A 41,508-nucleotide genomic window follows, 5' to 3' on the forward strand; every position below is an offset into this window, starting at 1 on the left:
GGCAGCACGGAGCCAGCGGGGCAGGGCCAGGCGCGCCGGGACCGACCAACGGAAAACGTTTGCCCAATCACTTGATATCACTCGCCAGGTTCCACTACGGTGTGGGAATACGCTTTCCACGGCAACGAAGCACAGGAGACACGATGAGCAACGACCGCACCATCGGGATCGTCATGAACGGCATCACCGGACGCATGGGCTACCGCCAGCACCTCGTCCGCTCGATCCTCGCCATCCGCGACCAGGGCGGCGTGCCGCTCCCCGACGGCACGAAGGTGCAGGTCGAGCCCATCCTCGTCGGCCGCAACGCCGAGAAGGTCGCCGAGATCGCGGAGCGCCACGGCGTGCAGCGCTGGACGACGGACCTCGACGAGGCCCTCACCCAGTTCGGCGCGCAGGTCTACTTCGACGCCCAGCTCACGACCGTCCGCGAGCCGGCGATCCTCAAGGCCATCGACGCCGGCCTCGACGTCTACACCGAGAAGCCGATCGCCGAAGACCTCGCCGGCGCCCTGCGCCTGGCCCGCGCCGCGGAGGCCGCCGGCGTCAAGCACGGCGTCGTCCACGACAAGCTCTACCTGCCCGGCCTGCTCAAGCTGCGCCGCCTCGTCGACAGCGGCTTCTTCGGCCGCATCCTCTCGGTGCGCGGCGAGTTCGGCTACTGGGTCTTCGAGGGCGACTGGCAGCCGGCGCAGCGCCCGAGCTGGAACTACCGCGTCGAAGACGGCGGCGGCATGACGACCGACATGTTCTGCCACTGGGACTACGTGCTGGAGAACCTCTTCGGCCCGGTCGAGGCCGTCACGGCCCGCACCGCCACCCACATCCCCCAGCGCTGGGACGAGCGCGGCCAGGCCTACGCCGCGACCGCCGACGACGCCGCCTACGGCATCTTCGAGCTGGCCGGGGGCATCATCGCCCAGATCAACTCCTCGTGGGCCACCCGCGTGCACCGCGACGAGCTCGTCGAGTTCCACGTCGACGGCACCGAGGGCAGCGCCGTCGCCGGTCTGCAGAAGTGCGTCGTGCAGCACCGCAGCGCCACCCCCAAGCCGGTCTGGAACCCCGACCTCGCCGAGACCAACCCCTACCGTCAGCAGTGGGTCGAGGTGCCCGACAACGCCGAGGTCGACAACGGCTTCAAGGCCCAGTGGGAGCAGTACCTGCGCTACGTCATCGGCGAGGGCGAGCACCGCTACGACTTCTTCGCCGGCGCCCGCGGCGTGCGGCTGGCCGAGGCCGGCCTGGAGTCCTCCGCGCAGGGTCGCCGCCTCGAGCTCGAGGCGCTGTCGGCATGAGCACCGCTGTCGCTTCAACGGCCACATCGGCCACGTCGGCCGAGGTGACGGGCCCGGGTGGCGCGCACCTTCTCCTCCCGACGGCCGACGGCCGCCTCGAGCCGTACACCGTCCGCTCGACCGGTCACCTGCCCGCCCCCAGGGTCCGGCCACCAGCCGCTTCGCGTTCGCGGCGGCGCACGTCGTCACCGATCCCTTCGCCGACAACACCCCCGGCACGACCCCCGCGGTCGACTGGGAGTCGACGATGGCCTTCCGCCGCCACCTCTTCTCCTACGGGCTCGGCCTGGCCGAGGCAATGGACACCGCCCAGCGCGGGATGGGCCTGGACTGGGCCACGGCCCAGGAGCTCATCTCCCGCTCAGCACTCGAGGCGAAGGCCGCCGGGGCGCGGATCTCCGCGGGCGCGGGCACCGACCAGCTGCCCGCCGGCCCGGCGACGCTGGCGCAGGTCCGCGGCGCGTACGAGGAGCAGCTCAGCTTCGTCGAGGGCGCGGGCGCGCAGCCGATCGTCATGGCCTCGCGCCACCTGGCCGCCGCCGCGCGCACGGTCGAGGACTACCGGTCGGTCTACGACCCGCTGCTGGCGCAAGCCGGGCGACCGGTCATCCTGCACTGGCTCGGCACCGCCTTCGACCCGGCCCTGGAGGGCTACTGGGGATCGGCCGACGTCGACGCCGCGACCGACTCCTTCGTCGAGCTCATCGCCGACCACGCCGACAAGGTGGACGGGGTCAAGGTGTCGCTGCTCGACGCGGCCCACGAGACGGCGCTGCGGCGCCGGCTGCCCGAAGGCGTGCGGCTCTACACCGGTGACGACTTCAACTACCCCGAGCTCATCGCGGGCGACGGGAGTCACCACAGCGACGCGCTGCTCGGCATCTTCGCCGCCATCGCGCCGTCCGCGAGCGAGGCGCTGCACGCCCTCGACCGCGGCGACACGGGCGCCTACGAGGCGGCGTTCGCGCCGACCCTGCCCCTGGCCCGGCACATCTTCGCCGCGCCGACCTACTACTACAAGACCGGCATCGCGTTCATCTCCTGGCTCTCGGGCTTCCAGCCCGGCTTCGGGATGGTCGGCGGCCTGCAGAGTGCGCGCAGCATCGTGCACCTGTCGGAGGCGTTCCGCCTCGTCGACGCGGCGGGCCTGCTGCCGGACCCCGACCTGGCCGTCCAGCGGATGCGCCTCCTCCTCCAGACCTCAGGAGTCTCGGCATGACCACGCGCAACCAGCTCGATCGGCTCTCGCTCAACCAGAAGACCACCAACAGCTGGACCCTGCCGGAGTCGGTCGACGGCTGCCTGCGCGCGGGCCTGCAGTCGATCGGGGTGTGGCGCGAGCCGCTCGCCGAGTTCGGCGTCGAGGCCGGGGCGCGCCTGCTCGCGGACTCCGGCCTGCGCGTCAGCTCGCTCTGCCGGGGTGGCTTCATCACCGGCGAGGGGGAGGCCGCGAGTCAGGCCGCCATCGCGGAGAACACCGCGGCGATCAAGGAGGCGGCGGCCGTCGGCGCGGACTGCCTCGTGCTCGTCGTCGGCGGGCTCCCGGCCGGCTCTCGTGATCTGCCGGCCGCCCGGGGTCGGGTCGCCAAGCGGCTGGCCCAGCTCGTGCCGATCGCCCGCGACCACGGCGTGCAGCTCGCGCTGGAGCCGATGCACCCGATCTACACCGCCGACCGCGGCGTGCTCGCCACCCTCGGCGAGGCCCTGGATCTGGCCGAGCCCTTCGCTCCGGAGGAGGTCGGCGTCGTCGTCGACACCTTCCACGTCTGGTGGGACCCGCAGCTCGAGGCCCAGATCGCGCGTGCGGCCGGGCGGATCGCCAGCTTCCAGGTGTGCGACTGGATCACCCCGCTGCCCGCCGACACGCTGCTGGCCCGCGGCATGATGGGCGACGGCCACATCGACTTCGCCCGCGCGCTCGCGCTGGTCGACGCGGCCGGCTACACCGGCGACATCGAGGTCGAGATCTTCAACGCCGACCTGTGGGCCGCCGACCCCGACGAGGTCGTCGCGTTGATGAAGCAGCGCTATCTCGACTGTGTCATCGGCGCAGCGAACGACGGCGCAGTTGCGGCCTCGGACGTATCGGGTGCCTTGGTGGGCGCCACGTCGTAGGACGATTGCGGGCGCGTCGCGGCTGCGGCGCACCTGCGGTCGACGACCAATAAGGACAGGTTGATGGAGAAGGTGTTGCTCGGCGTCGACGCCGGGGGAACCTCGACCCGAGCCAGGGTCTGCACGCCCAGCGGCGCGACCCTGGGCCATGGGCGAGCTGGCGGGGCGAACCTCCGCTCCGCGGTCGGCGATCCCGCCGCCAACATCACGGTCGCCGTGTGCGCCGCTCTCGCCGCAGCCGATCGGCGACCCGACGCCGTCTGCGTCGGGATCGCCGGCACCGAAGGCCGCCAAGCGGAGGTCGAGGCGATCGTCGCCCGAGCCCTGGCCGACTCGGGGGTGGACCTCGCGGTCCCCCGGGTCGTCCTCTCTGATCTCGACATCGCCTTTCGCGCGGTGTCGCCGGAACCGACGGGCAGCCTGCTGCTCGCCGGGACCGGAGCGGTCGCCGCCGGTTTCGTGGACTGGACGCTGCGAAACCGGCGCGACGGCCTTGGCTGGCTGCTCGGAGATTCCGGCTCGGGGGTGTGGATCGGTCGCCGGGTACTGCGTGCGGTCGCCGCCCACCTCGACGGCGGCCCGGCGACCTCCATGACCGCGCCGGTGCTGACGCTCCTCGACGTGCAGCCGGTGACCTCGGCCGCTGCTCGCGACGGCGACTCGCCCGCTGCGGAGCCCGTGGTAGACGCGCACGACCTGCTGCGGATGACCGACGGACTGCCACCGGCCGCCTGGGGTCGGTGCGCCCCCATCGCGCTCACCCATGCCGCCGACGACGAGCAGGCCGCCCGCATCGTCGACGAGGCTGCCGCGGCGCTACTCACCTCCCTGGCGGGCCTCGCCGATGAGGGCGCCGCGGGCCCGGTCGTGCTGGCCGGTGGACTGCTCGCGTCCGGCGCGTTGCGCGATCGGATCGAGCTGGCGGTCGACGTCGCCGGCCACGCCGCCGAGCCAGTCGTCGGCGCCTGCCGCATCGCTGCCGCCTCCCTCGGCCTCCCCCTCCCGCTCGACGTTCACTGACCCGGCTACGTTCACTGACCGCTACCCGACCGCTCGCCTGTCGGGGTCAGGGGGTGTCGGCCGCCCAGACGGGTAGGAAGTCGACCTGCACGTCGTACTCGATGTCGGGGGCGAAGTCGCTGCCGACGCGTTGGGCGCGCAGGTCGAACAGCTCATCGGTGAGGGCCTGCAGGCGGTCGCGAAAAGCTTGGGCCTCGGCGTGGGTCAGGGGGACGGGGACGATCGCGGAGAGTTGGGGGAGCTTGCGGTCGGCGTTGACCTGCGCGGCCGCGGCCCGCGCGTTGCGCACCTGCGCGAGGACCCGGTCGAGGTCGTCGGCCACCCGGTCGACTGCTGGGTCGCGACGGTCCCAACTGATGCCTTGGGGGGAGGTCATGCGCCACCACGTCTCCCGGCCGTCGGTGGAGCCGGCCGGGGGGTCGGTGCGGGTGATGATGCCGTGCTCCTCGAGCAGGCTGAGGTGGTACGACGCCTTGTTGGGTGCGATGTCGAGCGCCGCGGCCAGATCGGAGGTGCGGGCGGTCTCGACCCGGGCGAAGTGCCAAACCACTCGGGCTCGCAGCGGGTGCGAGAGCGCCTTGATGGCACTGGCTCCGAGGGCGACGGGGTCGGTCTGCTCGCTCACAACGGCGCGTCCTTCCACTCGGGGGGCCTGGGGATCGACCGTAGCGGCTCGGCGGCCACTCCCAGCATGGCTGCCAGCACCAGCAAGCCTGCGAAGAGCCCGATCGCCGGCGCGTGGCCCCACTGGTGCAGGAGCCATCCCACGAGGGCGGGCGCCAGGGAGGCCAGCCCACTCGTGGCGAACTGCAGGATCGCCTGGACTCGACCCTGCAGCTCGACGGGGGTGAGCGCAAAGGTGTAGCCCAACATCGAGGAGTTGAGCGCTGGGATGAGGAAGAACCCCACCCCCAGGCTGGCCAGGATGACGGGGTAGGAGTTGATCAACGCGGCTGGGATCAAGGCCAGCGAGACGACCACGAGCGCGGTGACGGCCAGCAGGCCGGTGGGTACGCGCGCGATGATCGGGTTGGCTGCCACGGCTCCCAGCAGCGTCGCGCCGGCGAGGACGGCGGTCAGCCACCCGATCGCTCGGGCGTCGTAGCCCTGCTCCAGGAGCGAGAATTGCAGCCCCATGAGGATGCCGTTCACCGCGAAGTTGACGAGGGCGAACAGGGGGAAGAGCCACCGAATCCGCCGCCGGTCGGCCGCCCAACGGAGCGCGTCACCGAGCTCGCGGTGGGCGCGTCGACGTTCGCGGCGGGGAGGGCGCAGGTCGGTGCGAATCGCGAAGGTCGACAGCCAGGTCAGGGCGTGGCTGAGGGCGACTCCGACAAAGGGGACCCAGGCCGCGACGGCGTACAAGAAGCCGCCCACTGGGCCGGTGGTGAGGCTGATCGCCGCGTCACGACCTTCGTTGGTGGCCATCGCCCGCGGGTAGTCGGTGGTCGAGACGATCGACCTCAGCGCGGCGTCGGTCGCCCCTGAGAAGAGCCCGGTAAGCAAGGCACCACAGGCGAGCAGTCCGACGAAGACGGGCACGGGGAGGTGGCCGGTCACCTGCAGAAGGCCGACCCCGCCCCACGTGGTAAGCCCACCGATGGCGTGCACTCGGATGGTCGTGCGTCGATCGTGCCGGTCGACCAGCACGCCGCCAGGTAAGAGTGCGGCGGCGATGACGACCGCCTGCACGGTGACCAGCACTCCGGCCAGCGCGGTCGAGCCGGTCAGCCCGAACGCCAGCAGCGGGACGGCGAACTGCCGCAGGGAGACCGCTGCCACCGCGGTGGTGTCGCCTACGAACCACGCGCGGTAGTTCGCGTTGCGAAACAGGCTCATGCTGCGAACGTAGAGGGCCCACGGATAGATGCGCAAGAGTTTTTGAACTACTTTCCTGCTCCGAGAACGCCCGCGGAGGCCGCGAGAAGTATGCGCGAACTGCGGGCCCGGTGTGATGGTCCTGTGACGGTGGCCCGTGACAGTACGCCCATGAGAACCTCAGCAGCCGCCCCCGTCGCACTCGCTGTCGCCCTCGGACTCGGACTCGGCACCGTGTCGGCGCAGGCCGTGACACCCCAGGCCACCACGCCCCCGGACTCCCCCGCGCGCGCCGTCGCGACCGGACCCGCACTCGACGCCGGCGCCGGGGTTTTTCTGCCCAACCTGGACGACGACGCCAAGCGTTGCGGCAAGACCGTCGACGTCTGCAACGACGCGACCGACGAGATCGTCAACGGCCCCGACGACGCCAAGGACCTCGCGCGGATCCGTCTCGCTGCGATGCCCGGTCTTTCGGCGTCGGCGACCGGCACCGTTGGCGTCACGACGGGGGCCGCGCAGACGCGGCTGTTCGTGCAAACCGGGGGCGGTTGGCAGGTAGTCAAGCCCACGACCAGGCTCACCGCCGCGCAACTCAAGCAGGGCGTCACCTTCGGCCTCGAGGGCAAAGACATCGTGCGCGACCCCGCGGTGTGGGACGGCACGGCCACGGTCGCCTTGACCGTCACGGACGCGGGCACGTCAACCTCTGCGCGGGCCACGTTGCAGTCGGCGCCGCTGCTCACGACCAACCACACGATGCCCACCCGCCAGGTCGTGGTCGACGCAAGCGACTCCTCCCCGGCCAACACGACGTTTCTCACGGAGCTGCTCGCGCAGGCCAAGCCCACCGGCATCCCGGTGTTTCAGGGCGGCGCACCCTTCCGTTGGTTCATGCAAGACGCGTTCGAGCAGATGTACGCCACCATGCCGACCGAGCACGGCGCCCAGTCGATGAGCGTGCTCATGCTCAGCGAAACGCCCGAGGCCACGACGGCGAAGGGCCTCCTGGGCCTGCGCGGCCCCGACCTCGGATTCGTCTGGGCGGGGAAGGGCGTCGGCGCCTCCTACGGCAACGTCGAGACCTTGCCGCCCACGAAAGGCGCGCCCAACGGCACGCTCATGATCGGCACTCGGCCCCCGCAGACCAAGGGAAGCAAGGAGCTGCGCGGCTTCATCAACCTCATGAAGGCTCAGGGCCACACGCCCCTCGAACTCGACGTCGACTTCTTGGTCGTGGGTCACGTCGACGAGATCTTCCAGGTGCTGCCGGCCAACACCGCCCGTGGGTGGCGGCTGGCGGTGGCCGACCCGGAGGCCGGGCTCAGCGTCGACCGCAAGGCCGTGCAGGCGGGGGCGGGCTCCCGCGACGTGGTGCGTCACCCCGCCGGCAAGATCCTGACGCCGACGGCCGCGGCCGCCGTCAAAGCCGGCGGTAAGGGTTCGCTGCTCCCAGAGAACCGCGAGGCCGCCCGCGTGATCGCCAAGAACCTGCGCACGATCCAGCAGGCCACCGGCCTGAAGGACTCTGAGATCGTGCGCATCCCCGTGCTCTATCGGGCTCTGGACAAGGAGGACGGCGGCAAGAGCGGGTCGCTTGTCCCGTCCGCGATCAACAGCCTCCTGATCACGCCCGACACGGTCATCGCGCCGAAACAGTTCAGCCTGCGGGTCAAGGGCAACGACGTCTTCGAGCAGGCGGTCACCAACGCCTATCGGTCGGCCGGCATCACGGTGCGCTGGGTCGATGACTTCGAGTCCCACCATGTCGGTAGCGGTGAGGTGCACTGCGCAACCAACACACTCCGGGCGCTGCCTGTCTGAGCCGGGCGCATCCGCTCCTCGGGTGCGGTATCGCAACGCTGTCGGTGGGGTCCGCTACCGTTCCTGACACCGCGGCAATGGCGCCGTCGGTGGTGGTGAACGACCCGGCGACATCCGAGGAGCAGCATGAGCGGCACACAGCGGTACGACTACGTCATCGTGGGAGGCGGATCGGCGGGGTGCGCCCTGGCCAATCGGTTGTCGGCGGATCCGGGCACGAGTGTGCTTCTGCTGGAGGCGGGCCGCTCGGACTTCCGGTTCGACGCGTTCATCCACATGCCCGCGGCGCTGCCGTTCCCCATCGGCAGCCGCTTCTACGACTGGAAGTACGAGTCGGAGCCGGAGCCGCACATGGGCGGGCGGCGCGTCTACCACGCCCGCGGCAAGGTGCTCGGCGGATCCAGCTCCATCAACGGCATGATCTTCCAGCGCGGCAACGCCCTCGACTACGAGCGGTGGGCCGCCGAGCCCGGCATGGAGAAGTGGGACTACGCCCACTGCCTCCCGTACTTCAAGCGGATGGAGACGTGCCTGGCCGGGGCGGACGCGTGGCGCGGCGGCTCCGGGCCGCTCAAGCTCGAGCGCGGCCCCGCCACCAGCCCCCTGTTCGGCGCCTTCTTCGAGGCGGTGCAGCAGGCGGGGTACCCGCTGACCGACGACGTCAACGGCTACCGGCAGGAGGGCTTCGCCGCCTTCGACCGCAACGTCTACCGCGGCCGGCGCCTGTCGGCCGCGCGCGCCTACCTGCACCCCGTGATGAGCCGCCCCAACCTCAAGGTCGAGACGCTCGCGCAGGCCACCGGGCTGCGCACCAACGGCACCCGCGTCGTCGGCGTCGACTACCTGCGCGGCGGGCGCGCGCACCGCAGCGTCGAGGCGGGCGAGGTCATCCTCTGCGGCGGCGCGTTCAACTCCCCGCAGCTACTGCAGCTCTCCGGCATCGGCAAGGCCGACGACCTGCGGTCCTTGGGCATCGACGTCGTCGCCGACCTGCCCGGCGTCGGCTCCAACATGCAGGACCACCTCGAGGTCTACATCCAGCACGCCGCCACGCAGCCGGTGTCCATCGCGCCCTACCTGGCGCACAAGTACAAGCCGATGATCGGCGCCCAATGGCTGTTCGGGCGCACCGGGGTCGGGTCGAGCAACCACTTCGAGGCCGGCGGCTTCATCCGCTCCAACGACGACGTCGCCTACCCCAACCTCATGTTCCACTTCCTGCCGATCGCCATCCGTTATGACGGCTCCAAGCCGGCCAGCGAGCACGGCTACCAGGTGCACATCGGCCCGATGTACTCCGACGTGCGCGGCGAGCTGAAGCTGCGCTCGACCAACCCGCTGGAGCACCCGGCCATCCAGTTCAACTACCTGTCCACCGAGAACGACCGGCGCGAGTGGATCGAGATGGTCCGCGCCGCCCGCACGATCCTGGAGCAGCCGGCGTTCGCGGCCTTCTCCGGCGGTGAGATCTCCCCCGGGGCCAGCGTGCAGACCGACCAGGAGATTCTCGACTGGGTCGCCAAGGACGCCGAGACCGCGCTGCACCCCTCGTGCTCGGCGAAGATGGGCACCGACGACATGGCCGTCGTCAACCCCGACACCATGCGCGTGCACGGCGTTGACGGGCTGCGGGTGGTCGACGCGTCGGTCTTCCCGTTCGTCACCAACGGCAACATCTACGCGCCCGTGATGATGGTCGCCGAGAAGGCCGCCGACCTCATCGCCGGCAACACCCCGCTGCCGCCGCTGACGCAGGTGCCCTACTACCGGCACGGCCAGGGCATGCCGCTCTACCCGCCGGGCGACCCGCGCAACGAGGCGTGGGACCTGCCGTCCGAGGTGCCCAGCGCCGCGAACGCCAACGCGTGGCAGCGTGACCGCGACGAACAGGCACGGCCGTGAGCAGCCGCTCGCCGATCACCGGGTCCTTCCAGGTCGTCGCGCCGCGCACCAACTACATCGTCTTCCTCAGCTCGCTCATCGGCATTCTCGTCGTCGCGATCTGGGCGATGGTCGCGCCGGAGCGCGCGGCCGAGGTGCTCGGGGTCGCCGTCGAGTGGACCGCCGGCTGGTTCGGCTGGTTCTACATCGCGCTGGCCACGCTCGTGTTCATCTTCGTCGTCGGCATCGGGCTCTCCCGGTACGGCGACGTGCGCCTCGGCCCGCAGCATTCGCGGCCGGAGTACAGCACGTTCAGTTGGGCCGCGATGCTGTTCGCCGCCGGTATCGGCACCGACCTCATGTTCTTCTCGGTCGCCGAGCCCGTCATCCAGTACCTCACGCCGCCGCGCATCGAGGGCGGCACCCTGGAGGCCGCCAAGGAGGCCACGACGTGGACGCTGTTCCACTACGGCCTCTCCGGCTGGGGCATGTACGCCCTCATGGGCATGGCCATGGCCTACTTCGCCTACCGGCTCGACCGGCCGCTGGCCGTGCGCTCGGCCCTCTACCCGATCCTCGGTAAGCGGCTCGACGGCCCGATCGGGCACATCGTCGACACGGCCGCGATCCTCGGCACGATCTTCGGGGTCGCCACCTCGCTGGGCATCGGCGTCGTGCAGCTCAACGTCGGCCTCCAGATGCTCTTCGGCATCGACAAGGGGCTTCCGGCGCAGACCGTGCTCGTCGTGTTGGCCGTCGTCATGGCGGCGGTCTCCGCGACCACCGGTGTCGACAAGGGCATCCGGCTGCTGTCGCAGATCAACGTGATCCTCGCGATCGGGCTGGCGCTGTGGGTGCTGGTCACCGGCAAGACGCAGTTCCTGCTCAACGCGCTCGTCATGAACGTCGGCGACCTCGTCAGCAGCTTCCCGTCGATGACGGCCGAGACTTTCGCCTACGAGCAGCCGACCGAGTGGATGTCGGCATGGACGCTGTTCTTCTGGGCCTGGTGGATCGCGTGGGCCAGCTTCGTCGGCCTCTTCCTGGCCCGCATCAGCAAGGGCCGCACGATCCGCCAGTTCGTCGCCGGAACGCTGATCATCCCGTTCAGCTACATCGTCATGTGGGTCTCGATCTTCGGTAACTCGGCGATCGACCGCATCCGCAGCGGCGACACGGCGTTCGGCGCCCTGACCGAGGCGGTGCCCGAAGACGGCTTCTACACGCTGCTCACGTACTACCCGGGCGCGACCTTCCTCATCGGGCTCGCCACGTTCGTCGGCCTGCTCTTCTACGTCACCTCAGCCGACTCCGGCGCGCTGGTCATGGCCAACCTGTGCTCCTACCTGCCGCACGCCGAGCAGGACGGCAAGGCGTGGCTGCGGATCGTGTGGGCCGCCACCACGGGCCTGCTGACCGTCGCGATGCTCGCCGTCGGCGGCATCCCGGCGTTGCAAGCGGCCACCGTCATCATGGGGTTGCCCTTCGGCATCGTCATGTTCTTCGTCATGTTCGGGCTGTTCAAGGCGCTGCGGGTCGAGTCCCATCGGGCGGAGTCGGGTCGGCACCGGCTGCCCAACATGTTCGCGGGCCGCGCCGGCGGTCAGCGCGAGACCGAGTTGGCCACCACCTGGAAGGGGCGCCTGGAGCGGGCCCTGCAGCGCGTTGACGACCGGGAGGCCCACAGCTATCTCGAGCAGATCGTCGGGCCCGCCATCGCCGAGGTCACCGAAGAGCTGCGCGGACGCGGAGTGGCGGCCGAGCACGAGACCGGCGAGGACGGCTCGCAGGCCCTGTGGATCCCCGCCGCTGACGGCGACACCCCGTTCGTCTACCACGTGCAACCCGAAAGTCAGCCGGTGTGGCACGTGGGGCAGCGGGCCGTCGCCGCCTCGACCGAACACACCATCCGCCTCGAGGTGCACCTGGAGGACGGCGGCGCCAGCTACGACGTCATGGGCTACAGCCACAACCAGCTCATCCACGACGTGCTCGACCAGTACGAGCGGCATCTCGACTTCGTGCGGCTCGCGCACATCGAGGCGGCCGGTCGACCGTCGGATGGAGGCGGCGACGGTAGCTGATCCGGTGGTGGGGCGCTCTCGGGGGCGCGCCGGGCTTATCGTGCATCCGTGACCCGTGCATCGAGCGCCCCCGAGAGCGCCACTGCCGGTGCCGGGCACGGTCTGCTGCGCGGCTACGCGCGGCTGACCTACCGGCTGCGCTGGCCGATCATCGTGGTCTGGGCGCTCGTGGCCATCGCGCTGTTCACCAACCCGCCCGACTTCGGCGGGGGCGATGAGACCGAGAGCCTCATGCCCCTCTCCGGGGCCGCGGCCCAGGCCGAGCTGCGCGACGTGCAGCATTTCGGTTTCCCGCTGTCCAGCCGCACCGCGGTCGTGCAACACGACCCGAACGGCCTCTCGCTCGCCGTGCAGGCGGAGTCGGTGCTCGACGCCCTGTCGATCAACCAGCATCCGGTCGGCTGGCCGATCCTCGGGGCGATGCCGCTGGCCAACACGGTGCGCTGGTTCGACGACCAGTCCGAACTCGGCACCACCGTCATCACGTACCTGTTCATGGCGCCGGACGCCGACTTCGGCGAGCAGCACACCGCCGCGCGCCAGTACTACTACCGCTTTCTCGACCGCCCCGAAGATGCCGTCGTCGGCGTCGCCGGGTCCGTGCCCGCCCGCGCCCAACAGGGCTGGCTGCTGTCGGTCAACGTGCCGCGCGTCGAGGCGCTGACCCTCGGCGCGATCTTCATCCTCGTCGGGTTCGCGTTCCGATCCGTCGTCGTACCACTCATCGCCCTGGGCGCCTCCGGCATCGCGGTGTTCGCCACGACGTGGCTGCTCGAACTGGCCAGCGCCGTCATGGACATCGGCGCCCCGGCCGAGCTGAGACCCCTGCTCATCGCGCTGATCCTGGGCATCGTCACCGACTACACGGTGTTCTACGTCGTCGGCTTCGGCGCGGAGTTACGCAAGAACCGCGCCAGCATCGAGGAGGCGATCGTCGCCTCCGTCGGCTCGTACACGCCGATCATCGTGGCCGCCGGCCTGACCGTCGCCGCCGGTACCGCCGTGCTGCTCGTCGCCGAGGAGCAGTTCTTCCACGCCTTCGGGCCGGCGATGGCCCTGACGATCCTCGTCGGGCTGCTCATCTCCGTGACGCTCGTGCCCGCGCTCATGTCGGTACTGGGCCCCAAGGTGTTCTGGCCGCGGCGCGACCCGCGGCTGCTGGACCGGGACGACGAGTCGACGGCGGTGGAGACCGGCTCCTCCGGCCTGACGGTCTGGCTGGCCAACGCCATGGTCCGCAAGCCCGCCGCTGCCCTGGCTCTCGTCGTCTGCACGCTGCTGCTCGTCGCGGCGTCACTGCCGCTGATGAACATCAAGCTCGGCGCCGACTTCTCCGGCGCGCTGCCGCCGGACAACTCCGTCAGCGAGGCCAACCAGGCCGCCGTCGCCGGCTTCGCCCCCGGCATCACCTCACCGACCACCCTCCTCATCGAGGGCGACGGCCTGAACAACCGCCAGAGCGAACTCATCGAGCTGCAGCGCCTCATCGAGGCCAAACCCGGCATCGCCGGCGTCATCGGCCCCAGCCAGCAACTGCCCCGCATCCCCAATCTCATGGTCAGCCGCGACGGGCAGGCCGCCCGCATGCTCGTCGTGCTCGACAACACGCCACTGGGGGCGCGCGCCATCGCCGACCTGTCCGACCTGCGTGCCGACATCGACGGCCTCGGCGCGCAGGCCGGGCTGCCCGGCTACCAGTTCAGCTTCACCGGCGACTCGGCCCTGGCCGAAGGGCTGGTCACCGGCACCATCAACGACCTGGGCCGCATCGCCCTGGCCCTGTTCGTCGTCAACTTCCTGCTGCTGGCCATCTTCCTGCGCGCCCTGCTCGCCCCCCTGTTCCTGCTGCTGTCCAGCGTGCTCGCCCTGACCGCCTCGCTCGGCATCACGACATACGTCTTCATGGAGGTGCTCGGCGAAGAGGGGCTGACGTTCTACGTGCCGTTCGCCGCCGCCGTGCTGCTCGTCGCGCTCGGCTCCGACTACAACATCTTCGGCGTGGGGCGCATGTGGGAGCTGGCCCGCTCGATGACCCTGCCGGAGGCCATCCGCCAGGCCATGCCCGAGACCTCCAAGGCCATCACCACCGCCGGGCTCGCGCTCGCCGTCAGCTTCGGCATGCTCGCCGTCATCCCCGTCACCTCGTTCCGCGAACTCGCCGTCGCCATGAGCATCGGCATCCTCATCGACTCCTTCCTCGTGCGCTCGGTGATGATGCCCGCGATGCTCACCCTCATGGGCCGCTACAGCGCCTGGCCCAACCGGCGACTGCTGCCGCACGACCGGCTACGCCACGCCGAAGAGCAGGAGGCGCGCAAGTACAGCAACGAGGCCCTCAAGGAGTTGTGGCGACCGCGGCGCTGAGCGGACCGCTCAGGGCCGCCCAGAGCGCCGAAGGGCTCAGGGGGAGGTCGTGGTTGGAGTTGGTTCCGGGGTGGCCGGTTCGTCGGGCGACTCGTCCGTCGGCTCGTCGGTCGGCTCGGCGGTGACGGTGGCCGTCGCGGTGACGGTCGAGGGCGGGGTGACCGCGGTGGCGGTCGCAACGCCGCGCTGGCAGGTGACGGTGTCGTCGCGCAGCGCCGCCTGCTGCTCGTCGATCTGGCGCACGAGCGCGGAGAGGCCGGCGGCGTCGAGCTTGCCCGCGGCCTTCATCGCCTGGTCGACGAGGCGCTGCAGCTCTTGCGCGCCGTCGGCGATGTTGAGGCAGGCCCGCGGCACGGCCACCTCGTCGCTGACGGTCGGGGTCGTCGCCTCCGGGGTGGGCTGAGCCGTCACCGGCGTCGGCTCGGTGCTGGCACGCAGCACGAACCAGACGGCCACGGCCCCAAGAAGCAAACCGAGCACGAGGGTGACGACCGGCACGACCCACCGGGCGCGGCCCCGGCCGTCACCCGGCGCGGCGACCAGGTCGTCGTCCCCGCGGTCGCGGGACCAGAACATGCGGGGCATGCGCTCTCCCATCGCGCCCTCGCGGCGCCTCGTGACCTGCGGTGAATGACCGGTGGATCTTCTGGCCAGGGTAATGATCACCACACCCGACTGCACCCGTGTGCCGCCGCCGATGCGGCGCACGTCACGTGCGAATGCACAGAGATGGAAAGTCGCTTCGAGCTTGTCGGTGCTGCCACCTACAGTTGCCGGTGCGATGAGGACGACATGAGGGACTTCCCACCCACGCAGCTGGCCTACGAGCACGCTGCCGCGCCGCGACCCGACACCCGGTCGCCGGTGGCCTTCCTGCGCTGGTTGGCGGCCGACCAGGCAGGTGTCCTCGCGCTGAGCCTCCTCGTCGCTTCACTCTGGACGGTGCCGATGGCGCTGGTGCCTTGGGTCTTCGGGCGCGCCATCGACCAGGGCATCGTGCCCGGCGACGAGGCCGCCACGACCCGCTGGGTGCTGCTATTGCTGGCCTTGACCCTCGTGGGCGCCGGCTGCGGCATCGCCTTCCACACCCTGGTCGTGCGCTCCTGGGTCATCGCGCTGCACGGCACGACCCGATTGGTCACCAACAAAGCGTTGCAGTTGGGTCATGTGCTGCCCCGACGCACCCCCACGGGCGAGGTGCTCTCGGTCTCGGGCAGCGACGGCGACGAGTACGGCGCCTTTCTGGAGGTCGCTGTGCGGGCCGCGGCGCAGCTGCTCGCCTTCGGCATCGTCGCGGTCATCGTGCTGCGGATGTCGCTGCTGCTGGGCGTCGTGCTGCTGCTCATGACACCGCTGATGCTGGCAGCGGCCAGCCCGTTCCTGCGGCCCATGCAGCGCTGGCAGACGATCGAGCGGGCCCGCAATTCCGACCTGACGAGCCAGGCCACCGACATCGTCGCGGGGCTGCGGATCCTGCGCGGCATCGGCGGGGAGGCGACCTTCGGCTCGGCCTACGCGGCTCAGTCCCAGCGGGTGCGGACCGCGGGGGTGCGGGCCGGATCGTGGCAGGCCGGGGTCGACGCCTTCGGGGTGTTCCTGTTCGGCGTGCTGCTCGTCGTGCTCATGTATCTGGGAGTGGCGCAGGTCGCCGACGGGGCGCTGAGCATCGGCGATCTCGTCGCGTTCTTGGGCTACACGCTCTTCCTCGTACAGCCGATGCGCACGTTCTTCGAGTTCGCCTACAAGACGACCCGAGCGCTGGTCTCGGCGCGGCGCACGATCGCGGTGCTCGAGCAGGAGCCGCCCTGGCGCCCACCGGTCGACCCCGTGCCGCTGGACCCGGGTGCCGAGCTCATCGACGAGGCTAGCGGTCTGCGCGTAGCGCCAGGGCGGCTGACGATGCTCGTCGCCGGCACCACCGACGAGGCCGCGGCGCTCGCCGACCGGCTCGGCCGGTATCTGCCGGGCCGCGAACAGGAGGCGATCTCCCTGTCGCTGCCCGAGGGCCTGCGCGGCAAGGCGGCACGCAGCGAACGCGACCGCCGGATAGAGCAGCGCCGCGAGCAGGCGCTGCTCGACGAGCGGGCCGCGACCCGCGCGTGGGGAGTGCATCTTGGCGGGGTCGACCTCGCCGCAGCGGACCTGCCGCAGGTGCGCTCGACGATCCTCGTGGCCGACACCGGCGCGACCGTCTTCGCCGGCACCCTGCGCGAGGCGCTCGACCCCTCCGGTCGGCTGTCCCGGGAGCAGGCGGAGGCGGCCCTGCATGCGGCCGCCGCCGAAGACGTCTACGAGTCGCTGCCCGGCGGCTGGCAGGCGGTCTTGGAGGAGCGCGCGCGGGGCCTGTCCGGCGGGCAGCGCCAACGACTGGTGTTGGCTCGGGCGTTGGCTGCCGACCCGCCGAGCCTCGTGCTCGTCGAGCCGACGTCGGCGGTCGACGCGCACACCGAGGCGCGGATCGCGCAGCGGCTGCCCGCGGCCCGGGCCGGGCGCACGACCCTCATCACCACCTCCTCCCCGCTGTGGCTGCGGCACGCCGACGAGGTGGTGCTCGTGCTCGACGGACACGTCGTGGCCAAGGGCACGCACGAGTCGCTGGTGCGCGACGAGCCGCGCTACCGCGACGTCGTGTTGCGTGCGGATGCGCAGGTGGGCACGTGAGACCGCACGAACCAGAGCGCGAGCCGGCGAACACACCCGCCGAATCGCCGCTGCCGCCTGCGTTGGCGCTCGACTCGGCGCGCACCTGGGACGGCTCGGGCAGCTCGCAGCCCGTCGCGACGCACGTGCGCGACGACGAGATTCCCGCGTCGCTGCGCGGGCCGTTCGACGGGACGCCGTGGCCGCGGCTACGCGCCTGGCGGGCACGGCATCGACTGCGCGGGCAGCTGGCGCACACCTACGTCGAGGAGGCGATGGGCGCCGCCGGTGGGCTGCCTGTGGCGACCCGGCGGACCGTCGTCGGGTTTCTGCGTGACCTGCTGGCGCAGCGCCTGTCGCTCGTGCTGCTGGTAGTGCTCGCCAACGGCGCCGCGGCCATCGCGGGCCTGGCGGTGCCGCGGCTGCTCGGCGGGCTCGTCGACGACACTGCGGCCCGGCTGCAGGCCGCCGGCAGCGCCGCGCAGGAGGCAGTGCCCGCCGGCACCGCCGACCTCATGGCCGCCGCCACGGCGACGTGTCTGATAGTCGCCGGGATGGTGACGCTGCAGGCGCTGTTCACGCTCGCCGCCAAGATCAGCGCCGCCGCGCTGGGGCAGGACGTGCTCGCCGCCGCCCGCGAGTACGTGGTGCGGTCGATCCTGCGGCTGCCGCTGTCGCGGGTGGAGTCGGCGAGCACGGGTGACCTCGTCACCCGAGTGACCCGCGACGTCAGCGCGATGAGCGAGGCCGTGCGGTGGGCGCTGCCGGAGGCGATCATCGCGGGCGTCACCGTCGTGCTGACCGTCATCGCGCTCGCGATGAACTCGCTGCTGCTGGCCGCGCCGACATTGGTGCTCTTCGCCATCGCGGGGCTGCAGATCCGCCGCTACCTGCGCCGCGCCCCGGCGGGCTACCTCACCGAGGCCGGCAGCTACGCGCGGATCAACGCGACCCTCACCGAGACCGTCGAGGGCGCCCGCACCGTCGAGGCGCTCGGGCTGGCGAGCCGGCGGCGCGACCGCGGCTGGCGCGACCTGGAGAACTCCGGCCAGGCCGAGCGATACACGATGAGCCTGCGCAACCTGCTCTTCATCGTCATGGACATCGCGTTCGGGCTACCCCGCGTCGCGACCCTGCTCATCGGGGCGTACGGCTACTCCCAGGGCTGGGTGACACTCGGGCAGATCACCGCCGCGATGCTCTACATCGAGGCCGTGTGGGGGCCCTTCGACATGCTCGTGCACACGATCGACCGGGTGCAGGTCGGCGTCGCCTCGACGACCCGGCTGCTCGGCATCTCCCAGCTGCCACCCGACCGGGTCGAGGGCGTCGAGCGCCCTACCGACTCGCGACTGGCGGGCACCGACCTGCGGTACGCCTACCGCGAGGGAGTCGACGTGCTACACGGCATCGACCTGGAGTTGCGGCCCGGCGAGCGGCTCGCGATCGTCGGGCCCAGCGGGTCGGGCAAGTCGACGCTGGGCCGGCTGCTGTCCGGCATCCACGGCCCCCGCACCGGCTCCGTGCAGGTCGGCGGCGTCGAGCTGACCCGCCTGCCGCTGCCCGTGCTGCGCCGCGAGGTAGCCCTGGTGACCCAGGAGCACCATGTGTTCGTCGGCACCCTGCGCGACAACCTCGTGCTCGCCACCGAAGGTGCAGGTGCCTCCGGCGAGGCGGGAGATGCGCAGGTCGAGCGCGCCCTGCGGGCGGTGGACGCCTGGTCGTGGGTGTCTGCGCTGCCCGAGGGTCTCGACACCGTCGTCGGCTCAGGCAAGGCGGCCTTGACGCCGGGGCAGGCGCAGCAGGTGGCGCTGGCGCGCCTCGTCCTCGCCGACCCGCACACCCTCGTGCTCGACGAGGCGACCTCCCTCATCGACCCGCGGACCGCACGGCACCTCGAGGGGTCGATGAACGCGCTGCTCGACGGGCGCACCGTCGTGGCCATCGCCCACCGGTTGCACACGGCCCACTACGCCGACCGCATCGCCGTCGTGATCGACGGCGTGATCGCCGAACTCGGCACCCACGACGAACTGATCGCCCGCGGCGGCGAGTACGCCGCCCTTTGGCGTGCCTGGACGAGTTGAGGCGAGGGCTCTCACACGAGGCCGTGCTCCCACGCTGCCCGCACCGCGGAGGCGCGATCGACCACGCCGAGCTTCTCGTAGATGTGGCCCAGGTGCGTCTTGACGGTCGCCTCCCCGATGCCCAACCGACGGGCCGCCGCACGATTCGTGCAACCATCGGCCACCCAGCGCAGCACCTCGCGCTCTCGCGGCGTCAACTCGACCGCCGCCGGGCGCTCGCTCAGGGCGGTGCGCGCCGGGCGGGCGAGCACCGAGTAGCCGCGCACCAGTTCGTGGACGGCCCGCACCAGGTCCGCTCCTTGGGCGTCCTTGAGGAGGAGCCCGTCGGCGCCGGCCTGAATCGCCCGGCGAAACTCCCGATCGGTGTCATAGGTGGTGAGCACGAGGATGCGGGGTCGCGCCGGGTCACGAACCCGCAGCGCCCGGATCGCCGCCACCCCGCCCATCCGGGGCATCTGCAAGTCCATGAGTACGACATCCGGCACGGCCCGCGTGACGACGCAGAGCGCCGCTTCGCCGTCGGCAGCCTCACCCACCACCTCGATCTCGCCGCTGGCCTGCAACATCGCGACCAGGCCGTCGCGAACCACCGGGTGATCATCGACCACCACCACCCGCACCGGCCCCGAGCCGGACTGGTCCAAGGGCTGGTCCGGCGACAGGTCCGGGGGCTCGCACGTCATTGCGGGAGACTCGCCTCGATGCGGGTACCCGCCCCGGGGGCGGTCTCGATACCGAAGGTGCCGCCGGCCTCCTGCACCCGCTCCGCCATGATCTGCAATCCGTGGCCCGGGCGGCAATGCTGCGGATCGAAGCCGCGCCCGTCGTCCTGCACGGTCAGCACGAGCCGCGACCCGGCCGCGCGGACGGCGATCTGCACGGTCCTGGCGCGGGCGTGCCGCGCGACATTGGACAGCGACTCCTGCACGAGGCGAAACAGCGTCGCCCCGTGCGCAACGGTCTCGGGGGCATCGTCGCCGTCGAAGGTGACGACCACCCGGTGGGTGTGCGCCCACGCCGCCACGTGCTCCGCAATTGCCGCTAGCACGCCGGTGCCCTCCAACTGATGCGGTGCCAGCGCGCGCACGGCCCGACGGGTCTCCGCTAGACACTCGCGGGCGGTCTGCTGGGCGCGCGCGATCCGCTCTCGGCCGGGTTCGGCCGCGTCGAGCGGCACCGCATCGAGCTGCCGGATGACCCCGATGAGCCCCTGGGCGACCGTGTCGTGGATCTCCCGGGCGATGCGAGTGCGTTCCTGCGCCGCGCCACTGGCCCGGGCCTGCACGACGAGCTGTCGCTGCAAGGCGGCATTGGTGCGTAGGCTTGCCTGCAGTTCCTGGGTGGCGCGCTCCCGCTCCGCGACCTCGCGGTCCCGCTGCGCCTGCTGATGGTTCATCGCGCCGGCGACGCCGAGGTTCACCGCAACCAGCGCCGCGAACAGCACCGGCGCCGTGACGATGACGGGGATACCGCCGCTCTGGCCGGCCGCGCACAGCACCGCGGTGAGCGTGAAGGCCGCGATGGCAGCGCCGCCTCGCAAGAATCGACGACTGTCCGGGTAGCCGACGAACGCGTAAATGCAGGTGAGCGGGTTCAGGGCCGTCGCCACCGCGACCAGCGACAGATGCGCGCCGTAGGTAAGGGTCACCACGATGCTGCCGGCGCCGGCCACCGCCAAGGACCGCTCGAGCACCGCCCGCAGCAGGAGGAGGCCAGCCATCGGCGCCAGGGCCCACAAGACCAGCTGGCGGTCGGTCACCATCGGCGACAGCGCCCACCCCAGCCCCCAACTGACCAGGGCGAGTAGCGGCGCGAGCCACCGCATAATCCATCCGCTCAAGCCCGCATCGCGGGATTCGGAGGCCGCCGTCGACCGCGCCGCACTAGCCGATTCGGCCGGATTGCCCGGCACGGGTGACCCAGCCGGATCGCCCGGCTCCGGACGGTCGGGCTGCGCCCGCGTGGTCGTCGGCACCATCACTCCAGTGTTCCCGGGTGCCCTCGCGATCACCACCGCGCCGGTATCCCCCGATCGGCGGATGCCGGCGGCGTCGATTGGGGGAGGTGGCCCAGGTCCGCCCTTCCTACCGTCGAATCATGACCTCATCAGACGCCGCCCGCTTCGCCCGCGACCCGAGTGCGACACCGCCGGGCAGCGGCCGCTCGACCGCCCAGCCGACATCGACGCAGCCCCCAACATCGGCTCCGCGCCTGCACCACTTGGATGCGCTGCGCGCCGGCGCACTGTTGCTCGGCATCGTGCTGCACTCCCTGCTCCCGTTCGTCCCGGAGCTGCCGTGGCTGATCGAGGACGCGCGCAAGACCGAGCTCGCCTGGCCGGTCGTGTTCTGGATCCACCTGTTCCGCATGGCGCTGTTCATGATGCTCGCCGGCTACTTCGGCCGACTGGTGCTCCTGCGCCGCGGGACGCGCAGCTACCTGCGCGACCGGCTGGTGCGGATCGGCCTGCCCTTCGTCGCGTTCTGGCCGTTCGCGGTCGGCACCCTGGGCTTGCTCGTCTACCTCGGGGCGACGTGGCGCGGCGTGACCCTGCCGCAGGCCCCGCCCCCACCCGAGGGCACCCCCGCGGCGCTCGCGGCCTTCCCTCCGGGCCAGCTGTGGTTCCTCGTCGTGCTGCTGCAGCTCGTGCTCGTCACCGTGGTGGTGCGGGCCATCGCGCTGGCCCTGTTCGGCCCGGCCCGCGCGACCCGTTGGGCCGGCGCGGTCGGTGCTGTGCTGGCCAGGCCGGCGGGCCTCCTGCTGGCCGCGCTGCCCTACGCCCTCGCGCTCGTCGTGCAGGGCACCGCGATCGGCGGCATCATCGCACCGCCCACGGTGCTACCGGAGCCGGTGAGTCTGCTTGCCTACGGCGGAGCGTTCGCGGTGGGCTGGTTCTTGCAGGCGAACGACGGTGCGATCGACCGGGCGGGTCGCCGGTGGGGCGCGCTGCTGGCCGTCGCGACCGCGCTCAGCGTCGCGGCCTTCGTGTTCGCTTCCGCGCCGGTCGACCAGGTGTGGCCCGCGGTGCTGACGGGGCTGGCGGCGTGGGCGTGGATCTACGCTCTGCTGGGTGTTGCGGCGCGGGTGATCACCCGGCCGGTGCCGTGGATCCGATACCTCGCGGACGCCTCCTACTGGATGTACCTCGTGCATCTGCCGCTGCTGGTGGCGATCGCCATCCCCCTCGCCGACCTACCCTGGCCGATCGTCGTCAAGCTGCTGCTCACTTGGGTCGTGGCCACCGTCGTGATGCTGCTCAGCTATGACCTGATGGTGCGTTCGACGTGGATCGGCGCCTGGCTCAACGGGCGTCGCAGCCCACGAGTGGTGCGGCGCGCACCCGACCGGTCGTCATCCGCTCGGTCGTAGCCTCAGGTGGCCCGGGCATCACTGCCTGGGCACTCCTGGGCACTGCTGGGTCACTGCCGGATCACTGCGGCGGTCACTGCTCCTCCGGGTAGATCTCGCCGATCTGGCGGCGCGCCTCGTCGAGGATCACCATGGTTTGGATGGACTCCTCCAGGGGGCGGATCGTGCAACTGCGCTCACCCGCGGCGATGCACCAGGCCAGTTGCGCGGCCTGGTAGTGCAGGCCGCCGGTGTGCGCGACCTCCGGTTCGTCGTGGCGCAGGCTCGCCCCGGCGTTGTCGCTGACGGTGAAGCCGGCGGGCACGTAGAAGTCGGGGTCGAAGGCGATCATCGCGTCCTCCCCGCAGATCGCCGCCGCCGTCGGGGTGCGGGACAACACGCTGGAGTGCAGCATCGCCTGGGCCCCGTCGTCCTGCATGAGCAGCACGCTGGTCTGCCCGGTGACCTCGCCGTTGGGGGTCCAGGTCGTGCGGGCGAGCACCTCGCGCGGCGCTCCGAGCACCCAATTGGCGAAGGCCACCGGGTAGGTCAGCAGGTCCAGCGTGGGCCCGCCGGCCAGGTCGCGGCGCAGGATGCGGTGATCGCCCTCGAAGTGCTGACCGTGGTCGGCGAACACGGTGTGGATGCGGCCCAGCACCCCGTTGGCGAGCAGCTGGCGGACGATGTCGAACTTGGGCAGGAACATCGTCCACAGCGCCTCCATCGCCATGACGTCGGCGCGGGCGGCGGCCGCCGCGATATCGCGCGCCTGAGCGGCGTTGAGCGCGATCGGCTTCTCGACGAGCACATGCTTGCCGGCGCCGATGGCCCGCAACGCGTCCTCGTGGTGGTGGTTGTGCGGGGTGGCGACGTAGATGACGTCGACGTCGTCGCGCTGCACGAGGTCGTCATAGGAGCCGACGGCGGCCGGCAGGTCAAAGCGCTGCGCGAACCGGTCGGCGCCCGACTGGGAGCGGGAGCCGACCGCGACGACCTTTTGGCGGGTGTGTGCTTGCAACGCCTGGGTGAACTTGTCGGCGATCCAGCCCGTGCCCAGGATCCCCCAGCGCAGGCTCGGTGCGGTCATCGGGTCGGGTACGCGGGGAGCCGGCAGTGCGTCGGGAAGAGCCATGCGCCCAATTCTGGCGCGCCGAGCGTCTTTCGGCACGAGGTGGACTCGGCCGCGACGCGCACCGGCTGAAGGCGCGTTTCGGAGGCCGTTCGCAGGTCGGCTCAGAGGCCGTAGGCGACGCCGTGCTTGGGCGCGTAGAGCAGCATCTCGTCGGCACCCGGCACCTCCATCCGGACGCCGACACCGAACCCCATGTCTCGCGGTTCGCCGTCGAAACTCGCGCCGCGCGCAGTCAACTCGGCCACGGTGGCGTCGATGTCGTCGCACATCAGCGCGATCTCGTGATGCCGCCGGGAGGTGTACTCGCGACCCTCGTGCAACGCGAACGTGGGGTGTACGCCGAGCTCGCTGGGTCCGGTGCCGAAGATCAGCCAGTCGGCGGGGTCGTCGGTGCCCTCGCTCTCGCTGACGTACGGCCAGCGCAGCACGTCCTTGAGAAACGCGCGAGTGGCCGTCGCGTCGTCGGAGTAGATGAGCGTGTGCACCGAGGTGATCATGGCCCCTTACCTTTCCACGCCTTGCTTGCGGCGGGCTTCGGTCTGTTTGCGGCGGGCTTCGGTCTGCTTGCGGCGGGCTGCGACGGCGGCGGCGCGGCGAGAGAGGGGTTGGCAGGTGGGGCACCAGAAGAGGTTGCGGGTGGCCAGGGTCGTGGTCTTCACGGTGGTTCCGCAGACGTGGCAGGGCTGGCCGTCGCGGCGATAGACGTACACCTCGCCGCCGTGTCGGTCGACGCGCGCCGCCCGGCCGGTGGCGGCGGGGTCGTCTTCGGGTCGCACTGTGTCGATGCGGCCGGTGTCGACGGCATAGGCCATGAGGTCGCACAGGTCGTCCCACAACTGCTCGAACTCGACGCGTTTGAGGGCGACGCCGGGCAGCATCGGGTCGAGCCCGGCGCGGTACAGCGCCTCGGCGCGAAAGATGTTGCCCACCCCGGCGAACACGCTCTGATCCATGAGCAGTGCCGCGATCGGCAGCTTCGAGCGGTGCAGTCGCTGCCAGGCGCGCTCGGGATCGGCGTCGGCGCGCAGCGGATCCGGGCCGAGCCGCTCCAACACGGCGGCCTGCCCCTCGGCGTCGGTCAACTCGCAGATCGCCGGGCCGGTCAGGTCGAGCCACGCCTCGTCGTTCTCGATGCGCCAGCGTACCGCGCCGAGGACCGGCCGCTCCCCGGGGTCGCCCGGAGCCAGCTGCACGACCTCCTCGCCGAGGTCCTCCCCGCCGTCGGCCCGATTGAGCCGCGTCTTGCCGGCCATGCCCAGGTGGATGTGCACGATGTCGTGCCCGAAGTGGCAGAACAGGTGCTTACCAAAGCACTCCGCAGAGTCGAGCACGCGGCCGTCGATGATCGCCGCCTCTTCCGCAAAGCGCCCCTGCGGGCTGGAGCTGCGCGCCGGCCGGCCACCGAAGGTGCGTTCGTACGCGCTGGCCATCCGGTGGGTCACGTGGCCCTCGGGCATTCGCTCTCCCCTTCCGTCGTCGGCCCGCGGTCGGCCTCGCTATGCGTCGCCGCGGGCGGGCGTCATCCTACGCACGTGCGCCACAACGACTGTCGGCAAGCCCGCTGTCGGTGGTCCGTGCGAAGGTGAGAATCGAGGAGGAGGCGCTGGCCCGTCTCCCCACAGTCACCACCTCACGACAGGGAGCGACATGACCCAGCAGCTCATGGACGGCATCGACGCGCGCAGCGTGCAGACCCCGCGGTTGCGGGTCAACGTGCTGCACCACCACCAGCCCCAGCCGCCTGCCCACAGTGACGAACCGCCGGTCGTGTTCATCCACGGCAACTGCTCGTCCAGCCTGTTCTGGCAGCCGCTCATGCGCAGCCTGGGGCGCGAGTCGTACGCCATCGACCTGCGCGGCTTCGGCGAGTCCGAGACCAAACCGGTCGACGCCACCCGCGGCCTGGGCGACTTCGCCGACGACGTGCTGGCAACCCTCGACGCGCTCGGCATCGAACGGGCGCACCTCGTCGGCTGGAGCATGGGTGCCGGCGTCGTGCAGCAGGTGCTGCTGACCCGACCGCAGGCCGTGGCGAGCCTGACGTTGCAGGCACCGGTGTCGCCGTTCGGCTTCGGGGGCACGGGGCCCGGCGGGCGGCTGCTGACCGACGACGGCGCGGGCACCGGCGGTGGGGGCGCCAACCCGCAGTTCGTGCAGGCCCTCGCCGAGGGCGACCGCGGCGACGGGCCGACGAGCCCGCGGGCGACCTATCGGGCGCTGTACGTGGCGCCGGGTCACACGGACGAGTTCGAGGACCTGTGGGTGACCTCGATGTTGACGACAGCGACGGGCCCAGACAACTACCCCGGCGACGGGAGCGCGAGTCAGAACTGGCCGGGCTTCGCCCCTGGTGACCGCGGGGTGCTCAACACGATGGCCCCGACGCACCTGAACCTCTCCGGCATCGTCGACGTGGGCAACAAGCCACCGATCCTGTGGATCCGCGGCACCGCCGACGCGATCGTCTCCGACGCCTCCGGGCTCGACCTCAACCAACTCGGCAAGCTCGGCGTCATCCCCGGCTGGCCCGGCGAGCAGAGCGCCCCGCCGCAGCCGATGATCGCCCAGACCCGCCAGGTGCTCGACGCCTACGCTGCCGCCGGTGGCCAGGTGCGCGAGATCGCCTGGGAGGGTGTCGGGCACTCCCCGCACCTGGAGCGCCCGCAGGAATTCCGCGCCGCCCTGCTGGAGCACATCGGCTGACACTTTTCCCGACGACGCCCGCCCGCCGAAGCTCGCCCGTAGTGGCGCGGGGTGACGTGCGGGCGGCGGCGCGGGGTGGCGAGCGGGTGCCCGGGTCGGGGTCACGAGCGGGTGCCCTGGGCGAATGGCCGGTTTACGCTGGTTCATGCCCACATCGCGCCTGGTGGCCGCGGCTGCTGCCGCGCTCTGCGTCGTGCTGGCGCTGGTCATCATCGTGCCGCGCCTGACCTCCTCCTCAGAGCCCGACGATGCGCGCGGGCGGCCGGCGGTCGTGAAGTCCATCGAGGATCTGGGCGAGCTGAAGTCGGCGACCGCCAACCTGCAGATCGTCGTCGAGCTGGAGAACCGGGACGACGACCGGTGGCCGCGGTGGCTGCGGGGTAGCCGCACGCTGTTCATCGCCGCCGGCACTGTGGACGCCAGCGTCGACCTGCGCGCGATCAACCCCGAGGAGTTGACGGTCTCGCAGGACGGTCGCACCGCGACGATCGTGCTGCCCAAGGCGGTGCTCTCCCCCGCGCGCCTGGACACAGAGCAGTCCCGCGTGTACGACACCGACCGTGGCCTGCTCGACCGGCTGCAGGAGGCCGCCGGGAGCCTGCCCGCCGACCCGCAGCCCCTGTACGCCGAGGCCACCCGGCAACTCGACGAGGCCGCGGCCGCCGACCCGCAACTGCGCATCCGCGCCGAGCAGAACGCGATCAGCACCCTCACCGGCCTCCTGCGCGGCCTGGGCTTCACCGACGTGCAGGTCACCATCCGCGACGGCGGCACCTCCGCCGAGGTCGCCACCTCCTAACCCGCGCCGCTCCCCAGCCCCCTAGCTCCCCCGCGCCGACCGTCGCGGTCCCTGGGCGGCACCACCCACCCTCCGCCGACCGTCGCGGTCCCTGCCGACCGGTGCGGTTGCAACCGCAACCCTGGGCAACAAGCGCCACCGCCAAGGAGCGAGACCCGAGACCCCGCTGACCAAGCGACAGCCAAGGGACCAGCGGCACCACCCCGCCCCAGCGACCGTCGCGGTCCCTGCCGACGGGCGCGGTCGCAACCGCAACCCTGGGCAGGGAGCGCCACCGCCAAGGAGCGAGACCCGAGACTCCGGCTGACAAGAGGCCGCCGCGAGACGGGCGGCACCACCCCACCCTCCACCGACCGTCGCGGTCCCTGCGACTCCCACGGCCGCCGACCGTCGCGGTCCCTGCCGACCGATGCGGTCGCAACCGCAACCCTGGGCAGGGAGCGCCACCGCCGAGGGGCGAGACCAGAGACCCCGGCTGACCCAGGAGCCGCCGCAGGACGCGCGGCACCACCCCACCCCCGCCGACCGTCGCGGTCCCTGCCGACGGGCGCGGTCGCAACCACAACCCTCGGCAGCGAGCGCGACCGCCGAGCCGAGGGCCGCGCGCGGGCTGAGGAACTGGCCTGGGCAGAGAGCGGGCAGGGCAGAGGGTGGGGCGCTGGGTGGGTCAGTGGTGTTCGGCGAGGCAGAACTCGTTGCCTTCGGGGTCGCGCAGCACGGTCCAGGTGATGCCGAATTCGCTGTGGTCGCTGACGTGGGTCGCGCCGAGGGCGACGAGCCGCTCGACCTCGGCGGAGCGGTCGGCACACTCCAGGTCCAGATGCATACGGTTCTTGGCGGTCTTGCCTTCGGGGACGGCGAGAAACAGGTAGGCCAGATCGTTCGAGCGCGGCCACATGCCGATGGCGCCCACGAACTGTGCGGGCGTGCCCTCCGGCAAGGTGTCCACCGGGCGGCCCGTGACCCCGGACCAGAACCGGACCTGCGCGGCCGGGTCGGCGCAGTCGAACGTGATCGTGCGAGGCGTTGCGGTCATCGCGAGTCTCCTTGGGTCAAGGGAATGTCGGTCGCGGGAAGCTCCCGCTGCTCGTCAGCCTGTTCCCTGACACCGTGGCAGAGTCCACCCGCGCTCCGACGAAGAACCCCGGGCGGCGGCCTCACTGCTCGGACGGTCGGTAGCGTGGTCGCACCGCGACGAAGGGAAGGCGACGATGGCCGAGGCCGACAACCACCGGCAACCCGACGACCCTCCCGTGCAGTTTCGGGCCCTCGAATGGGTGCCGCAGCCCGCGCACCTGCGCCTACTCGACCAGCGCGAACTGCCGCGCCGCGAGACCTACCTGCAGATCACCGAGGTCGACGCGCTGGTGGCGGCGATCGTGACGCTTGCGGTGCGCGGCGCCCCGGCGCTGGGGGCCGCGGGCGCGCTCGGTGTGGTCGTCGCCCTCGAGCAAGCAGAGCGGGAGGGATGGGACGAGTCGCGGCTGCGCGCCGAGATCGACCGGATCCGCGACGCGCGACCCACGGCGGTGAACCTCGCGTGGGGGGTCGACGAGGCGCTCGGGCGGCGGGCCGACGGACGGGAGGCGGTGTTGGCGGCGGCGCTGCAGATCGTCGCCGACGACGAGGCGGCCAATCGCGAACTGTCGCGGGTCGGCGCCGACTGGCTCCTGGCTCGCACGGGCCGCGAACGGCTGCGGATCGTCACCCACTGCAACACCGGCGCGCTCGCGACGACCGCCTGGGGCACTGCCTACGGCATCATCCACGAGTTGTACACCCGCGGGGCCGTCGACCTCGTCTACGCCGACGAGACCCGGCCGCTGCTGCAAGGCGCGCGGCTGACCAGCTGGGAACTGACCCGCGACGGCATCGAGCATGTCGTGCAGGCTGACGGCGCGGCGGCCAGCACGATTCTGCGCGGCCTGGCCGACGCGGCGATCATCGGCGCCGACCGCATCGCCGCCAACGCAGACACCGCCAACAAGATCGGCTCTGTCGCGCTCGCTCTGGCCTGCGCGCGGGCCGGCATTCCGTTCGTCGTTGCCGCCCCGAGCTCCACGGTGGATCTGCGCACCCCCTCCGGAGCGCAGATTCGCATCGAGGAGCGCGACGGCGCCGAGGTCGTGACCTTCGACGGGGCCGCGATCGCGCCACCGGGCACCCGCGGCTTCAACCCCGCCTTCGACGTCACGCCTGCCGACCTCATCGCCGCCGTTGTCACCGAGCACGGGGTCGTCGAGCCGGCCAGGGATCCCGATCCGCGGATCATGGAACGCATCGCCGGCTGACACCGACCCCGCGAACCGCCCCCGAACCGGCTGAAGCCGACCCGGCGAGCCGGCCCCTGTCGCAGCTCGCAGGGTCGGCGACTCGAGGCCGGCACCCTAAGGTCGGCGACTCACGGACGCAGGCCGGCCAGGGACGGGTCGGGGGTGCCCATGCGCTTGTAGCGCCGCAGGCCCCACAGGCCGATGGCGGTGTAGAGCGCCCCGATGACCACCCACGCCACGGGGCCTTCCACGTTCAGCCCGAGCAGAGCGCAGACGAGCACGCCGACATGGCTGCCCCCGTGGATGCCGACAGCGGTCCACAGCGAGCCGGTGACCAGGCGCAGTGCGGCGGCCGCGAGCCCGAAGCCGAACGGCCAGGCGAGGTAGAGCACGCGTTCGAGCAGGCCCTCCTGCCCACCGGCGGAGATCAGGTGAATCAGGCCGAAGAAGATCGAGCTGATCCAGACGGCGGCGATGACGCCGCGGCGCTGCAGCGTGTTGATCATGGCGCCGCGGTAGATGAACTCCTCGGGGATGCCCTGCAGCAGGAAGGCCTGACCGAGGGCCACGAAGATGAACATCGCCGTAGGAACGCCACCGAAGTCCGGCTCCCCGCGCAACAGCCCGAGCGGCCCGAGCGCCCCGGCCACCACGACGGTGATGACCACGCTGATGACGATGCCGATGAACAACCCCGGCAGGGCGAGCCGATCCCAGGTGATCCCGTAGTCGCGCAACCGCACCCGGTCGACCTGCCGGGCGAACACCAGGAGCAACCCCAGCGCGACCAGTGTGGTCAGCGCATAGGCCACCCCGATCATCACCACGGCCAACGGGCCACCCGAGGCGTTGGCCTCGCGCGCCAGGTCGGACAGCCCCGGCAGCTGAAAGACCAGCGCCGGCAGGAAGATCGAGGTCAGCAGAATGAGGAACAACAGCACGAGTCGGACGATCTCGGGCAAACGCGGGTTGGTGACTGCGGGTCTCTCGTGGGAGCCGGAGGGTGCGGCAGGGGTGGTCATGCCCACCAGCCAACCAACGCGGCGATCCGCCCGCTGCCCCCTGCGGTCACGACCGGACCGGCGGCACCCATGACCGTGGTCACGGGTGGAACATGACGCGGTGACCGCAGGCACGCCCGCCTGCACCTGCACGTCTCTAGGCTCTTGGCATGAGCTCGACGTCCGCACCTTTGCCGGCCCCACCGGCCTCCGGCAGCACATCGACGCCCCGCTCACGGTCCACCCCGACCTCACCGGCGAGGCTCAACTCACCGGTGAGGTCGACCTCACCGGCGAGCGCTAGCGGAGCCGTGCTCGGCTTGCGCTCGTGGCTGCCGGACGCGCTGGTCGCGCTCTCGTGCGTCGCGGCCCTGCTCACGGTGCCGACCGCGTGGCAGGTCAACCGATGGCTGGTGGTGCCCGTGGTCGTCGGTGTCAGTGGTGCCTGGCTGCTGTGGCTGCTGCGCCGCCGAGCCGCGCGTGAACCCCGCGCCGCGAGCTCGGGGGCTGTCGTGGCGTCGACCTCGTGGAACGGGCCGGCGTTCGCGGCGGTCGTCGGGGTGGCGTTCTTGGCGTCCGACGGCGCGATGGTGCTGCCGCTCGTGCTCGTCGCGGCGCTGGTCGTCGTGCTCGACCGCGGAATGAGTTGGGGCGCTGGCTATCTCGCCGTTCTTGTGGTGGGCAGCGCGGCGGTCATGCGGTGGGGTCATGGCGTCGGCTGGCTGAGCGTTCTCGTGCAGGTGCTGGCGCTGGTGCTGATGATGTCGTTCGGCCTCGCCTACGCGGGTCTGCTGCGGCACAGCGAACGGATGCGGGCCGAGCGAGCCGACGCGGTCGACGAACTCGACCGCGCGAACACCGCGCTCCGAGAAGCCAACGCGCAGCTGCGTCGTTCCGCCGCGTTGGAGCGCGATCTCGTGCTCGCGCGGGAGCGGGCGCGCGCCGCCGGAGAGCTGCATGACGGGCTCGGGCATCGACTCACGGTGGTGACGATGTCGTTGGACTTCGCCGAGCGGATGCGCGAGCGCGACCCCGAACGGGCCTGGCAGGAGGTTCGCGGTGCCCGCGAGCAGACGACCGAGGCGATGAGCCAGATGCGGATGTGGGTGCGCGCGCTGCATCCGGTCGACGTTGCCGGCCTGACCGATGTCGCGGCCTTCGACGCGATCGCGCAGGCGTTCCGCGGGACCGGCCTCGACGTGCGGATCAGCCATCAGGGCAGCTCGCGGCCGCTGCCGACGGAGGTCTCGTTGCTGTGTCATCGCGCCGTGCAGGAGGGGCTGACCAACGCGCTGCGGCACGCCCGCGCCACCCGCGTCGACATCGCCCTCGAGGTAAGCGCCGATCGGCTGTCGATAAGTTTGCACGACAACGGAGTTGGGCTCGGAGACGCAGGTGAGGGGTTCGGCCTGCGGGGCCTGCGTGAGCGTGCCGAGGCACTCGGCGGGCGGGCCGGTGTCGAAAGCGCGGGGGCCGGCACGACCCTCACGATCGAGGTGCCGCTGCCCCGGGCCGGCGACCCTGTGGGGTCGCGCGGCGTCTCCGTCGGCGACGGCGTCTTGCGGGCAGGCGCCGCGCGATGACGACGGTGCTCATCGTCGACGACCAGCAACTACTGCGCCGTGGCCTGCGGCTCCTGCTGGAGACGGTGTCCGGGGTCGAGGTCGTCGGCGAGGCCGCGGACGGCCGGGAGGCGTTGGCGGTCGTCGCAGCCACGGGGCCGCAGGTCGTGCTCTGCGATGCGCGGATGCCGGTCATGGACGGCGTCGCCTTCGTCGCCGAAGCCGCGCGCAGCTACCCGAAGATGCCGGTCATCGTGTTGACGACGTTCGACGACGAGACGCTGGTGCAGCAGGCGCTGGCGGCCGGGGCCGCGGGGTTCCTGCTCAAGGACAGCTCCCCCGAGGCCCTCGCCGACGCGATTCATGCCGCGGCTCAGGGCGGGCTCGTCGTCGACCCGCGCGTTGCGCGCGCCGCCCTCACGGCCCGAAACACGGGGCGATCGACGGCCGCCACCGCGGCACAGGATCCTCTCGCGGTGCTCACCGCCACCGAACGGCTCGTCGCCGAACAGGTGGCCCGCGGCGCCACGAACGCCGAGATCGCCGCCGTCCTCGTGCTCGCCGAGGGCACGGTCAAGAACCACGTCTCGGCCTTGCTCCGCAAACTCGGTGCCCGCGACCGCACCGCCCTGGCGCTCCTGATCTACGAAGCCCTGCACCAAGGGTGAGCCCAAGCCCGACCGAGAGCTCGGCGGGCCAGGCGTAGCGGATTCTTGACGTACTCGCGCCCCTACCCGGCGATAGCCCAGGCCGCTGACCTGCGGTTTCAAAATCGGCCGTAGTCGCGGGTACGTCGAGAATCCGCTACGTCCGGCGAAACCCCGCCCGACCAAGGCACCGAAAGACGCCCCTTGTTGCCTGCCGAGTGGTTGAGGGGGGGACGAATTGGGGATCTACGCCGGATCCGCCTCGAGCCCGGCCGCCAGGCCCGCTTCCAGGGCGGCGATGATCTTGGGGCGCAGCTGCGCAGCGGAGATGACCTCGTCGACGGAGCCGACGGCGACGGCGCGGTGGATGTCATGCACGCGGTCGAACTCGGAGGCGACCGCCCCGAGCTTCTCGCTGCGCACGTCGCGGCGGACGGTCGCCAGCTCGGTGGCCAGCGCCGCCCGCTGCGTGTGGTCGGTCTCGGCGGCCATCGCGGCCTCCAGATCGCGAACCCGCTCGTCCTGGGCGGTGCGGGTCTCCACGTCGCGGGCGAAGACGACCGCCGCTGCGGGCGCTCCGCCGATGACCGAGGCGAACGACCCCTCGACGGCGAGCACCGTCATCTGCGGGTTGAGCGCCTTGGAGAACACGACGAACGCGCCGCCGTGGTACCGCGAAATCACACAGAACACTATGGTGCCGTCGAAGTTGACGATGGACCGGCCGATCTCCGCGCCGTACTCCAACTGCAGGTTGCGCATCGACTCCGGGGAGCCGTCGAAGCCCGAGAGGTTGGCCAGCACCACGAGCGGCCGGTTGCCGCTGGCCGCGTTGATCGCCCGCGCGGTCTTCTTCGACGACTTCGGGAACAGGGTGCCGGCCGTGTACGTGTCCGGCCCGTCGGTCGGCGGGTACCCGCGCCGGGGCACGGCCCGCGACTCGATCCCGATGAGACACACCGGAATACCGCCGATGTGGGCGTCCTGCACGACGCTGGTGTCGGCGTCGGCCATGCCGGCCCACCGCTCCAGGGTCGGGTAATCCTGGTCCGCGAGCGCAGACATCACTGTGCGGATGTCGAAGGCCTTCTTGCGGTCCGGATTGGTCGCCGGAGAGAAGATGTCGCCGACCGTCGCGAACCCCGAGATCGCCGGGTCGTGCGGGAACAGCGTGACGTCGCGGTCGCTCGGGTCGCTCGTCAGGACCCGCCGCGGCCCACCCTCGCCGGGCGCGACGTAGGTGTGGTCGTAGTGCGCCATGAGCACGCGGATCGCGGACGCCAGGTCCGGCGCCCAGTACTGCGCCTGCCCGTTGGGGCCCATGACCCGGTCGTACCCGCCGATGCCGTAGTTGTCTTCGGCCGAGACGCCACCGGAGAAGTCCAGCGACTGCTTGCCCGTCAGCACCATCGCCGAGTCCGGGGTCATGACCAGGATGCCCTTGGTGTGCATGAGCATCGTCGCCTCGGCGTTCCAGTACGGCTGCGCGCCGACGTTGATGCCCGCCACGACGACGTTGATCTCGCCGCCGGCCTGGGTGAACTCCACGATCCGCTTGAGCGCCCGCGCGACCCAGTCCATGTTCTCGGTGCCCGAGTCCATCGAGATCCGCGCGCCCGCCGAGATCGAGAACCACTCGACCGGCACGCCCAACTCGTCGGCCAGGTCGAGCGCCGCGATGATCCGCCGACACTCCGGCTCCGAGACGGCGCCGAGGGCCTTGAGCGGGTCGCCGCACAGCAGCACCCGCGTCATCCCTTCCGGATACCGCGGCGTCGGCGTCGAGATGACCCCCACGATGATCCCGGCGCTGTTCTGCCCGTACGGGCGGTCCACCGGCGCCAGCCGGCCCGTCTCGTCGAGGTCGTACTCGGTCGCCGTGCCGCCGCGGCCCGCGATCATCGCGTGCAGCGCGTACGGGTAGACCAGGCCGCGACGGCGGGCCAGCACCACCTTGCGGGCGTAGTCGTCCAGGGGCTTGAGGCGCACGCTCGGCGGCCCCTCGAACGAGGCCACGACACCGGACCCGGGCTGGTAGTGGAACCGGGCGGCGACCGGAGTCGGTGTGCCGTCGGGCGCCAGGATCGAGCCGTCGACGAGCACCTCCTCGATACCCGCACCCGCGGTGACCGGCGCGATCTTGCGGCGCAGCGCCCCCAGCTGGTCAGGGTCGGCGTCGATCGGCGGCCAGATGTGCACCCACACGTAGTTCATGTCGAGGCGCTCTCCGCGGGCGCCGGCCTCCGCGCGGGCCCGTCGAATCGCCTCCAGGCAGTTGGCGACCGCGCGCTCGGCGTGCGGCACCCCGACGACCCGACCCGACTCGTCGCGCACCACCGCGACCTGACGCACCTGCGCCAACGCGACGAGCCGCTGATCGGACTCGTTGCCGCGGGCCACGGCCCGGTAGAGCAGCACGTCCTCTGGGGCGTCCAGGCGGGTCAGGTCGAAGTCGCGCAGCCGCCACAGGTTCAGCCTGCGGCCCACCATCGGGTGCACCCCGCGCACGAGCACGTCCTCTTCGAGGGTGCCGTCGGGTTGCGGACGGAAGATGAAGTAGCCGACCGGGCGGCCGTCGCCGGGGCTGACCGCGATCGAGACGCGCCGCACCGCGTGGGCGATGTCGAGTCCCGTGAGCTGGCGAGCGAGGGCGTCGCTGGCCTCCTGCGGGTCTTCCGGCAGGTCCGGCCAGCCGAGGTAGAGGTCGACCGCCACCTGCGCGCCCGGGACCGACGTGGCGGCCACCTGCTCCGCCAGGCACTGCACGAGCGGACTGCCGGGCCTCAGCTCGCCGACCTGCCCGACCGTGGTGATGACGTGCCGCGGCAAATGGTCCAGCTCGTAGTCGGCGACCGCGAACGGCCGCCCGGAGCAGGCGAGTTCGCGCAGGTCGCGCAGCCCGTGGTCGCGGTAGTGGCGCTTGATGAGCACGGCCAGCATCGGCTCGTCGGCGGGCACCTGGCCGTCTTCGAGCCGCTCCGCGAGAAAGCGAACGATCTGCTCGGGGATGGCCACGAGCTCGTCGACCCGACCGTCGCGTTCGGGCCCGGCGGGGGTGCGGGCGATGGCGGCCAACTGGGCGCGGACCCCGCCGAGGGCACTGGCCCGCTCGGCATCGACGAGCGGCTGGTCGAACCAGCGGAACTTCACGCTGCGGGCCAGGTCACCGACGACGGGGTGCCGCAACTGGGTGGCCAGCACGAGCCGATCGAGCAGGTCCCGCGCCTCCCAGTCCAACGGCGGCGGCGGAGGCGGCTCCGCCAGCCACCGCTGCAGCAGGCTGACCACCAGGTCGATCTGCTGCGCCGCCCGCTGCTGAGCCAAAAACACCCGAAAGACCGCGCGCTCCAGCTCCGGCGTGCGCTCCAGCCCCTCGACGTCGTAATGGGCCAACACGCGCCGCAGCCGCGCCCGGAACGACTCCGGCAGCGCCCCCCGCTCCGGGTCGAGGCTGTGCAAGTAGGTGTGGAAGTGCTCGCGGGGGCTGTGCACCTGATTCTCCAGATGCAGGTCCTCGCCCAGCGGCCGATTGCGAGACAGCTCGGCGACGTCGGCGAACGCCTCCAGCATCCCCAGCTCCTCGCGCAGCGGCGATCGCCCAGCGGCGACCAGCGCGTCGCGGGTCTTCAGATAACCGGAGAGGGTGCCGCCGTTGTCGCGAGTGTCGACGTCGTAGCCCAGCAGCGCCGCGGAGAGGTCCGCGATGAGCCTCGTGGCTCGCTCCCGCGGATCGCCGGGCAGCGCGTCGCCCTCGGGCAACTCGACCTCCGGGCCGGCCTGCGGCTGCGGCTCGACCGGCGCCTCCACCTCCTCCTCGACCGGCTCGAGGCGCACGAGCGGCGCGCCGGTCTCGACCTGGCTGCCGGCCGCGACCAGCAACTCCTTGACCCGCGCGGTGAACGGCGCGACGAGCACCGTCTCCATCTTCATCGACTCCAACACCAGCACCGGAGTGCCGGCGCTGACCTGCTCGCCCGCGGCGACAGGCGTGGCGACGACGAGCGCCGGCGCCGGGGACCGCAACACGCCACCCTCGTCGAGGCTCACCCGATGGGTCACCCCGTCGACCTCCACGAGCTGCGTCGGCCCGTGGGTCGCGGTGACGAGGCGGTGGGTCAAACCGCCGATGCTCAGGCGGCTGGTGTGCTCGTCGATGCGGTCGAGGTCGGCGACCACCGTGCGCTGCGGACCGCCGGTCGCCGCGCCGCCGCTGGCCACGCGCACCCGGAAGCGCTGCGGCCCGACCCGCAGGACCGTCACCGAGTAGGGGGCGCCGCGCAATGTGAGGTCGATGGCGCGCCCGACGTCGTGCTGCACCTGCGGGCGGCCGCCCCGGGCCGTCTCCAACAACCGTGTGCGTTCGAGGGCCTCCTGCGCCTCGTAGGCCTCGATGCCGGCGGCGACCAGGGCCACTCCGGCATGCCGGCCGGAGACGAGGCGGCCCTGCGCGCGGGCTCGGTCGATCCAGCCGGTGTCGGCCGAGCCGTCGATGACCTCGGGCGCCTCGAGGAGGTCGAGGACGAAGCTCTTGTTCGTCGCGCCGCCTTCGATGATGACGGTCGTCTCGGCCATGGCCCGCCGCAGCCGCGCGAGCGCTTCGTCGCGGTCGGCGCCCACCGCGATGATCTTGGCGATCATCGAATCGAAGTCGGCGGGAATCTCGTCGCCCTGGGCCACGCCCGTGTCGACGCGGATGCCCGGCCCGCTGGGCAGGTCCAGGAGGGCGATGCGCCCGGGGGCGGGGGCGAAGTCGCGGTCGGGGTCCTCGGCGTTGAGGCGGGCCTCGACGGCATGCCCGATCTGCCGCGGCCGCTCTCCGGTCAGTCTGCCGCCCGCGGCAACGTGGATCTGCAACCCGACCAAGTCGGTGCCGGTGACGGCCTCGGTGATGGGGTGCTCGACCTGCAGGCGGGTGTTGACCTCGAGGAACGCGAACAACTGCTCCTGCGGTTGATACAGGAACTCGACGGTGCCGGCGCCGGAGTAGCCGACCGCGATCGCCAGCCGCTCGGCCGCCTCGCGCAGCTGCTGCGCCTGCTCGTCGGTGAGCACCGGGGAGGCGGACTCCTCGATGACCTTCTGGTTGCGCCGCTGCACCGAGCAGTCGCGCACGCCGATGGCCCACGCGGTGCCCTGCCCGTCGGTGATGACCTGCACCTCGACGTGCCGGGCGCCGGTGACCAGCCGCTCGAGAAAGACGACGCCGGAGCCGAACGCCCGCAGCGCCTCGTCGCGGGTGCGCTCGAAGGCGTCGGCCAGTTGCTCGTCGGAGTCGACCCGGCGGATCCCGCGCCCGCCGCCGCCGGCCGTGGCCTTGAGCATGAGCGGGTAGCCGATCTGCGCGGCCGCCGCCGTCGCCGCTTCGAGAGTGTCGACGCCGCCGCCGCTCCAGGGCGCCACCGGCACCCCGACCTCCTGCGCGATGAGCTTGGAGCCGATCTTGTCGCCCAACTTGCGCATCGCCTCCGGGCTGGGGCCGATGAACGTGATGCCCAGCCGCGCGCACAGGGCGGCGAACTCGGCGTCCTCGGCGACGAATCCCCACCCGACCCACACCGCGTCGGCGCCCGTCTCGCGCAGCGCCCGCTCCAGCAACCCGTGGTCCAGGTACGGCCGGTTCGCCGCGGGACCCAGGTTGTACGCCTGATCCGCCTCGCGCACGAACATCGCGCGCCGCTCACCCTCGGTGTGCAGCGCGACCGTCTCGATCCGGCCCGCCGCGCCCCGCTGGGGACCGCCGTTGCGGGCGTTGAGGTCGCGGACCGCGTGGATCAGCCGCATCGCCGCCTCGCCACGGTTGACGATCGCGATCCGTCGCGGCAGCGTCACCGTCGTCTCGCCGGCTGACGAAGCATCGTCGGTGGTGGGCGACTCGGTGGTCTGCGTGTTCGTCGAGTTCATGGGGCGGGTCGACCTCCGAGGCGCCGACTGGGGGGCAAGGACAGGTGAGCAGGTGGGCCTGACGCGAAAGCCTGCCATCTTCGGTGCCCTACGAACGAGTAACGAGGGCGTTCATCGCGCCCCCGCGAGCATAGGTGGGAGGCACGACTGCTGGACCATCCACCGGACGACCGGGCTCCTGTCGGGCCGAGCTCAGTCCGCCCAGCGGCCGGGGGTGAGAGTGACCTCGAAGGGAACCGACGCTGTCCAACCGTCCTGCGGGCCGACCTGCGCGGCCAACTCGAACCGCGCGTCGCGCAGCTCATAGGCGGTCAGCGTGAGTTCGTCGGGGTCGACGATCCAGTAGGCGGGCGTCCCGGCTCGCTCGTACCGTTCGCGTTTGAGCACGCGGTCGATACGTCGGCTGCTCGGAGACAGCACCTCGACCGCCAGCTCGGGGCGGCCGGGCAGGCCGCGGTCGTCGAACTGGTCGCGGCGGGCGACGAGCAGGTCGGGTTCGAGAACCGAGTCTTCGGAGAGGTCGATGTCCAGCGGCGCTCCGAGAATCCGAAGGTGCTCGGGACAGGCGGGCCACAACTGGTTGTAGAGGCCAAAAACCACGATCTGATGGATGGGTCGCGGGGCGGCACTCACGATGAGCGCGCCGTCGAGGAGCTCGTACCGGTGGCGCTCATCGGGCAGCGCGTCGCGCTCGGAGCGGGTCCAGACCCGATCGTCGTGGATCGTCGTGGTCATGATTGTCATGGTGCCCCCTGCGGGTCGGTCGTGCCAGATGCATGCGCTCACCCTGCCCGAATCCAGGCGCCAAAGAGCCCGGCCATCCACAGGGCTGTGGATAACCGGGCTCCCAGGCGCTAGAGGCTCGTTCAGCGGCGCGCCAGCAGCTCCTCGGCGACCTGAACGGCGTTGAGCGCGGCGCCCTTACGCAGGTTGTCGCCGACGACGAAGAGCGCGAGGCCCTTGCCGGCGGGAGCGGCCTGGTCGGCGCGGACCCGACCGACGAACACGTCGTCGGCACCGGTGGCCTGCAGCGGGTTCGGCACGTCGACGACCTGCACACCCTTGGCACCGCCGAGCAGCTCGAGCGCGCGCTCCGGGCTGATCTCACGGTCGAACTCGGCGTGCAGCGCCAGGCTGTGGCCGCTGAACACGGGCACGCGCACGCAGGTACCCGAGACGCGCAGGTCGGGCACGTGCAGGATCTTGCGCGACTCGTTGCGCAGCTTCTGCTCCTCGTCGGTCTCACCGGAGCCGTCGTCGACGATCGACCCGGCGACCGGCACGACGCTGAAGCCGACCTGCGTGAGGTAGACCTGCGGCGACGGCAGCTGGACCGCGTCGCCGTGCAGCGCGAGCCCGGTGGGGTCACCGGCGGCGTAGCCACCGCGCAGCTGGGTGTCGAGCTCCATGACGCCCTTGCCGCCGGAGCCGGAGACGGCCTGATAGCTGGCGACGCGCAGCGCGACGAGACCGGCCTCGTCGTGCAGCGGCTTGAGCACCGGCATCGCGGCCATCGTCGTGCAGTTGGGGTTGGCGACGATGCCCTTGGGGATGTCGTTCAGGTCGTCGGGGTTGACCTCGCTGACGACCAGCGGAACCTCCGGGTCCTTGCGCCAGCCGCTGGAGTTGTCGACGACCGTGGCGCCGGCCGCCGCGACCAGCGGGGCGAACTTCTTGCTGGCGGTGGCGCCGTTGGAGAACAGCGCAATGTCGATCCCCGAGAAGTCAGCGCCCTCGGAGTCCTCGACGCTCACCTCCCCATCGGCCCACGGCAGGGTCGAGCCCGCCGACCGCGCCGAGGCGAAGAAGCGGACGTCGTCAGCAGGAAAGTTCCGCTCCGCGAGCAGGGTCCGCATGACCTGCCCGACCTGCCCGGTAGCACCGAAAACCGCAACACGCATACCTGCCAGCGTAAGGACCGAGCCCCCCTACCCGCCGCAGCGGTTCGCATCGCGGTCAGTAGCCGCCTCTACACCTCTCTAGTGAACTCGCGAGACGGAGCCATCGAACGCTCGCCAAGCCATCCCCTCCGGTCGGTAGCCGATTCTGCCGCGCTCTTCGATTGACGGTAGATATCGACAGACATGCCTGGCAACACTCGCACCGGTATGCCGATGTCGCTGTCTTCGGCTGTCTTGCATTCGCCGCAGATTTTCCTATACCCGGTAATCGTCGACGCCGACGATGCCCGCCGCTACTCGTGTATTGCGCTGGCTCGCGATATGCCTAGACACCTGCAGAGGCGCTGACGGCCGGACCAGCACCCATGGGACCAGCCGATTCGCCAGCCGATTTCGACCGGGCGATCCGACCGGGCGGCCCACCCCGCGCACTCGGTGGGCGAGGATAGGTGGACGATCCTCAGCGATCGACGGACCAACGGAGTGACCGGGCAAAGGAACGGAATGAGCGGACCGAAACGAGGCAGGAGCAAGAAGCGCGGACGACAGCAGGCCGATGCGGCCCGCACGGGCAAAGCCGCCAGGCAGACCACCCCGGCGCCGGAAGGATCGGGGCAGTCGACGAGCAGCCCAACCCCCCGTGCGGACAGCGAGAGTCGCCGCGCAGCCCAGACCAGGGGCGCCGCGATCCGCTCGCAGGAGGCCAGGCTCGGTCTCGGCTGGGTGGTCGTGGCGGCGGTGTCGGTCATCATCGCCGCCGCGCTCGCCTGGACTCCACCGGAGGCGTCCCTGCTGCTCAAGGCCTGCATCGCGGTCGTCGGGACGACGGTGGCGGTGCTGCTCATCCGCGCCGTGCGCTCGATGCGCGGACAAAAGGGGGCCCGCCCGGTCACTCCCGGCAACGCCATGACGTTCGCGGGCCTGGCGGTGGTGCTGCTCGGCCCGGTCCTCACGCACCGCTGGGAGGGCTGGTTCGGTCTCGTCCCGACCGGCCTGGGCCTGATCATCGTCCTCTTGGGCGCCCGCCGCCAACGCCGCGAGCGCGACCCCAGCTAACCGACGCCTCCACCCCCGTTCGGCGCCGTTCGGCAGAGCGGGCAGCATGCTGCC

The 41,508-nt window shown here is 71.4% G+C and carries 30 protein-coding genes and 1 pseudogene; 18 read left to right on the plus strand and 13 right to left on the minus strand.

The annotated features are described in order from the left end of the window. The first annotated feature begins 143 nt into the window (after positions 1 to 143). The 4 genes and pseudogenes from KILIM_RS11775 to KILIM_RS11790 all read left to right on the plus strand — a co-directional run bounded on the left by KILIM_RS11775 (position 144) and on the right by KILIM_RS11790 (position 4,433). Positions 144 to 1,298 (plus strand): Gfo/Idh/MocA family protein, encoded by a 1,155-nt coding sequence (locus KILIM_RS11775; protein WP_006592914.1) that lies wholly within the window; start codon positions 144 to 146, stop codon positions 1,296 to 1,298. After that, positions 1,295 to 2,517: pseudogene (locus KILIM_RS11780) on the plus strand (dihydrodipicolinate synthase family protein). Before KILIM_RS11775 ends, KILIM_RS11780 begins: the two are co-directional and overlap by 4 nt. Next, positions 2,514 to 3,413: a sugar phosphate isomerase/epimerase family protein gene (locus KILIM_RS11785; RefSeq protein ID WP_006592916.1), complete on the plus strand. Its 900-nt coding sequence runs from the start codon at positions 2,514 to 2,516 to the stop codon at positions 3,411 to 3,413. The pseudogene KILIM_RS11780 and the gene KILIM_RS11785 overlap by 4 nt, the downstream one beginning before the upstream one ends. A 63-nt stretch (positions 3,414 to 3,476) precedes the next feature. Further along, positions 3,477 to 4,433: an N-acetylglucosamine kinase gene (locus tag KILIM_RS11790; RefSeq protein ID WP_006592917.1), complete on the plus strand. Its 957-nt coding sequence runs from the start codon at positions 3,477 to 3,479 to the stop codon at positions 4,431 to 4,433. Positions 4,434 to 4,479: 46 nt separating this feature from the next. Here KILIM_RS11790 and KILIM_RS22410 read toward each other — a convergent pair whose 3' ends face one another. Both KILIM_RS22410 and KILIM_RS11800 read right to left on the minus strand, forming a co-directional pair. Further along, positions 4,480 to 5,058: an ArsR/SmtB family transcription factor gene (locus tag KILIM_RS22410; protein ID WP_006592918.1), complete on the minus strand. Its 579-nt coding sequence runs from the start codon at positions 5,056 to 5,058 to the stop codon at positions 4,480 to 4,482. Then, entirely contained in the window at positions 5,055 to 6,272 is a 1,218-nt protein-coding gene (locus tag KILIM_RS11800; protein ID WP_157551668.1) for an MFS transporter, read from the minus strand. The genes KILIM_RS22410 and KILIM_RS11800 overlap by 4 nt, the downstream gene beginning before the upstream one ends. A gap of 150 nt (positions 6,273 to 6,422) precedes the next feature. Between KILIM_RS11800 and KILIM_RS11805 the strand changes: the two genes are divergently transcribed. The 4 genes from KILIM_RS11805 (at position 6,423) to KILIM_RS11820 (ending at position 14,404) form a co-directional block, all read left to right on the plus strand. Beyond that, positions 6,423 to 8,075: a protein-arginine deiminase family protein gene (locus KILIM_RS11805; RefSeq protein WP_040563151.1), complete on the plus strand. Its 1,653-nt coding sequence runs from the start codon at positions 6,423 to 6,425 to the stop codon at positions 8,073 to 8,075. Between the two features lie 126 nt (positions 8,076 to 8,201). Next, a complete protein-coding gene (betA, locus tag KILIM_RS11810) occupies positions 8,202 to 9,977 on the plus strand; it encodes a choline dehydrogenase (protein WP_006592921.1) in 1,776 nt (591 codons plus the stop codon). Continuing rightward, positions 9,974 to 12,040: a choline BCCT transporter BetT gene (betT, locus tag KILIM_RS11815; protein WP_006592922.1), complete on the plus strand. Its 2,067-nt coding sequence runs from the start codon at positions 9,974 to 9,976 to the stop codon at positions 12,038 to 12,040. Before betA ends, betT begins: the two co-directional genes overlap by 4 nt. 48 nt (positions 12,041 to 12,088) lie before the next feature. Next, on the plus strand, positions 12,089 to 14,404 hold the full coding sequence (locus KILIM_RS11820; RefSeq protein ID WP_006592923.1) for an MMPL family transporter: 2,316 nt from the start codon (positions 12,089 to 12,091) through the stop codon (positions 14,402 to 14,404). 36 nt (positions 14,405 to 14,440) lie between these two features. On the opposite strand, the gene KILIM_RS11825 is transcribed toward KILIM_RS11820, so the two are convergent. Then, entirely contained in the window at positions 14,441 to 14,989 is a 549-nt protein-coding gene (locus KILIM_RS11825) for a hypothetical protein (protein WP_157551669.1), read from the minus strand. 207 nt (positions 14,990 to 15,196) lie between these two features. On the opposite strand from KILIM_RS11825, the gene KILIM_RS11830 reads away from it, so the two are divergent. Next, complete coding sequence (locus KILIM_RS11830) at positions 15,197 to 17,065, plus strand: ABC transporter transmembrane domain-containing protein (RefSeq protein ID WP_006592925.1); 1,869 nt, start codon at positions 15,197 to 15,199, stop codon at positions 17,063 to 17,065. Next, entirely contained in the window at positions 17,062 to 19,131 is a 2,070-nt protein-coding gene (locus KILIM_RS11835) for an ABC transporter ATP-binding protein (protein WP_006592926.1), read from the plus strand. Before KILIM_RS11830 ends, KILIM_RS11835 begins: the two co-directional genes overlap by 4 nt. Before the next feature lie 11 nt (positions 19,132 to 19,142). Here the strand turns inward: KILIM_RS11835 and KILIM_RS11840 are convergent, their stop codons facing one another. Then, the gene (locus tag KILIM_RS11840; RefSeq protein ID WP_006592927.1) at positions 19,143 to 19,814 is read right to left on the minus strand and encodes a response regulator; all 672 of its coding nucleotides are present in this window, start codon (positions 19,812 to 19,814) and stop codon (positions 19,143 to 19,145) included. Then, a complete protein-coding gene (locus KILIM_RS11845; RefSeq protein ID WP_083876122.1) occupies positions 19,811 to 21,109 on the minus strand; it encodes a sensor histidine kinase in 1,299 nt (432 codons plus the stop codon). The genes KILIM_RS11840 and KILIM_RS11845 overlap by 4 nt, the downstream gene beginning before the upstream one ends. A gap of 119 nt (positions 21,110 to 21,228) precedes the next feature. Here KILIM_RS11845 and KILIM_RS11850 point away from each other — a divergent pair, with 119 nt between their 5' ends. Continuing rightward, positions 21,229 to 22,500: an acyltransferase family protein gene (locus tag KILIM_RS11850; protein WP_083876124.1), complete on the plus strand. Its 1,272-nt coding sequence runs from the start codon at positions 21,229 to 21,231 to the stop codon at positions 22,498 to 22,500. A 73-nt stretch (positions 22,501 to 22,573) separates the two neighbouring features. On the opposite strand, the gene KILIM_RS11855 is transcribed toward KILIM_RS11850, so the two are convergent. The 3 genes from KILIM_RS11855 to KILIM_RS11865 form a co-directional block, all read right to left on the minus strand. Continuing rightward, positions 22,574 to 23,611, minus strand: a complete 1,038-nt coding sequence (locus KILIM_RS11855; protein ID WP_006592930.1) for a Gfo/Idh/MocA family protein — start codon at positions 23,609 to 23,611, stop codon at positions 22,574 to 22,576. 101 nt (positions 23,612 to 23,712) lie between these two features. Beyond that, positions 23,713 to 24,108, minus strand: coding sequence for a VOC family protein (locus KILIM_RS11860; RefSeq protein ID WP_006592931.1), 396 nt, complete (start codon positions 24,106 to 24,108; stop codon positions 23,713 to 23,715). A 6-nt stretch (positions 24,109 to 24,114) separates the two neighbouring features. After that, positions 24,115 to 25,068, minus strand: coding sequence for an Fpg/Nei family DNA glycosylase (locus KILIM_RS11865; protein ID WP_006592932.1), 954 nt, complete (start codon positions 25,066 to 25,068; stop codon positions 24,115 to 24,117). A gap of 190 nt (positions 25,069 to 25,258) precedes the next feature. Here KILIM_RS11865 and KILIM_RS11870 point away from each other — a divergent pair, with 190 nt between their 5' ends. Together KILIM_RS11870 and KILIM_RS11875 are read left to right on the plus strand one after the other, a co-directional pair. After that, positions 25,259 to 26,314 (plus strand): alpha/beta fold hydrolase, encoded by a 1,056-nt coding sequence (locus KILIM_RS11870; protein ID WP_006592933.1) that lies wholly within the window; start codon positions 25,259 to 25,261, stop codon positions 26,312 to 26,314. A gap of 145 nt (positions 26,315 to 26,459) precedes the next feature. Continuing rightward, complete coding sequence (locus KILIM_RS11875; protein WP_157551670.1) at positions 26,460 to 27,113, plus strand: DUF4230 domain-containing protein; 654 nt, start codon at positions 26,460 to 26,462, stop codon at positions 27,111 to 27,113. A 667-nt stretch (positions 27,114 to 27,780) separates the two neighbouring features. Here the strand turns inward: KILIM_RS11875 and KILIM_RS11880 are convergent. Then, positions 27,781 to 28,149, minus strand: a complete 369-nt coding sequence (locus KILIM_RS11880) for a VOC family protein (RefSeq protein WP_006592935.1) — start codon at positions 28,147 to 28,149, stop codon at positions 27,781 to 27,783. 175 nt (positions 28,150 to 28,324) lie between these two features. Here KILIM_RS11880 and mtnA point away from each other — a divergent pair, with 175 nt between their 5' ends. After that, positions 28,325 to 29,404: an S-methyl-5-thioribose-1-phosphate isomerase gene (mtnA, locus tag KILIM_RS11885; protein ID WP_006592936.1), complete on the plus strand. Its 1,080-nt coding sequence runs from the start codon at positions 28,325 to 28,327 to the stop codon at positions 29,402 to 29,404. Positions 29,405 to 29,514: 110 nt separating this feature from the next. On the opposite strand, the gene KILIM_RS11890 is transcribed toward mtnA, so the two are convergent. After that, positions 29,515 to 30,408 carry a CPBP family intramembrane glutamic endopeptidase gene (locus KILIM_RS11890; protein ID WP_157551671.1) on the minus strand — a complete coding sequence of 298 codons (894 nt, stop codon included), beginning with the start codon at positions 30,406 to 30,408 and terminating at the stop codon, positions 29,515 to 29,517. A 100-nt stretch (positions 30,409 to 30,508) separates the two neighbouring features. Here KILIM_RS11890 and KILIM_RS24025 point away from each other — a divergent pair, with 100 nt between their 5' ends. Genes KILIM_RS24025 through KILIM_RS11905 form a run of 3 tightly spaced genes read left to right on the plus strand, consistent with a single transcriptional unit; the run spans position 30,509 to position 32,617 of the window. After that, a complete protein-coding gene (locus tag KILIM_RS24025) occupies positions 30,509 to 30,691 on the plus strand; it encodes a hypothetical protein (protein WP_157551672.1) in 183 nt (60 codons plus the stop codon). Between the two features lie 7 nt (positions 30,692 to 30,698). Further along, the gene (locus KILIM_RS22415) at positions 30,699 to 31,970 is read left to right on the plus strand and encodes a sensor histidine kinase (RefSeq protein WP_006592939.1); all 1,272 of its coding nucleotides are present in this window, start codon (positions 30,699 to 30,701) and stop codon (positions 31,968 to 31,970) included. Continuing rightward, positions 31,967 to 32,617, plus strand: a complete 651-nt coding sequence (locus tag KILIM_RS11905) for a response regulator transcription factor (protein ID WP_006592940.1) — start codon at positions 31,967 to 31,969, stop codon at positions 32,615 to 32,617. The genes KILIM_RS22415 and KILIM_RS11905 overlap by 4 nt, the downstream gene beginning before the upstream one ends. A gap of 225 nt (positions 32,618 to 32,842) precedes the next feature. Here KILIM_RS11905 and KILIM_RS11910 read toward each other — a convergent pair whose 3' ends face one another. The 3 genes from KILIM_RS11910 to KILIM_RS11920 all read right to left on the minus strand — a co-directional run bounded on the left by KILIM_RS11910 (position 32,843) and on the right by KILIM_RS11920 (position 40,398). Continuing rightward, a complete protein-coding gene (locus KILIM_RS11910) occupies positions 32,843 to 38,497 on the minus strand; it encodes an ATP-binding protein (protein ID WP_083876130.1) in 5,655 nt (1,884 codons plus the stop codon). 192 nt (positions 38,498 to 38,689) lie between these two features. Beyond that, the gene (locus KILIM_RS11915) at positions 38,690 to 39,232 is read right to left on the minus strand and encodes a Uma2 family endonuclease (protein ID WP_006592942.1); all 543 of its coding nucleotides are present in this window, start codon (positions 39,230 to 39,232) and stop codon (positions 38,690 to 38,692) included. 131 nt (positions 39,233 to 39,363) lie between these two features. After that, on the minus strand, positions 39,364 to 40,398 hold the full coding sequence (locus KILIM_RS11920; RefSeq protein ID WP_040563156.1) for an aspartate-semialdehyde dehydrogenase: 1,035 nt from the start codon (positions 40,396 to 40,398) through the stop codon (positions 39,364 to 39,366). 504 nt (positions 40,399 to 40,902) lie between these two features. Between KILIM_RS11920 and KILIM_RS24030 the strand changes: the two genes are divergently transcribed. After that, entirely contained in the window at positions 40,903 to 41,454 is a 552-nt protein-coding gene (locus KILIM_RS24030) for a tripartite tricarboxylate transporter TctB family protein (RefSeq protein WP_006592944.1), read from the plus strand. Positions 41,455 to 41,508 lie beyond the last annotated feature (54 nt).

This window comes from Kineosphaera limosa NBRC 100340 (genome assembly GCF_000298215.1).
GTDB lineage: Bacteria > Actinomycetota > Actinomycetes > Actinomycetales > Dermatophilaceae > Kineosphaera > Kineosphaera limosa.

Coding starts and splice junctions, on each gene's coding strand:
- KILIM_RS11785 (WP_006592916.1), top strand. CDS start 2,514: ATGACCACGCGCAACCAGCTCGATCGGCTCTCGCTCAACCAGAAGACC.
- KILIM_RS11805 (WP_040563151.1), top strand. CDS start 6,423: ATGAGAACCTCAGCAGCCGCCCCCGTCGCACTCGCTGTCGCCCTCGGA.
- KILIM_RS11870 (WP_006592933.1), top strand. CDS start 25,259: ATGACCCAGCAGCTCATGGACGGCATCGACGCGCGCAGCGTGCAGACC.
- KILIM_RS11880 (WP_006592935.1), bottom strand. CDS start 28,149: ATGACCGCAACGCCTCGCACGATCACGTTCGACTGCGCCGACCCGGCC.
- KILIM_RS11865 (WP_006592932.1), bottom strand. CDS start 25,068: ATGCCCGAGGGCCACGTGACCCACCGGATGGCCAGCGCGTACGAACGC.
- KILIM_RS11860 (WP_006592931.1), bottom strand. CDS start 24,108: ATGATCACCTCGGTGCACACGCTCATCTACTCCGACGACGCGACGGCC.
- KILIM_RS11790 (WP_006592917.1), top strand. CDS start 3,477: ATGGAGAAGGTGTTGCTCGGCGTCGACGCCGGGGGAACCTCGACCCGA.
- KILIM_RS11800 (WP_157551668.1), bottom strand. CDS start 6,272: ATGAGCCTGTTTCGCAACGCGAACTACCGCGCGTGGTTCGTAGGCGAC.
- KILIM_RS11855 (WP_006592930.1), bottom strand. CDS start 23,611: ATGGCTCTTCCCGACGCACTGCCGGCTCCCCGCGTACCCGACCCGATG.
- KILIM_RS11830 (WP_006592925.1), top strand. CDS start 15,197: ATGAGGGACTTCCCACCCACGCAGCTGGCCTACGAGCACGCTGCCGCG.
- betA (WP_006592921.1), top strand. CDS start 8,202: ATGAGCGGCACACAGCGGTACGACTACGTCATCGTGGGAGGCGGATCG.
- KILIM_RS11910 (WP_083876130.1), bottom strand. CDS start 38,497: ATGAACTCGACGAACACGCAGACCACCGAGTCGCCCACCACCGACGAT.
- KILIM_RS11915 (WP_006592942.1), bottom strand. CDS start 39,232: ATGACCACGACGATCCACGACGATCGGGTCTGGACCCGCTCCGAGCGC.
- KILIM_RS11875 (WP_157551670.1), top strand. CDS start 26,460: ATGCCCACATCGCGCCTGGTGGCCGCGGCTGCTGCCGCGCTCTGCGTC.
- KILIM_RS11920 (WP_040563156.1), bottom strand. CDS start 40,398: ATGCGTGTTGCGGTTTTCGGTGCTACCGGGCAGGTCGGGCAGGTCATG.
- KILIM_RS11840 (WP_006592927.1), bottom strand. CDS start 19,814: ATGACGTGCGAGCCCCCGGACCTGTCGCCGGACCAGCCCTTGGACCAG.
- KILIM_RS11845 (WP_083876122.1), bottom strand. CDS start 21,109: ATGGTGCCGACGACCACGCGGGCGCAGCCCGACCGTCCGGAGCCGGGC.
- KILIM_RS11775 (WP_006592914.1), top strand. CDS start 144: ATGAGCAACGACCGCACCATCGGGATCGTCATGAACGGCATCACCGGA.
- KILIM_RS24030 (WP_006592944.1), top strand. CDS start 40,903: ATGAGCGGACCGAAACGAGGCAGGAGCAAGAAGCGCGGACGACAGCAG.
- KILIM_RS11905 (WP_006592940.1), top strand. CDS start 31,967: ATGACGACGGTGCTCATCGTCGACGACCAGCAACTACTGCGCCGTGGC.
- KILIM_RS11825 (WP_157551669.1), bottom strand. CDS start 14,989: ATGCCCCGCATGTTCTGGTCCCGCGACCGCGGGGACGACGACCTGGTC.
- mtnA (WP_006592936.1), top strand. CDS start 28,325: ATGGCCGAGGCCGACAACCACCGGCAACCCGACGACCCTCCCGTGCAG.
- KILIM_RS11890 (WP_157551671.1), bottom strand. CDS start 30,408: ATGACCACCCCTGCCGCACCCTCCGGCTCCCACGAGAGACCCGCAGTC.
- KILIM_RS11850 (WP_083876124.1), top strand. CDS start 21,229: ATGACCTCATCAGACGCCGCCCGCTTCGCCCGCGACCCGAGTGCGACA.